Genomic DNA, 55,523 nt, shown 5'->3' with positions numbered 1-55,523 from the left:
CTTCGTGATTGGACGAAAAGGGGTCTGACGTGGGGTAACCGTCTGCCCAAAGGTCGGATCACCCTGAATGCTGAGGGCGGGTGCTGGAGGGTGGTCTGGGGGGACGTCCGGATGCTTCACGTGGTGAGTCACCGCGACTCGCCACCCCGACGGCCACCCACGTCCATGCGGCTCACCCTGCGATCCATCTTTGGGATGGACCGCACGCACCACCCCACCTCCATGCGGCTCACCCTGCGATCCATCTTTGGGATGGATCACTCACCGGCACGATGCGCCGGCCTGGCGGCGTGGCGAGAGGCATCATCCGCGCTCACTGCCGTCCAGGGTGATGGCTCACCACGTGAAGCATACGGACGTCCCCCCACGGCACCCCCCGTCCCCCTCCCTCCGCACCCCCCGCACCCCCCGCACCACGGCGCCAACCCCTCTCCAGCTACCAGCCCGCACCTGCCGCCCTACGCTGTGCGGATGCCGCTGCTCCCCTCGACCGCCACCCGCCTCGACCACGTGCTCGCCACGGCCCAGCGCGCCGGCCGCCTGCCCTCGGTCACGGCCGCGCTCGTGCGTGGTGGCGAGCTCGTCTGGAGCGGGGCCGTCGGCACGGTCGACGGTCGACCCCGCGGCCGCCGCGCCGACGCCGACACCCAGTACCGGATGGGCTCCATCACCAAGACGTTCATCGCCGTGGGCGTCCTGCGCCTTCGGGATGCCGGTCGCCTCGACCTTGCCGACCGTTTCGGCGCCCACGTGCCACACACGGCACTCGACGACGTCACCATCGAGCACCTGCTCACCCACGCGAGCGGGGTCCAGGCCGAGACCAAGGGCCCGTGGTGGGAACGCACAGAAGGCGGCGACTGGGACTCCCTGGCCGCCGCGACCGGTCAGCGGTTTCGGGCCGGGCGCCGCTTCCACTACTCCAACGTCGGGTACGCCGCGCTGGGCCGCCTGCTCGAGGTCCACCACGACCAGAGCTGGTTCGACGTCGTCAACGACGAGCTGCTCCAGCCACTCGGCATGACGCGCACGACGACCCGCCCCACCGGCTCCGCCGCGCAGGGGCTCGCGGTGCACCCCTTCGCCGACGTCCTCCTTCCCGAGCCCGAGCACGACGCCGGGGCGATGGCCCCCGCGGGTCAGCTCTGGACCACCGCCACCGACCTGGCCCGGTGGGCGGCCTTCCTCGGCGGCGACACCCACGGCGTGCTCGATGCGGCCACGCTGGCCGAGATGGTCGAGCCGCACCACGTCGTCGACGAGCCCGGCCAGCCCTGGTCGGGGGCTCATGGCCTGGGATGGCAGGTCTGGAACGCCAACGGCATCCGGTACGCCGGCCACGGAGGGTCCATGCCCGGGTTCCTCGCGGGGCTGCGCGTCCAGCTGACCAGCGACAGCCGCGCCACGGCATCCGGATGCCGCCCGCCCGCCGTGGGTGCCCCGGGCGACGGGGTCGTCGTGCTCACCAACACGACGGCGAGCCCCGTCACGAAGACGATCGGCCCGGATCTGCTGAGCACGCTCGCCGACCTCGAGCCGGCACCGGTCACGCCGTGGGCAGCCGCGGGCGACCCCTCGCTGCTCGAGCTCGTGGGAACGTGCCACTGGGGGCCGGCGGTCGAGGTCGCGACGATGGTCGGCGAGCACCTCGTGCTCGGCGAGCCCGGGGCCGGGCGAGGCTCGCGGTTCCGCCGGACCGGGCCCGACGCCTGGGAGGGCCTCGACGGGTACCACACGGGTGAGCCACTGACGGTGGTGCGCCGACCCGACGGCAGCGTCTCGCATCTCGACCTCGCGTCGTTCCGCTTCACGCGCACGCCCTACGACGCTGACGCCGACGTTCCCGGCGGGGTGGACGAGCCCGGCTGGGCCTGAGGGGGACCCGGCGCGCCGGCAGGCGCCGGGGCACGCACGCCCAGCCCCCACACCACGGCGCGCACGACGCCGGACAGCGCCCCGAGCACCACCAGGGCGACGAGCAGGCGGACGTCCGGTGCCTCTAGGACGACGCGCAGGGGCGTCTCGAGCAGCCGCGGCAGGAGCACCAGGACGAGCCCGAGGGCCACCACGTCGACGACGGCGGCCACGGCGAGGACGACACGGCCCGAGCGCGTCCCGCCCACACCGGCCCGACGATGCCGCAGCGCCCACCACGCCATGGCGCCGAGAGTGAGCTGGACCACCACGAGGAGCACCAGGGCCTGTTTCCCCCACCGCAGGAGAGGGTCGACCTCGGCCGTCCGCTCGACGAGGGGCGCCCCGAACAGCAGCCGCTGCACGTTGTAGGCGACCCGCACCAGCTGGTACTCGTCGGCCTGGTCGTTTCCGTTGGCGAGGAGGACGAAGCCGGTGTCCTCCTCGGGCAGGAGCCACTGCATCGCCCGGAACCCCAAGGCGGAGCCGTCGTGGGACAGGACCAGCTGCCCCTCCAGGCTCGGTCCCGCCGACTCGTCCGCGGGGAACAGGAAGAGCCCTCCGCCGTACCTCACGCCGCTGTCGCCGCTGTCGCCGCTGTCGCCCCTGTCGCCGCTGTCGCCGCTGTCGCCACGGTCTCCGGCAGCGACGGGTCGGCCCTCGTGCAGCCAGCGCCACGAGCTCTCCGTGAGAATCGGGTGTGCCACGAGGTGCGCGGCCAACAGGCGCCCGAGGTCTTGCGCCGTCGAGAACATCCGGTACGACCCGACCATGCCGGCGGGCAGGGGCGTCTCCACGGGCCGGTACCCCAGGCCCAGCCAGCGGTAGTGCCCGGTGGCCAGGCCGGCGCCCGCAGCCAGCCCGGCATCCGTGGTCGTCGCCGTCATCCCGAGTGGCCCGAGGACCTCGTCCTGCAGATGGTCCTCGAAGCCCCGGCCACTGACTCGCTCCACGAGCAGCGCGAGGACGTCGTAACCGGCATTCGTGTAGGTGAAGTCCGATGGCTGGAGCCGGTCCGCGAGACGAAGCGCGTTGAGCTCCACGCTGGCCCCGACGTCCCCGCCGAACGACTCGAGCCCGTCGCTGGTCGTCGGCCCCGCCCGGTGGTGGAGGAGGTCGGCCACGGTCACGCTGTCACCACCGGGCGCCAGCTCGGGGTCGTAGGTCGTCACGGGCTTGTCGAGGCCGACCAGGCCGTCGTCGACGAGGCGCAGGACGGCGATCGCGGTCACGGACTTGGCGAGGGAGGCGATGAGGAAGGGGGTCGTGGGAGCCACCGGGTTGCCCTGTTCGTCCGCTGTCCCGAGCCCCACCTCGAGCACGGCATGGTCCCCGACCACGAGGGCCGCGGCGAACCCCGGCACTCCGAGCGAGCGCCGCTCCCGCTCCAAGTAGGCCTCGACCTCCGCGAGGCGGGCCTCGTTCACGACGGGTTCCTGCGCGGTCACGCTGTCGGGCCCGCTCACTACGGGGGACGCACCGGCGCTCGCACCCGCCACCATCACGGATGCCGTGGCGAGGCCGCCTCCCAGCACCAGCACCACACCCGCGGTGAGGGCCGTCGCCGCTCGGCCCACCGAGCGCACCGAGCGCACCGACGACTCCCCCTGCGACGATCGAACACGCATGCGCACTCCTCGCTGCCTCAAGGCCCCTCCCAGATTCGGGCTTGGCCGCCGGCCGTGTCAACGCTTGCTACCGTCCACCCGTGGGACTCGCAGCCGACCTCGATTACCGCATCACCACACCGAACCCGGCTCAGCGCGGGGTGCGTCGGGCGGGATCCGCGCGCGTCGGATCGAAGCTGCTGGCGCGCTACCTGCCCGCCATGGACCGCACCGTCGCCCGCCTCAGCCGGGGCCGCACCACCGCGATCGAGATGCTGGCCGGGCTTCCGATCATCGCGCTGACAACGACGGGCCGGCGCACCGGGACGCGGCGGCACACCCAGCTCGTCGCCATCCCCCACGAGGCGACCCTGGCCCTGCTCGGCACGAACTTCGGCGGGCCGAGCACGCCGACGTGGGCGCTGAACCTCGAGGCGAACCCGGCCGCCACGGTGGCCTTCCGAGACCGCGAGGTCGAGGTCGTCGCCCGCGCGGCGACCGAGGCCGAGCGGGCGCAGGTGCTGGCGACGGCTGCGACGATCTACGTCGGCTACCCGAAGTACCTGGCGCGCATCTCCGGGCGGACCGTGCGGATCTTCGTCCTCGAGCCCTGTGGATGACGAGCCGCCGCTGTCGGTGACTGCACCTACGGTGGGGTGATCATGACGAACCCGACGGATGCCGTGACCTCACCCCCCGCTCCAGTGGCACCGCCCGCTGCACCCGCTGCCCCCTCCGCCGCGCTTACCGACGCCGCGCGAACAGCGCTGCGCCGGCTCGTCGGGCGTGACGACGCCGACTTCCGGGACGGGCAGCTCGAGGCCATCTCGGCGCTGGTGGCCGATCGGTCACGGGTGCTCGTCGTGCAGCGCACCGGGTGGGGCAAGTCGGCCGTGTACTTCGTGTCGACCGCCCTGCGCCGGGCGGAGGGTGCCGGGCCGACCGTCATCATCAGCCCGCTCCTGGCGCTCATGCGCGACCAGATCGCGGCCGCCGAGCGGGCCGGCATCCGGGCGGTGACGATGAACTCGGCCAACGCCCAGGACTGGGACGAGGTGCGTGCGGCGCTGGCGGCCGATGCCGTCGACGTGCTCCTCGTCAGCCCCGAGCGGCTGAACAACCCCAGGTTCCGCGACGAGCAGCTGCCCGACCTCGCGCGCCGGTGCGGGCTGCTGGTGGTCGACGAGGCCCACTGCGTCAGCGACTGGGGCCACGACTTCCGCCCCGACTACCGCCGCATCCGCGACCTGCTCGCCGGGCTTCCGGCCGACACCCCGGTGCTGGCGACCACCGCCACCGCCAACGCCCGCGTCGTCACCGACGTCGTCGAGCAGCTCGAGGTCGGCGGCCGCTCGGTGCTCACCGTGCGCGGCGGTCTGGCCCGTGACTCGCTGCGCCTCGGGGTGCTGCGCTCGATGTCCCCCGAGCAGCGCCTGGGCTGGCTCGTCGCGCACCTTCACGAGCTGCCGGGCAGCGGGATCGTCTACACGCTGACCGTCTCGGCCGCGCAGGACGTCGCGGCGGCGCTGTCGGAGGCCGGCATCGCGGTCGCGTCGTACACCGGCCGCACCGACCCCGCCGACCGCGAGCGCCTCGAGGGGGCGCTGCGCCGCAACGAGGTCAAGGCCCTCGTCGCGACCTCGGCACTCGGGATGGGCTTCGACAAGCCCGACCTCGGCTTCGTCGTGCACCTCGGGGCACCGAGCTCACCGGTGGCGTACTACCAACAGGTCGGCCGTGCCGGGCGTGCCACCGAGCGCGCCGACGTGCTGCTGCTGCCCGGCCTCGAGGACAAGGACATCTGGGCCTACTTCGCGTCGGTGTCGATGCCGCGTGAGGAGCAGGCACAGAAGGTGCTCGACACCTTGGCCGCCGCCGGTCGCGCCCTGTCGACGGCCGCCCTGGAGACCGCGGTCGACGTGCGGCGCACCCGCCTGGAGCTGCTGCTCAAGGTGCTCGACGTCGACGGTGCCGTGCAGCGCGTGTCGGGCGGGTGGGTGTCCACGGGGGTGTCGTGGACCTACGACGCCGAGCGCTACGAACGGGTCGCTGCGGCCCGCCGAGCCGAGCAGCAGCTGATGATCGACTACGAGCGCAGCGACGCCTGCCGCATGGCCTTCCTCCAGCAGACCCTCGACGACGACACCGCCGTCGCGTGCGGGCGCTGCGACGGCTGCGCTGGGCCCTGGTACCCCACGAGCGTGCCGGATGCCGTTGTCGGCGCCGCGCGCGAACGCCTCACCCGCGCGGGCGTCGACCTCGAGCCGCGAGTGCAGTGGCCGACGGGGATGGACCGCATCGGGGTGCCGGTCAAGGGCACGATCAGCGCCGACGACTCGCTCCAGCCCGGGCGCGCGCTGGCCCGCCTGTCCGACCTCGGGTGGGGTCAGCGCCTGCGTGAGGTGCTGCGTGACGACAGCCCGGCCAGTGCTGAGCTGCTTCGGGCGTGCGTGCCCGTTCTGGCCGAGTGGCCCTGGGCGCAGCGACCGGTCGCGGTCGTGGCCGTGCCGTCGCGCTCACACCCGACCCTCGTGACCTCGCTGGCCGCGGGGCTGGCGCAGATCGGTCGGTTGCCGCTGCTCGGGGCGTTGGACCTCGCCCACGGAGGCCCGATCGGGGAGCCCGGCGGCAACAGCGCCTTCCGGCTCGCGGGTGTCTGGGAGCGCTTCGTCGTCGGCCCCGAGTTGGCGGCGCCCTTGGCCGGTGTCAACGGCCCGGTCCTGCTCGTCGACGACCTCGTGTCATCGCGGTGGACCCTCACCGTCGCAGGGAGGGCGCTGCGTCAGGCCGGGGTTCCGGCGGTGCTGCCCTTCGCGCTCGCCGTCGACGGCTGAGCGGGTTCCTGGGCCGAGGCCGCTCCCTCACCGTCTGTCGCCGTTGCGGGCGGCTGCACTCGCACGGTCAGCACCGGCAGGAAGAACTGCACGACCGGGCCGATGAGCAGGGCGTACAGCACCGTCCCCACACCGAGGATGCCGCCGAGGGCGAAGCCGAGCACGACCACCGTCACCTCGAGTGACGTGCGCACCAGCCGGATCGAGCGCCCGGTGCGCCGCGCCAGGCCGGTCATCAACCCGTCGCGCGGGCCCGGCCCGAGCTGGCTGCCGATGTACATGGCCCCCGCCACCCCGTTGCCGACGATCGCGAGCAGCATCACCGCGATCCGCCAGCCGAGTCCCTCGATGGCTGGCACCACGGCGAGCGTGGCGTCGATCGCGAGCCCGATGACGACGGCGTTCAGCACCGTCCCGAGCCCCGGCCACTGGCGCAGCGGGATCCACAGGAGCAGCACGACGAACGACACGACGATGCTCATGAGCCCGTACGACATGGGGATGTGCTGGATCAGCCCGTACTGGAGCACCCCCCACGGCTCGAGACCCAGGTCGGCGTGCAGCAGCAACGCCATCGAGATGCCGAACAGCACGAGCCCGACGAGCAGCTGGGCCACCCGGTGCGGCAGGCGACCGGCACGCAGCTGCTCGATCGGGTTCATCGGGACGAGCTCGACACGACGGCTCGCGCCGCGACGGAGGGCCTGGATCGGGGTCATGCACCCCAGCATGCCCCAGAAGTGGCCTTCACTTCGATAGCCAATCGTGCAAGAGTGGCCACCATGTCGACGCACTCCGTCTCCGCAGCACGCACCGCCCGGCTCGTCGGCACCCTCGCCCCGGGACGCCCCGCCTACCGCGCCCTGGCCGACGCCTTGCGCCTGGCCATCGCCGACGGCCGCATCGCCGCAGGCACCCGACTGCCGAGCGAGCGCGAGCTCACGGCATCCCTCGACGTCAGCCGCACGACGGTGACCCGGGCGTATGCCGTGCTGCGCGACACCGGCTACCTCACCTCACGCCGCGGCTCGGGCTCCGTGGCCTCGCTCCCCTCCGGGAGCCGGGTGCGTGCTGCCGGCTCGCTCTTCCCCGCCGACCCCGGCGAGGGCGTCATCGACCTCACCTGCGCGGCCACCCGCGCCCCCGCGGGTGTCGTCGAGGCCTACGAACGAGCCGTCACCCAACTCCCCGAACACCTGGCCGGGGCCGGCTACCTGACCCTCGGCATCCCGGACCTGCGCGAGGTCATCGCCGACCGCTACACCCAGCGCGGGCTGCCGACCAGCCCCGACGACGTCCTCGTCACCTCGGGCGCCGTCGCCGGCATCGGCATCGTGCTGCGGGCGCTGCTCCACCACGGTGACCGCGTCGTCGTCGAGAGCCCCACCTACCCCAACACCATCGACGCCCTGCGCCGCTCGGGCGCCCGGCTCACCCCGCTGGCGATCGACCCCGACGGCTGGGACGCCACCGAGTCGGCCCGCACCATCCGTGCCGCCGGGGCGAGCCTGGCCGTGCTCATCCCCGACTTCCACAACCCCACCGGCGCCCTGATGAGCGACGACGCGCGCGCCATGCTCGCCCGCGCGCTCACGACATCCGCGACGATCCCCGTCATCGACGAGACGATCGTCGAGGTCGACCTCGACGACGCGGATCCGATGCCGCTACCCTTCGCCGCCCACGACCCGCGGGCGATCTGCGTCGGCAGCGCGTCGAAGTCGCACTGGGGAGGCCTGCGCACCGGGTGGATCCGCGCACCCAAGGGCACCCTGCCAGCGCTGGTCGAGGCCCGGGTGACCACCGACCTCGGTGCCCCAGTGCTCGAACAGCTCGTCCTCCTGGAGCTGATGCGCGCCCACCCCGGCCTGTCCCCGCAGCGCCGCGACGACCTGCGCACCTCACGGGGCGCCCTCGCCGACGCGCTGCGAACTCACCTCCCGAAGATCGGTTTTCGGATGCCGCGCGGCGGGCTGTCGCTGTGGTGCGAACTGCCGCCGCACGTCGACGCCACCACCGTCGCCGTGGCCGCCGAGGATGCCGACCTGCTCGTCGCCGCGGGCCCGCGCTTCGCGGTCGTCGGGGGGCTGGATCGCTGGATCCGCCTGCCGTTCGTGCTACCGCCCGAGGTCATGGTGGATGCCGTGGCGCGCCTCGCGGGGGCTCTTGAGTGTGCACGCGCTCCCCGAGCGTCGGGCAGGGTGGCTGCGCCGGCGACCACCCGTCCGGACGCACGCGGGAGACGACGGCCGCTCGTCGCCTGACCGCCCCTGACCACACCTGACCGCGCCTGACCGCGCCCACCACCACGCCGGATATCGTTGCGACGGTGACCTCCAGCGACTCGACTCAGCCCCCTGAGAACACGCAGCCCGCACCGCTCCTCGACCTCCTGGCCACCCTGGACCTCGAGGAGCTCGGCTCGGCGGTGATGAGCGTGCAGCCCCTGTCGACGGCCGACACCGCCGACGGCACGCTGCCGACCCCCCTGCCTGAGACCTTCGCCGAGGACATCACCCTGTTCCGCGGGCAGAGCCAGAAGCAGCCGCACGGTCGGGTGTTCGGCGGGCAGGTCCTCGCCCAGGGCGTCATCGCCTGTGGCCGCACCGTGCGCGTCATCGAGGGCGGCGAGAAGCGGCGCCTGCACTCACTGCACGCGTACTTCATGCGCCCCGGCGACGACACCCAGCCGATCACGTTCAGCGTCGAGCGCATGCGTGACGGCCGCTCCTTCTCGACCCGCCGGGTGCACGCCATCCAGCACGGCAAGCCGATCCTGTCGATGAGCGCCTCGTTCCAGGACCCCGACGCCGGCCTCGACCACCAGGACCCGTTCCCGCAGGCCCCCTCCCCCGACACGCTCCCGAGCCTGGCCGAGCTCTTCGAGGGCGTCGACCACCCGGCGGCCCGGCACATGGCCGAGGGCCGGGCCATCGACCAGCGGCACGTCGAGGGCAACCTCTTCGCGACCCCGGCCACCGACCGGGTCGCTGACCAGCGGGTCTGGATGCGCGCCACCGGCACCCTGCCGGACGACCCGCTCATCCACGACGCCGTGCTGGCCTACGCCTCCGACTACTCGCTGCTCGAGACGATCCTGCGCCGCCACGGCCGCACCTGGACCACGCCGGGCCTGCGGGCAGCCAGCCTTGACCACGCCATGTGGTTCCACCGCCCGGCCCGTGCGGATGAGTGGATCCTCTACGCCGAGCACTCCCCCTCGGCGCAGGGCGGGCGGGGCCTGGGCATCGGCCGCATGTTCACCGAAGGCGGCATCCTCGTGGCCACCGTCGCGCAGGAGGGCATGTTGCGCGTGCCCTCACCAGAGGACGACCGCGGCTGACCCGCCCGGCAGGCGCACGGCATCCGTGGTCAGCGTGGTGCCTTCAGGGTCCCAGGCGAGGGCCACCCGACCGCCTGATCGCGGCAGGGGCACGTCGGCGGGGTCGTCGGCGAGGTTGAGCACGACGGCGGATGCCGTCCGCCCAGCAGGCGCGTGGAGCGTCACCACCGTGCGCGCGGCCTCGTCCACGTCGACGCGAACGTCGGCGAGGCGGGTCGGACCCGCACCGATGACCCTCCGGCGCAGGGCGATGCACGCCCGGTACCAGTCGAGCAGGCGCCGGTGCCCGGCCTCGTCGACCTCGCCCCAGGCGAGCACCGAGGCCTCCCGCGTGGCGGGGCTCTGCGGGTCTGGCACGTCGGCGGTGGACCAGCCGTGGCTGGCGAACTCGGCCCGCCTGCCGGCGCGCACGGCATCCGCGAGGGCCTCGTCGGTGAAGCTCGTGAAGTACTGCCACGGCGTCGAGGCACCCCACTCCTCCCCCATGAAGATCATCGGGGTGGTGGGTGCGAGCAGGTAGAGCGCGGCGCCGGCGGCCTGGAGCCCGGGCGGCACGACGGCGCTGATCCGGTCGCCGGTCATCCGGTTGCCGACCTGGTCGTGGGTCTGGAGGTACCCCAGCAGTCGGCGGGCATCGACGTGCTCGGTGTCGACCGGCTGGCCCCACGGGCGCCCCCGGAAGCTGGAGTGGCTGCCGTCGTGCAGGAACCCGCAGGTCAGCACCTTCGCGAGCACGGCGAGTGGCCCAGCCTCGTCACGACCCGCCCCGCCGGCGAAGTCGGTGTAGTACCCGTGGCTCTCGCCGGTGAGGGTGACGTGCAGGGCGTGGTGGATGTCGTCGTCCCACTGGGCGCTCATGCCACGCCCGCCCTGGGCGGTCGGCGTGATCATGTCGACGTCGTTGAGGTCGCTCTCGGCGATGAGGTCGAGCGGGCGAGCGAGGTGCTCAGCCAGCGCCGCCACGGCATCCGAGAGATCGGCGAGCAGGTGCCGGGGCGAGGCGTCGCGCAGCTCGTGCACGGCATCCAGGCGCAGGGCGTCGACGTGGAAGTCGCGCAACCAGCGCAGCGCGTTGTCGACGATGAAGCCGCGCACGTGGTCGGCGTGGTCCTGGTCGAGGTTGACCGCCGGCCCCCAGGGGGTGCTGTGCGCGGTCGTGAAGTACGGGCCGAAGCGGGCGAGGTAGTTGCCGCTCGCGCCGAGGTGGTTGTGCACGACGTCGAGGCAGACCCCGAGCCCGCGGGCGTGGCAGGCGTCGACGAAGCGGGCGAACGCGGCCGGGCCGCCGTAGGGGTCGTGCACGGCGTAGAGCCCGACGCCGTCGTAGCCCCAGCCCCACCGGCCGTCGAAGGCGGCGATCGGCATGACGTTGACGACGTCGACGCCGAGGTCGACGAGGTGATCGAGCCGCTCGATGGCGGCATCGAAGGTGCCCCGCGCGGTGAAGGTGCCGATGTGCAGTTCGTAGACGACGCCACCGAGCACGCCCTGGCCGTCCCTCGGGCCGCGCCAGTCGCCGTCGGTCCACGTCAGGGTGGCCGGGTCGAACGTGCGGCTCGGTGCGTGTACGCCGTGGGGCTGCCACGCGCTGCGAGGGTCGGGCACGGGAGGTTCGGCACCGTCGAGCACGAACGCGTAGTCGAGGACGAGGTCGGATGCCGTCGGCGTCCCCTCGCTCTCGGATGCCGTGGACGGCCCGTCCCAGCGCCACCAGCCGTCACCGAGTGCAGTCATCGACTCCCGTCGAGGCTGTACCCCGAGTGACCTATTGGTCGATTCCGGTACGCCAGCCCCGTCGGCAGGCTGTACCCCGAGTGACCTGTTGGTCGATTCCGGTACGGACCACTCGATCTCGACGTGCTCGGCCTTCGGGGCCCAGACCTCGATCGGCAGCCTGCCCGCACCAGGTCGACTCGCCACGCTCACGAGTGCCGCACGAGCAGGGCCACCGGGCGGTGGGCCAGCAGCGTCGCCAGCGACACCGAGCCCCCGGTGATGACGTCGTCGCCGTCAGCCAGCACGTCGCGCCACGATCCGGGCGGAAGCTCGACGACGGCATCCCCGAATCCACCACCAGCGGCAAGCGTGCGGGCGGCAACGGTCGCGACCGTGACCACGCGTAGCCCGTCGGCATCACCGCGGGCGAAGGCCAGGGCGTGCGGGCTCGAGCACGGCAACCCGGTGTACGTCGTGCCCTCACCCACGAAGGCAGCGGGGTCCTCGCGGCGCACGCGCAGCGCGCGGGCGGTCACCCGCATCTTCTCGTCGTCGAGGTCGAGCGCAGGCTCGGCGGCGACGACGCGGGCCAGCCGTTCGCCGCGGTCCGTCCAGTCCACGGGCCGACGGTTGTCGGGGTCGACGAGCGAGAGCGTGACGGTCTCGCAGCCCTGGTAGACGTCGGGCACGCCGGGCATGGTCAGCTGGATGAGCTTCTGCGCCAGCACGTTGCCACGCACCGAGGGTTCGTGGGCCACGGTCCAGGCGTCCAGGTGGCTCTGGACCAAGGGGTCGTGGGTGAGGTCGCGCGCGTAGGAGGTGACGGCATCCTCGTAGTCGGTGTCGCCGTCGACCCACGCCGTGTGCACCTTGGCCTCACGCACGGCCTTGAGCAGGTAGCCCTCGAGCCGAGAGCCGGTGATCGGCCAGGCACCGACCAGGGTCTGCCACAGCAGGTACTCGGTGGGCGCGTCGACGAGCGCCGGACGGTGGGCGTCCCCCAGCTCACGAGCCCCAGCAACCCACGTCGCCCATCCCTCGCCGTCCTCGGCGAGCGACATCAGCCGGGCGCGCACGTCCTCCGAGCGCTTGGTGTCGTGGGTGGTCAGCGTCGTCATCGACGTCGGCCACGACGCGACGAGCCGGCCGCACCAGGTGTGGAACTCCTCGGCCGAGATCGACAGGTGGTCAGGGTGTCCGCCGACCTCGTTGGCGCCGGCGAGGCGGAACCAGCGGTAGTAGGCGGTGTCCTCGATGCCCTTGGCCATGACCGGGCCACACGTCTGCTGGAAGCGCACCCGGAAGTCGTCGGCGAGCGGGCCGGTGTCGAGTGCGGCGTCGCGCAGGTCGCGGTCGAGCACGAGGTCGACGATCACGCCGAGCGCGGGCTCGTCGGTCGGAGCCAGGTGGGCGCGTGCGCGACCAGCCGCAGCCTCGATGACCGCCGCCTGCTCGGGGTCCACGGCACGCCCGGGCACGACGTAGGCGCGGTAGCGGTCCATCGCGACGAGCAGGGCCTCGAGCGCGCGCCGGGCCGACGCCTGGTCGAGGTCGGGCAGGATGCGCCGCACGAGCCGCATGAGCCGGTCGACCTCGGCGGCCTGCACGTCGTCGACGACGAGGCGCTTGGCCTCGGCGACCACGTCGTCCAACGACCCGCGCTCGGGCGCGGCCTGCGCCCACAGCCGGTCGAGCACCGCAGCCCCCGCCGAGGGGGTGAGCACCTGCTGCACCCGCAGCAACGCGTCGTAGCCGGTCGTGCCGGCGCACCTCCACGAGTCGGGCAGCTGCTCGTCACCCTCGAGGATCTTCTCGACGACAACCCAGGAGTCCCCCGTGGCGTCAGCGAGCCGGTCGAGGTAGCCGCCGGGGTCGGCGAGCCCGTCGGGGTGGTCGATGCGGAAGCCGTCGACCGCGCCGTGCCCGTGCAGGGCGAGCAGCAGGGCGTGGGTGGCCATGAACACGACGGGGTCCTCGACGCGCACCGCGACGAGCGAGGTGACGTCGAAGAAGCGTCGGTAGTTCAGCGCCTCCCCCGCCTCGCGCCAGCTCGACAGGCGGTACGCCTGCGCGTCGACGAGCTCGGCCAGCGGCAGCCCCTCGGTGCCGGGCGCCACGGGGAACTCGGCGTCGTAGTAGCGCAGGACCGGGTCGGATGCCGTCGGCCCACCGTCCGCGGCGAGCACCAGTTCTCCGGCCTCGAGGGCCTGCTGGAGCGTCCCGCCGAGCACCGGCATCAGGAGCCGGTCGTCCTCGGCGACCCAGTCGACGTCGAACCACCCGGCATACGGCGAGCGGCGGCCCTCCCGCAACAACGACCAGAACGGGGCGTTGAGGTGGGCCGGCTGCGGCACCGCCATGTGGTTGGGCACGACGTCGACGATGATGCCGAGCCCCGCGGCGCGGCACGCGGTGACCAGACGCTCGAAGCCACCCCGGCCACCGGCCGCTTCACTGATCCGGGTGTGGTCGAGCACGTCGTAGCCGTGCATCGAGCCCGGCGCCGCTTGGAGCACGGGTGAGAGGTAGACGTGCGAGACACCGAGCGAGGACAGGTACTCGGTGTGCCCGGCAGCGTCGTCGTAGGTGAACCCCTCGTGGATCTGCAGGCGGTAGGTCGACGTGGGCACCACCCGCGCCGGGTTCGGCCGGTGCGCGGATGCCGTGCTCGCCTCGCTCACGCCGATCACACCCGCGTGGCGGTCGCGGCTCCGGAAGGCTGCGGCGGCGCCTCACGCGGGCTGCGCAGGACGATCACCGACCGAGGGGCCACGACCAGTTCGCTGCCGGCGTCGTGCCAGGTCTGGTCGACGACGTCGGCACCGGTGTCGATCTCGGCGACCCAGTGCTCACCCCACTCGGCATCGGGGAGCACGAACGAGTCGGCCTCGTGGTGGGCATTGAAGATGACGAGGAAGTCGTCGTCGAGCACCCGGCGGCCGCGCGAGTCCATGCTGGGGATGGCCTGGCCGTTGAGGAAGACCATGACGGTCTTGGCCTCGTCATTGGCCCAGGCCGACTCCCCCATCAGCTCACCAGAGGGCTGGAACCAGGCGATGTCGCCGAGTTCGGAGGTGCCGCCGTGGTCGGCGCTGCCGGCGAAGAACCGGCGCCGGCGGAACACCGCGTGCTCGCGGCGCAGGGTGGTGAGTGCCGCGGTGAAGGCGTAGAGCTCCTTCTGGGTCTCGTCGAGGTCCCAGTCGACCCAGGCGAGTTCGTTGTCCTGGCAGTACACGTTGTTGTTGCCCTGCTGGGTGCGGCCGATCTCGTCGCCGTGGGCGATCATCGGCACGCCCTGGCTGAGCAGGAGCGTGGTGAGGAAGTTGCGCTGCTGGCGCAGGCGCAGGGCGATGACGTCGGGGTTCTCGCTCGGCCCCTCCTCGCCGCAGTTCCAGGAGCGGTTGTGGCTCTCGCCGTCGTTGCCGTCCTCGCCGTTGGCCTCGTTGCGCTTCTCGTTGTACGACACGAGGTCGCGCAGGGTGAAGCCGTCGTGGGCGGTGACGAAGTTGATCGACGCGATCGGCTTGCGGCCGCTGTGCTCGTAGAGGTCGCTGGAGCCGGTCAGGCGCGAGGCGAACTCCCCGAGGGTGCGGGGCTCCCCGCGCCAGAAGTCGCGCACGGTGTCGCGGTACTTGCCGTTCCACTCCGTCCACAGCGGGGGGAAGTTGCCGACCTGGTAGCCACCGTCGCCGACGTCCCAGGGCTCGGCGATGAGCTTGACCTGGCTGATGACCGGGTCCTGCTGGATGAGGTCGAAGAACGCCGAGAGCTTGTCCACCTCGTGGAACTGGCGGGCCAAGGTGGCGGCGAGGTCGAAGCGGAAGCCGTCGACGTGCATCTCGGTGACCCAGTAGCGCAGCGAGTCCATGATCAGCTGGAGCACGTGCGGGTGGCGCATCAGCAGGCTGTTGCCGGTGCCGGTCGTGTCGTAGTAGTGCTCCTTGGCGTTGTCGACGAGGCGGTAGTAGGCCGCGTTGTCGATGCCGCGGAAGCACAGCGTCGGGCCGAACTCGTTGCCCTCGGCGGTGTGGTTGTAGACGACGTCGAGGATGACCTCAATGTCGGCGGCGTGCAGCGCCTTGACCATGGCCTTGAACTCGGTGACCTGCTCGCCACGGCGGCCGCGGGCGTAACCGTTGTGCGGGGCGAGGAAGCCGATGGTGTTGTAGCCCCAGTAGTTGGTCAGGCCCTTGGCCTGGAGCGAGGTGTCCTGCACGAACTGGTGCACCGGCATCAACTCGATCGCCGTGATGCCCAAGGTGGTGAGGTGGTCGATGATCGCCGGGTGGGCGATGCCGGCGTAGGTGCCGCGGATCTCCTCGGGCACCTCCGGGTGGGTCATCGTCAGGCCCTTGACGTGCGCCTCGTAGATGACGGTGTCGTGGTACTCGTGGCGCGGCGGCCGGTCGTGGCCCCAGTCGAAGTAGGGGTTGATGACGACCGAGAGCATCGTCTTGCCGAGGTTGTCCTCGGTGTTGCGCTGGGTCGGGTCGGTGAAGTCGTAGGAGAACAGCGCCTGGTCGTTGGTGACCTGACCCTCGATGGCCTTGGCGTACGGGTCCAGGAGCAGCTTGCTCGGGTCGCAGCGGTGACCGTTGGCGGGGTCGAACGGGCCGTGGACCCGGAATCCGTAGAGCTGACCGGGAGAGATCCCGGGCAGGTAGGCGTGGTGGACGAAGCCGTCGACCTCGGGCAGGTCGATGCGGGTCTCGACTCCCTCGTCGTCGATGAGGCAGAGCTCAACCCGCTCTGCGACCTCGCTGAACAGGGCGAAGTTCACGCCGCTGCCGTCATAGGTGGCGCCAAGGGGGTATGCCGTACCGGGCCAGATCTGCACTGGTTGCCTTCCGTGGGTGGTCACAAAACCAGCGACGGTGCTGGGCTCACGGGGGCACACGAGCCACCCGCGGGTTCTTTCAAACTTACCCGTCGGAACCGACAGCGCGAAAACGTTCGGCCGAGTCCGGCATCCGACGTACTCCTCGGTAGGGTTCGGGACATGGAGAACCAACGCGTCGCCGTCGTCACCGGAGCAGCTCGCGGCATCGGGGCGGCCACCGCCACCCGACTGGCCCGTGACGGTTTCGCCGTGGCCGTGCTCGACCTCGACGAGGCTGCCTGCGAGGCCGTTGCCGACGCCATTCGCGCCGAGGGCGGCACGGCCCTGGGCCTGGGCGTCGACGTCACCGACGCCGAGCAGGTCGAGTCGGGTGTGGCCCGCGTGGCCGACGAGCTCGGCCCGCCGGTGGTGCTCGTCAACAACGCCGGGATCATCCGCGACAACCTCATCTTCAAGATGACCGAGGGCGACTGGGATGCCGTGATGGCGGTGCACCTCAAGGGCGCCTTCCTCATGACCCGCGCGTGCCAGGCCCACATGACGGCCCAGAAGTACGGCCGGATCGTCAACCTGTCGTCGTCGTCGGCGCAGGGCAACCGCGGGCAGGCCAACTACTCCGCGGCCAAGGCGGGGCTCCAGGGCTTCACCAAGACCCTTGCCATCGAGCTGGGTCGGTTCGGGGTGACCGCGAACGCGGTGGCGCCGGGGTTCATCCAGACCGACATGACCGCGGCGACGGCGGAGCGCATCGGGGTGCCGTTCGAGGAGTTCCTCGCGCACGCGGCGTCGCAGGTGCCGGTGCAGCGGGTCGGCCAGCCGGAGGACATCGCCGCCACCATCGCGTTCCTGGTGTCGCAGGAGGCCGGCTTCGTCTCCGGCCAGGTCATCTACGTCGCCGGCGGGCCGCTCGACTGATCCGGGCGGAGGCTGCCGTGCGTGCGCGCACCCCCCTCGTCGGCGGAGTCGTCGGCCTGTTCGTGACCGTCGCCGTGCTGCACCTCGGTGCCCAGCTGACCGGTGCCGACGACGTGGCCGACGCGACCCAGGTGCTCCTCATGCCGCTGCTGGCGGCGGCGCTGTGGCTGAACACCGAGGCCCCGCGCGGCCGCCTGGTCACGCTGACCCTCGTGGCCCTCGGGCTGTCGTGGCTGGGCGACAGCGCACCGAAGCTGACGCAGGGTGACACCGCCTTCCTCGTCATGATCGGCTTCTTCCTGCTCGCGCAGATCGCCTACGTCGTGGCGTTCTGGCCCTTCCGTGACCGCAGCGTGCTGAACGTGCGGCGCCCGCTGCTCCTGGGGTACGTCGCCGTGGTCGTCGCGCTCGTGGTGGCGTGCGTCGGTGGGGCCGCGGGGATGCTCGTTCCGGTGCTCGTCTACGGGGCGTTGCTGGGCACGATGGCCGTGCTGGCGACGGGCGTGAACCTGCCGACCGCGATCGGCGGCGCGCTCTTCCTCGTCTCCGACGGCCTGATCGCCCTCAACGCCTTCGCCGACGGCTTCGACCTGCCCGGTCAGGGCTTCTGGGTGATGGCCACCTACCTGACCGCGCAGTCGCTCATCGTCGTCGGTGTCCTCACGACGGGGGATGCCGCCCGCTCACGGTGAGCGGACGGCATCCGGTGTGCGTGCGGCCCAGCCTTACAGGCCGAGGTCGCGGCCGATCAGTTCCTTCATGATCTCGTTGGAGCCGGCCCAGATCTTCGTCACGCGGGCGTCACGCCACGCACGGGCGACCCGGTACTCGTTCATGAAGCCGTACCCGCCGTAGATCTGCACGCAGTGGTCGAGCACGTCGTTCTGCACCTGCGCGCTCCACCACTTGGCCTTGGCCGCGTCGACCGCGGTCAGCTCACCCTTGGCGTGTGCCTCGATGCAGTCGTCGACGTAGGCCTCGGCGACCTCGATCGCCGTGACCATCTCGGCGAGCTTGAACTTGTTGTGCTGGAAGGAGCCGATCGCCTGGCCGAACGCCTTGCGCTCCTTGGCGTACTCGATGGTCTCCATGAGGATCTGCTTGGCGTGGGCGACGTTGGCGGCAGCGGCGCCGACGCGCTCTTGGGGCAGTCGCTGCATCATCGCGATGAAGCCCATGCCCTCGTCGCCGATGCGGTTGCTGTCGGGCACGCGCACGTCCTGGAAGAACAACTCGGCGGTGTCGGACTCCTCCTGGCCGACCTTGTCGAGCTTGCGACCGCGGGTGAAGCCCTCCATGCCGTCCTCGACCATGAACAAGGTGATCCCCTTGGCGCCCTTGGTCGGGTCGGTGCGAGTGGCGACGATGACGAGGTCGGCCTGGTACCCGTTGGTGATGAAGGTCTTGCTGCCGTTGAGGATCCAGTCGTCACCGTCGCGCACGGCGTTGGTCTTGAGAGCGGCGAGGTCGGAGCCACCCCCGGGTTCGGTCATGGCGATCGCGCAGATCTTCTCGCCTGCGGCCATCGCGGGCAGCCAGCGCTCCTTCTGCTCCTGGGTGCCCAGGTCGACGATGTAGGGAGGGCAGACATCGCTGTGGATGCCGAAGCACGAGCCGACGGCGGCGTTGAAGCCGTTGATCACCTCGGCGGAGACCGCGTTGAAGCGGTAGTCCTCGGCACCCATGCCGCCGAACTCCTCGGGGATGTCCAGGCCGAAGAGACCCTGGCTGCCGGCTTCCTTCCAGATGTCGCGGTCGATCGACTTGACCTCGAGCATCTGCTCGGCGCGCGGCTTGAGCGTGCGCTCGACGAACTCGCTCACGGAGGCTCGGAAGTCCTCGTGCTCGGGACCGTAGATGTTGCGGGGCATGCTGGCTCCTCCGGGCGGATCACAGATCCGGATCGACGTTGACTAAGCGCTTGCTTAGTTTTGCGTGCGTACGGCATGCTGTCAACCGTGCCGAGCACCACACCCCTGAGCGAGAGCACCCTCCTCGCTGCCCTCGCCCCCGCGGGCGGACGCCAGAGCGCGGTCGGCGACGTCAGCGACACCGCGGTGCGGATCATGCTCGCCGCTGCTGACGCCTTCGCCCAACGCGGCTTCCACGCGACCACGACGCGGGACATCGCCTCTCGCGCGGGCCTGTCCCCCGCCGGGGTCTACGTGCACTTCACCTCCAAGGAGGTGCTGCTGTTCGAGCTCAGCCGGCGCGGTCACGAGCGGGCCCGCGACCTGCTCGTCGAGGCGGCCGCTGCGGCGGACAGCCCCACTGAGGCGCTGCGCGCCATCATCGGCGGCTTCTCGCGCTGGCACGCGGAGCACTACGAACTCGGTCGGATCGTCCAGTTCGAGTTCCGCCACCTGCGACCAGAGCACCGGGACGCCGTGCTCGGGCTGCGCAAGGAGATCGACCAGGTCGTCGCCGGTGTGCTGCGCGACGGGGTGGACACCGGGGAGTTCGCGGTGACCGACGTTCCCGCGACCGCGCTCGCGCTGCTGTCGATGGCCATCGACGTCGCCCGCTGGTACACCCCCGACGTGCGCCGCACCCCCGCCGCGATCGAGGCCACGTACGGCGAGCTCGCGTTTCGGCTCGTGCGTCCCGGTGAGGCGCTCGCTGCCTCGGTCCTGTCGTGAACGATGGGCTGCAGCCGGTCACCCGGCGCCGAGTGCGGCTGTGAGGACTGGAGCGCCCGTAGATAGGCTGAGTCAGTGAAAAGCCACGCACGGTCGGCCCACGGACACGGGGGGTCCCCCTCCATCGAGGTGCCCGATTACTGGTGGTACGTCGCTCGCGCTGACCTCCTCGAGACCGCGCTGCGCTCTCATGTGCAGGGGGCTGGGCTCACCCTCGACCTCGGCAGCGCTGATGGTCCCAGCGCTGGCTGGCTTCGGGATGCCGTTGCGCGCACCGTCTCGCTCGACATCGATCCACGCGGCTTGGGCAGCGACGGGGTCTGTGGGTCAGCGCTCGCACTGCCCTTTGCCGACGAGACCTTTGAAGCGGTCTCGGCGTTTGACGTCATCGAGCACTGTGACCCCGAGAGTCAGGCGCTGGCCGAGGTTCGTCGGGTGTTGAAACCGGGCGGTCGGTTCGTCATGTCCGTGCCCGCGTACACGTGGGCCTGGAGTGACTTCGACGTCGCCAACGGCCACCACCGCCGCTATACGCGGGCGCGGGCTCGCATTGCTGTCGAAGCGGCCGGCTTCAGCGTTCAACGTGTCACCCACGGCTTCGCCTCTGTCTTCCCGATGTTCGCGGCCGAACGGGTGGCGCGAAAGCTGCGCCGGAAAGGTGAGCAGGGTGCCGTCGACGTCGTCGAGGTGCCGTCTGTACCCAAGCCGCTCAACGACGCGCTGTTGGCGATGTCACGGTTAGACCGGCACATCCTCTCCCGCGCTGACCTCCCCTTCGGATCGTCGGTCTTCCTCGCCGCCACCCGCATCGGCTGATGCCTGGAGGCACTGACCCCACACCCTGCGAGTCATCTCAGGGGTCGAGCGGTCCACCACTCACCACGCGAGCCCTCACATCGGCGGCCGTGCGCGACAAGCCAGCGGGCAGCGGGGTCGACGCGAGAGCATCGACATCAGGCCAGACGCGGGAGGCCAGTCGGAGGTCGAGCACCTGACCAGTTCCGGCTCCTCCCACCGGAATGGTCCGCAGCGGGCGGTGGAAGACGCGCCGTGCCTCTGAGATGAGGTGACCGACGGTCACCGGCCTCCCCGAGGACAACACCTTCGTCACAACGGTGCCGCGTGACTCCTCACGGATCAGGTCGAGGCAGCGGACGATCATGGTCGCCGCGTCCTCGACGTAGAGGTAGTCGCGAATCGTGTCCATGGACACGTAGACGGGCAGCGGTCGCCCCGTCGCATCGGCGAGGCAGAGTTGCGACAGCAGACCCTGCGGTTTGCTCAGGGTCTGGCCTGGTCCGTAGACGTTGGCGAGTCGGCCGATGGCTGCGCGAACGCCGGTCTGGGACGCCACCTGGTGAACGACCTTCTCCATGGCCAGCTTTGCCCGGCCGTAGGGGACGAGCGGGGCCGGGTCGGTCCACTCGTCGAACGGAGCCCCTGTCGCACCGGCATAGACGCCACCCGCTGATGACGCGAGGAAGGCGACGCCGTCCTCCTCCGGACCCACCGACGCAGCCAACGCGCCCATGACCCGGTCGAAGACCCCGACCTCAGCGGCGAGGGTATCCTCCGGCGTCGCGACGACTCCGGCGCCAGCACACCAAGCGACCGACCACGGGCGGCCCCGTCGCGCTTGGCTGAAAACGTCGAGCGTGAGGAGCAGAGCCGAGATGCTCTCGCCCTCGTCACCCCAAGGCACCGACGCCACGAGCACCTCGTGGTGCGCCTGTTCCAGTGCCCTGACGAGGTGTCGACCGACGAGACCCCCCGCCCCAACGACCAAGGTGAGCGGCGGGGTCGGTCGTGTGCTCATCTGGCGTCGCGGCCAAGGGGCCCGTCACGCCGGTCGCGGACCGGCAGGTAGAGCGGCTTGCCCATGGCCATGTTGACCGCCATCCCGACGTATTCGGCGATCACCCCGAGCGAGAACAGGATCACACCCGTGGCGACCATGAGCAGGATCATCGTCGAGGTCCACCCGGGCGCGTCCCAGGAGCCCGTCGCCTTGCCGATGAGCAGCACCAGCGCGATGACCGGGGCGAGCAGCACCGCAGTCGCGCCGAGGACGCTGACCCAGCGCAGGGGTCGGGTTCCGCTGGAGAGCACCAGCCGCCAGAAGTGCGAAACCAGCGCTCGCATCGAGTACCCGGAGGGTCGATCCCCTTCGCGACGCATCTCGACGGGCGAGGTGACGGCACGTCGGGCAACCCACGAGATCGCCACGTCCAGATAGATTCCCGGGCCGGCGTAGGCGGCGACGGAGCGAGCCACCTCCCCGACGATCAACCGATAGCTGTTGAAGTCCGAGGCCTGAGCACCCTTGGTGAGGCGCTCGACCACCCCCTTGGCTCCCCGGGAGGCAAGGTTGCGAAGCGGCCCGTGGGGTGGTTCGTTGGTCGGCTTGGCGTAGACGACGTCAGCATGCTGGTCCATGGCCGTGTCCAGCAGCGCCCCGAGTGCGTCCGGGTCGTGTTGTCCGTCCTCGTCCATGGTCGCGACCCACTCACCACCAGAGGCGGCGATTCCTGCCAGGGTCGCGGCGTGCTGGCCGAAGTTGCGGCTCAACCACACTGGGCGAACCCAGTCGTGGGCCGCACGGAGTGCACGGATCGTGTCGTCGGACGCATCAGGACCACAGTCATGCACCAAGAGCACCTCGGCCACTTGGTACTCGCGGCCGCCGGGCGACACCCGAACCTCGACCGATGCCGCCAGTTCATCGACGACAGCGGCCAGCGTCCGTTCCCCTTGGTAGACGGGGATGACGACGGAGACCTGGTGTGGTCCGGTCACTCGCGGGTCAGCTTGCGGTAGGTAACCCGGTGCGGGCGGGCGGCGTTGGCGCCGAGGCGCTCGATCTTGTTCTCCTCGTAGGCCTCGAAGTTGCCCTCGAACCAGTACCACTTGGCGGGGTTCTCCTCGTCACCTTCGTAGGCGAGGATGTGCGTCGCCACGCGGTCGAGGAACCAGCGGTCGTGGCTGATGACCACGGCGCAACCGGGGAAGTCGAGCAGCGCGTTCTCCAGGGACCCCAACGTCTCGACGTCGAGGTCGTTGGTGGGCTCGTCGAGGAGCAGGAGGTTGCCGCCCTCCTTGAGGGTCAGCGCGAGGTTGAGCCGGTTGCGCTCGCCACCGGAGAGGATGCCGGCCTTCTTCTGCTGGTCCGGGCCCTTGAAGCCGAACTGGCTGACGTAGGCCCGCGAGGGGATCTCGACCTGGCCGACGTTGATGTAGTCGTGGCCTCCGGAGACGGTCTCCCACAGTGACTTCTCCGGGTCGAGACCACCGCGGCTCTGGTCGACGTAGGAGATCTTGACGGTCTCCCCGACGTCGACCACTCCCCCATCCGGCTCCTCGAGCCCGACGATCGTCTTGAACAGCGTGGTCTTGCCGACACCGTTCGCGCCGATCACTCCGACGATGCCGTTTCGCGGCAGGGTGAAGGACAGCCCGTCGATGAGCACGCGGTCGCCGAACCCCTTGCGCAGGTTCTTCACCTCGATGACCTTGCTGCCCAGCCGTGGCCCCGGAGGAATCGCGATCTCCTCGAAGTCGAGCTTGCGGGTGCGGTCCGCCTCAGCGGCCATCTCCTCGTAGCGGGCGAGGCGGGCCTTGGACTTGGTCTGGCGGGCCTTGGCGTTGCTGCGCACCCACTCCAACTCCTGGGCCAGTCGCTTGGAGAGCTTGGCGTCCTTCTTGCCCTGCACCTCGAGTCGCGCCTGCTTCTTCTCCAGGTACGTGGAGTAGTTGCCCTCGTACGGGTACGCGCGGCCACGGTCGAGCTCGAGGATCCACTGGGCCACGTTGTCCATGAAGTACCGGTCGTGGGTCACGGCGACGACGGCACCGTGGTAGGCAGCGAGGTGCTGCTCAAGCCAGAGCACGGACTCGGCGTCGAGGTGGTTCGTCGGCTCGTCGAGGAGCAGCAGGTCGGGCTTCTGCAGCAGCAGCTTGCACAGGGCCACGCGGCGACGCTCACCGCCGGAGAGCACCGTGACGTCAGCGTCCGGCGGCGGGCAGCGCAGGGCGTCCATCGCCTGCTCCAGCTGGGAGTCGAGGTCCCACGCGTCAGCAGCGTCGATGGCTTCCTGGAGCTGGCCCATCTCGGCCATGAGGGCGTCGAAGTCGGCGTCGGGGTCGGCCATCAGCACCGAGATCTCGTTGTACCGGTCGAGCTTGGCCTTGATCTCTCCGGCACCCTCCTCAACGTTGCCGAGGACGGTCTTCTCCTCGTTCAGTTCGGGCTCCTGCATGAGGATGCCGACCGAGTACCCGGGCGTGAGCCGGGCCTCGCCGTTCGATGGCTGGTCCAGCCCGGCCATGATCTTCAGCACCGAGGACTTTCCCGCACCGTTCGGACCGACGACGCCGATCTTGGCGCCGGGCAGGAAGGACAGGGTGACCTCGTCGAGGATGACCTTGTCGCCGTGCGCCTTGCGGGCGCGGGACATGACGTAGATGAACTCGGGCATGGGGCACAGGCTATCGACCACCAGTGCCCCCGCCCGAATCCGAGGCCTGCGCGAGCCCTCAGGCTGCGTACTCGTCCGCAGGCGCGACCAACGGCCCTGCCGAGAAGTAGGGCTCGCCGCTGCTGTCACCCTCCGACTCCTCGGGGGTGACCTCGGGTCGCGCCGCAGACCCCTCGACCTCGCCGGGGCGGCCGACCTTGGCGAACGCCGCGGTCCCGTAGGTCAGGTCGTGGCCGGCCGCATCCGCGACGATCTCGACGTCCCACCACGTCGTGCCGTCCTCCCTGACGTACGAGGTGATGTGCTGCCGGCCGTGGATCGTCACCGGCTGCCCCTTGCGCAGCGAGACCCCGACGTTCGCGGCGAGCGCCCGGAACGTGGTGACGCTGTAGAAGCTCGTCGGGGTGTCCTCCCACACCCCCGGCTGGCCCTGCACCGGCTTGCGCGCCGACGTCGCGACGCGAAACGTCGCCATCGGCGACCCGGTCTTGGTCGTGCGGACCGTCGGGTCGGCCACGAGCCGTCCCCGGATGGTCACATAGGTCTCGTTCATCGCGAACCCTCCTTCGGTGCCCCGCATCTCGGGACTCCCCAGAGACTGTGCCCGCAGGTGGGCGTGCCGCCAGTGGTGCGTCCGAGCCTGTGGACAACCTCGGCCGAGTACCCGACCTGTGGATGAGAGGGCTCAGTTTCCCGCGGCTCGGGAGAGAGCCAGCCGCGTGGCAGCATGGCGTTCGAGGACTCGCTCGACGGGGCGGACGATCTCCTCGCGGGCCACCGCGTCGATCGACTCTCGCAGCCGACGATCGATCACGTGGGCTCGTCGCTGTGACCCGACCCGGGCCAGCGGGCGCGCGATCAACGCCAGGAGCAAGCCCGCCACCAGGCCACCAAGGAAGAGGATGAGCGGCACCGGGAGGATGCCGACGCTGGGGGGTGCGCCGATCACGGCATCCATCTGGAGCCACCCGAGGACGACGTACAGGGCGAGCCAGAGGAAGCCGACCACGGCCGCAGCGGCCAGCAGCAGCTGGCCGAATCCGAACGCTCGCCACCACACCGGCGATCGCGAATGCAGGGGCGTGCCGACGACCGCTTGGTCGAGGGCGTCCCCCAGGGCTGGGCCCGAGGGTGCAGCGGCGGTCTCGACGGCTTCGGCCCACGGTGCCGGCAGCCCCTCGGACGCGCGGTCCACGAGACGACGGGTGGCGATCTCGACGGCCGATCGCGCTGCCGGGCTTGCCGGGGGAAGAGAGGAGCGCCCGAGGACGGACCGGACGTCGGCCTCGGAGACGCTGATGTCGCGACCATCGAGGCGCAAGCGCCGCAGGGGTCGCGGGCGCAGGGACTGCGCCCACCGGGTGAAGGGCCAGCCGGTGTGGGACACCGCCTCCATCCGGTAGTCGCGGGCCACGGCCTCGACCACCGTGGGAACGCCGGCGCTTCGCGCGAGGGCGTCGACGAGGTCGGATCGCGCCGCGTCGTCGAGCACGGGCTCACCCTCGGCCACGTGGCTGGTGAGGGCACCGGCAGCGGCTCGGACGTCCGCGGCCAGGCGTGAGCGCGCCATCGTGCGCCCGGCCACGGCGTTGGCCAGGCGTTGGCGCAGGACGTCGATGCCGTGACCGGTGGCGACGGAGGTCGCGAGCACGGTCGCTCCAGGGACCCCGTCGCGCTCCATCAGCCGGACCAGGTCGGTGCGACACTGATCGACCTCGGCGTCGCTGAGCCGATCACTCTGGTTGAGGACGACGATGGTCACGGCCTCGTGGGTGGCGAGCGCCGAGACGTAGTCGTCGTGCAACCGTGCGTCCGCGTACTTCTGCGGGTCGGTGACCCACACGAAGAGATCCACCAGGTCGAGCACCCGCTCGGCCTCGACCCGGTTCGTGACCTCACGGGAGTCGAAGTCGGGCAGGTCGAGCAGCACCAGGCCGTCGAGCGACCCGAGCACCTCGGGCTCACCGTCGCGCTGGTCCCCGACCACGTGTCGTGCGCCCACACCCAGCCAGTCGAGGAGCTCACCGGCCGGCTGCGCGCCCCAGATCGCTGCGGTCGGCGTCGCCGTCGTCGGTCGGCGTACGCCGGTGACGGCGACGTCGGTCCCGACGAGCGCGTTGAACAGTGAGGACTTTCCACTGCCCGTGGCACCGGCGAGCGCGACGATGGTGTGGTCCCCGGCCAGCGCGGTGCGCTCGGCCACCTTGGCCACCACGGCATCCGCCCGCCCGCGTTCGTCGGCTGGCAGCTGACCGCCACCGGCATCTGCCGCCGCCGCGAGGGCAGCGGCCGCAGCCGACAACTCATCCGCGGAGATCACGACGCCGCGGCCCCGTCCCATGCGCAGCGGGCTCACCGGACGACCTTTCGCAGGTCAGCGGCGACAGCGCTGAGGCGTCCGGCCTGGTCGGCGAGAGCGGGCGTGTCGGGGAGCGCGACGGCGTACCGCTGCTGCTCCCTCTCATAGAGTGCGTCAACGAGTTCGATAAGGCGGCGACGTGCCTTGGTGGCCATCGTGCGCACGGCCTGGTCACCGAAGATCGCCTCGAGCACCCGCTGGGCCAGTACCGCGGTGCCACCGGCGATCCCGACCTCGGCGCCCATCAACCCGCCGGTGCTGCTGAAGGCGACCAACATCAGGAACAGGCCGATGGCGTTGACGCCGTACGCGGCGATGCGCGCGTTCGTTCGACGGCCCTGACCCTCGCTGCGCACGAGGTCGAGCACCTCGCTCTGCCACTGGCGCACGAGTCGCTCGACGTCGGCAGGAAGCCCCGGGCTCGGCTTGGCGAGGCCAGGATGCCGTGCGAGCACCGGTTCCCCGCCCGGCAGGCGGCGCCACGCCCGAGCGGACTGCGACGCCGCGGTCTCCGCGTTGGCGAGGATGAGGGTGGCGACCCCGCTCTGCAGGGCCTCGCCCAGACCGTCGGCCGGCGGCGTGCTGCCCTTGACGGCGGCGGTCAGCTTGTCGCGCCAACGCGAGATGGTCGTCTCCACCTGGCGGAAGAACTCACCGGTGCCGACGAACTCCTGCCAGCGGGCCAGGACCTCGCCGCGCAGCAGGGTGCCGTCGGTCATGCCGTCGTCGACGCGACGATGGGCCTCGTCGTAGCTCTCGTCGACGGCCCGGCGCAGGGCAGTCGCGGCGTCGTGCTGGTCACGGCTGGCGACGACCAGGTCGCTCGTTCGCCCGGACAGCGAGTCGACGGCCCCGCGAAGCGTCTGGCCGACGACGATGGAGCGCGCACGGGAATCGCTGGCAAGGGCGTGCAGCCACGCGCTGAGCCGCTCCACGGCCTCTGGCGGCAACTGACCGTCGGCGTCCAAGGGGGCTTCGGGGACGGTGAAGATGGGTGCGGTGGGCAGCCCCTGCTCGCGCAGCATGCTCGCCAGGTGGGGGCGGATCTCGTCGATGGCCTCGGCGGGGATGCGGTCGAGGACGATGGCCACGGAGGTGCCGCGGTCGGCGGCCGTGCGCAGAAGATCCCACGGCACGGCATCCGCGTACCGCGCCGCCGTGGTGACGAACAGCCAGAGATCGGCCGCCGACAGCAGTTGGGCGGCGATGGCGCGATTGGCCGAGACGACCGAGTCGATGTCGGGGGCGTCGAGCAGGGCCATCCCGGCAGGCAGTGTCGAGGACTCGACGAGGCGCACGGTGCCCGGCTGGTCGAGCCCCGCCTGGTCGGGGTTGCCGTCGCCGGTGACCCGCGCGAGGCCCGGCAGGATGCGGGCGTCGGCGAACCAGCCGCGATCTTCCGGGTGATGGACCAGGACCGGCGACGTCGTCGTCGGCCGCAACACCCCGGGGCGGCTCACTCGGGCCCCGACGATGGAGTTGACCAACGTCGACTTGCCAGCGCCCGTCGATCCACCCACCACAGCGAGCAGAGGGGCGTCGATCGCGCGAAGCCGAGGGAGCACGTAGTCATCGAGCTGGTGGATCAGGGCCGTTCGCGACGCCTCGGCGGCTGCTCGGCTCGGCACCTCGAGCGGCAAGGAGGCCTGGCCGACCTCGTCGCGCAGGGCCTCGACGACGGAGGCGAGCGCCTCCACGTCACTGTCCACGGTCACGACGCCAACCCTAACGACTTTGCGCAGGTCGACAGGCGATTACCTCGGGCGCGCCGGATGATGCTCAGCATGCGACTGTTCGTGGCCCTGCACCCGAGCCTCGAGGCGGCCGAGCACCTCGAGGACTTCCTGGAGGCCCGGGTGGGCGCCGACCCCGACCTGAGGTGGAGTCCGCCGGCGCAATGGCACGTGACGCTCGCCTTCATGGGCGCCGCGCCAGAGCGGGTGGTGGACGATCTCGTCGACAACCTCACCGCGGTGGCGGCGCGGTCTGCCCCGCCGAGCCTGCGGATCACCGGTGGGGGTTGCTTCCCTGACGTGACGGCGGCCCGGGTGCTGTGGGCCGGGCTGGCCGGTGGCGAGGGCCTGGCACCGTTGGCGCGCTCGGTGCGCACCGCAGCGGCCGTAGTGGGCGCGGCCCCCGAGGGCGGGCCGTTTCGTCCCCACGTGACCCTGGGCCGGTTCGGGCGACCGACCGAGGCGACCCGGTGGGTCCGGGTCCTGGACTCCTACGACGGGGCCGCGTGGACGGCATCCGAGGTCGTGGTCGTCGGCTCGCACCTCCCCAGGGAGCGTGGGCACCGTCCACGCCACGAGGTCCTGGCACGCTGTGGCCTCGGCGTGCACGACCCCCGGGCGCCCCCCCGCGATGGTGCCGTGCCAGTCCTACACTGACCTTCGGCGGTCGGGATGATCGCTCGGCCCCCGTAGCTCAGCGGATAGAGCAAGAGCCTTCTAATCTCGAGGTCGCAGGTTCGAGTCCTGCCGGGGGCGCCTCCTTAAACATACTCTGACCTGCAAGAATACGATTGCCTAATTCGAAGCGTGCACTACGCGTGCACTAGTGGCGGGCCCTCGCGGCCCTTGCTTTGGACGCCATGTGTTAACTATAGTTAACACATGATCGACGTCGTCAGGTCCTCGACGTTCGATCGGTGGCTAAGCAAACTGAAGGATCGCCGGGCTGCCGCACGGGTCCTGATCCGGATCAATCGGCTCGCCGCGGGCAACCCCGGCGACGTCAAACCAGTCGGAGGCGGCATCTCCGAGCTCCGGATCGACTACGGACCGGGCTACCGGGTCTACTACCTGCGCCAGGGAGACCGGCTGATCCTGTTGCTCTGCGGCGGTGACAAGTCGACCCAGAGTGCTGACATCGCGGCTGCGCACGACATCGCCCAACAGTGGCGAGCGAACCAAGGAGGAGACCGATGAGCGACAAGAGTGAGACCTTCTCCCCCTTCGATGCTGCCGACTACCTGTCCACCTTCGACGACGTCGCGGCCTACCTCGAAGCCGTGATCGACGAAGGCGACGACGACCCCGTTCTGATCGCCCAGGCACTTGGGGCCATCGCGCGCTCCGGCAACGTGAGCGAGCTCGCCCGCCGAGCCGGGATGAGCCGTGAGGGTCTCTACAAGGCCCTCTCGGCCGACGGCAACCCCAGCTTCGCCACCGTCCTCAAGGTGTCCCGGGCCCTGGGTCTCCGGCTGCACTTCGAGTCCATCGCCTGAGGAAGCGACGCCGGCCGCGCTAACTCACCATTCGCGGCAGATGAGTGAACGTCCCGCTGCCGACCTCGGCGACGGTAGAAGATACGCACATGCTGAAGGTCTTGCTCGGCGTCGGATTGGCGCTCATCGTTGTTGGCGTTGCCCTGATCCCCCTGCCTGGGCCCGGAATGCTCGTCCTCACACTCGGCGTGGTCGTCGCCGCCGTAGCGTCCGTCCTGCTGCGGAAGCGCCCCGAACACACCTAACGCGGAAAAGTAGTGCGTTCCGAGCACCCGCTCAGGTGCCGGCCAAAGGAGCGAGCAGCTGGCGGTAGAGGCCGGGGCCGTGGCCCGCGAGGTCCAGGGCGTGAGCGGCCACGGCCCGCTGTTCGGTGGTTCGGGTCGCGGTGGCATGGGGGAGCATGGACACCTGCACGACGGGTCGTGACAGCTGCGCAGCCCAGTACAGGGCGGCGATCGGCAGGGGCACCCGGCCGAAGATCATCCGCAGGTTGCGCGGTGTGATGCGAGCCCCCTGCGCTTCGAGGGAGTCGAAGGCCTGTCGCATGGCCCGAACCAGCAGGACAGCGCCGCGCACTCGCTGTGATCGCGTCTCCAAGGGCTGCTCCAGGACCAGGGCGGCCATGGCGGCCACGAACACCGTGTGGGTGTCCAACCAGGCGTGCATGTCCGGCTCGGTCCGCAGGTGGGGGTCGATCGCGCCGAGCAGCTGCGACGCGAACTTGGAGCCGGCTGCCCCGCCCTCGACCACGGTGGGCTGCTGCCCCACCCGGTGGGCGGTCACCTGCCCGTCCTTCACGCCGCCGCCCACACCGGAGAAGCACCAGACCAGCCGGTCGCGGCCCAGGCGATCCTCCACGTCACTGCGCAGCTCGAGGGGGTTGGTGAACATCCAGACCCACCCAGCCGGGCTGGCTGCGATGTCGTCCAGGGCCGCAGCCAACTGGTCACCGCGAACGGCGACCAGCAGGACGTCGCAGTCTGTCACTTCCGGTGACTTCGTCACGGCCACGTCGGGCGCAAGGATCCGGCCGTCGAGGCCCACGAGCAGTCCATGGCGGCGCAGGTCGACGAGTCTCGATCCTCGTGCGATCAGGGTGACCTCGTGACCGGCGTCGGCCAGCAGCGCCGCGTAGACCGATCCAACGACACCTGCCCCGAGCACCCTCACACGCGCCATAGTGCGAGCCTATGCGCCAGGAGGACCCAGAAGTGCCGGTGCGCCACCGGCGGCATGTGTGGATGTTCCGCCTGCGGTCCAGATCTTCATCACTGCGGCCACTTGCTCATCAATTCCCTAGGGAGTCGTGCTCGTCGTCGGCGGCCTCGAGGTAGTCCGCCGTGGACCACGGAACGTCAACCAGCTGACCATCGACGTAGGTTTGCAGATGACGCAGGCGGTTGTCCCGAATCCATGCCCGATCCGCGATTGGCCACACCACCGGGAGAAGGAGCCACATCGGAGCGTCCGGAGCTACCTCGAACCCGTGCTCCCTCGCCAGACGAGCGAGCGGAAGGTCGTTCGCGTCGTCACTGTCAACTGGACGGTCGCCGATTTCCTTCGTTCGCTCCCCCCAAAGGAACTGCGCTTCGGGCGAGATGCCCTCCCACGAGTACTCGTTCACGAGGGACAGCCTCTCAGTGACGGTTCCGCGGGTACAGCACCCGCGATGCGGCATGACAGGACGAGTTCGGCCAAGGTGGCGGCGCGACTCCGGGGTCTACTTCCAGCCCTTCTCGAACCCATACGGGACGACCCGTGAATCGCCTTACCGGCTGGACGGCCGCCGAGTGGAGGGTAGCGACTGGCGGCACTTCACGGCGCGGCCGTTTCCCACGCCGATCTTGATACGCACCAACCGCGGCAGATGAGGGCGGTCATGAGGTCGTGCCGACCCAACGTTTGCTTAGCGCCGCTTTGATCTCTGCGAGCATGGGCGCATGGCTGCCCGCACTGCACTTCGCCGTCGCCTCTCGACGGCATCCGTAGTCGTCATGGGCCTCGCTGCTGCTGCCCTCAGTTACCTTCTCGTGTTGGATGCACGGTCGAGTTGGGTCGACCGGCTGCTTGGCGCCGTGCTGATCTTCATGGTTGCTTACGGGGTGCGACTCGGAGTGCGGAATGGTTCCGAGGAACTCGTGCCTTCCTGGCGACCACGAAGCTTCTTCGACGCCGTTCTTCCGTTCGTCTTCCCCTTCTTCCTCATCACCCAGGCAGAAGATCGTGAGTCGCCGTTGGTGTGGCTCGGCTGGGCACTGCTGGCAGCGTCGGTTGCCGTGCAGATCCTCATCTGGCGCGTTGAAAAGGCCGACGCGGTCGCAACCGCCACGAGCAAGTCCTAGCGAGCCATCCGCCCCACTTGCGGCAGATCCGGACGTTCCGAATCGTGCGTCAGTTCGCTGGTGCGCGGCGTAGCGGCGAGCCAAACCCCTTCATCCCGCGAACCAACGCTGCGAAGGTGACGCCCGTCGTCATCGGTATGGCAATGATCCGAACGTCTGACCCCTCGGGTAGGAGCAGCATCAGAAGGACCGCCGGAACGAGGGCCACCATCAGGGTGGCAAGGAGCCGCGTGCCGGTGAGACGGGCGCTCACGAAGAGGACGATAACCCCGTAGACGCCGGCGATAGTCGCGAAGAACAAGACTCCATCCACAGGCACATTGTGGACCTCGGCGTCGTCCTCGGCCCCGCGGATCGCGCATCGGGGACTCACAACGCAGTCGGCATGACCGGATGGGCAGATCTCGGTGCTGTGCGGCCGCGGGCCTGCCGGGTCCCTCGGCGTCCTCAATCCCAAATTTCGGCCCGGCAAGGGCGTGCAGGTCTAGGCTGCGGCGGGTGGACGCGGCGAGGGCAACGAGCTGGGTCAGGCTTCTGACGGACCTCAGTGTGCCTGCGGGTTTTCTCGCTGTCCTGTGGTTCGGCGGGGGATGGTCGTCGACTCAGGCGGCCGCAGCGTTCGGCCTCTACGGGCTGGGCCTCGGGGCGTTTCAGCAGTTTCGTCGGCCAACGACACCCGGCTCCCGGCGCGTCTTTGCGCTCCTGTTCGTTCTGGTTTGCATTGGCGGCTTGTTCATAGGTGAGAATCCCAGCGCCGAACTGGTCATCATCGCTATCGCCTTCGTGGGGGGCTGGACCGTTGGGCTTGGGCTTGCCGCGAGCTTCAATCCTCACGACAGCGCGCCCGTGGAGCGCTCGTTCAGCGGCCAGGTCATCCGTCGAGGCTGACACGGGCGTTCGGATCGCGGCAAATGAGGATGGGTCGCGTCAGTGATGATCTGGGGAAGTGCCGGCAGCGGCCGTCTTCTCGGAGATTGCGCTGTCTACCCGCCGATGAACCCAAGATGCCCCCAGCCATCCCAGCACGATGGTCAGCCCGCCGGCAATCAGGATGCCCATCATGTCGTCAAGGGCGGTGCTCAACAGCAGGGAGTTGGCCACAGCCCAGACTGCCCCGCCGATCACCATGTAGGCGGCCAGCCAGACGAGCAGGAGCAGGGTGGCCTTCCCCTTGACGATCACATCCCCATTCTCCCGCCTGCTCTCGCCTGAAGCGGACGGAACATCGAAACGCGGCATGTCCGTGCAGTTCGGCACCGCTCAACCACGCGCGGGCTTGCATCGATCCAAAGGGAGAGTCAACGCATCACGCGCGGTCGTCCAGTCCCCACGCAATCACGGCCAAAGAGGCCACGCACACGATCCCTCCGACGACGGCCTTGACGTAGTCGCCCTGCCCTACGTAGTCGAAAGCGGCCCCGCCGCCGACAACGACTCCAAACGCAGCGCATACCCACACACGCCAACTCAGAGGCGCCCGATGAGCGTTGTCAGACATCCAGCCTCCGTGTTGCTCGCGCGCCGCAGCAGTGGCCGGGGTCCTCACGATTATGGGGGTCACAACGGTCCGACGTCCCGGGATCGGGCGTCCGGCGGCTTCCTAGTCGCGGCAGATCCGGTTGCCTACTCGATGTAGCCAGTGTTCAGATCGACTTGGCTCAGGAAGTTGCGGATAGCGTCCTCCAGCTCACCGTCCGTCATGCCGTCACTGCCGTGTCCGGCGCTCCCGAAGCCATACCCCTCATTCGGACCTGACGTCCACCGAAAGTCGTAGACGCCCGGCTCGCCGGCCCGCGCGATGACATCGAAGTGCTCACCGTCGACCACCATCCGCTTCACGAAGTGAGGCTACCTATCCGCGGCATGTGCGGATGTGGCTGCGGCAGGATGACGTCGTGAGCGACACCTCGGCGCAAGACCGGTATCTGGGCCGAGTCAATGGGCTTCGCGTCGCGCTGGCGGATGTGTTGCCGCCGGATGCCTTCGCGCTGGCCGACTCGTTGATCGAGCACGGAGAACCAGCCGAGGGCGTCGGCTATCTCGCGTGGGCTCTTCACAACGCTGGCCTGCCGGCGCCTGACTGGGCCGTTCGGGATGTTCAAGAACTGACCGAGGGACTGGTGGACCCGGAGCACCTACCGCCGGACTTCCGGCCCGCGGGCTGAGGCCGGTCGTCGACAATAGAGGTTCCCCTCTTCGCGGCATGAGCGTGCGCTAGTCGGAGGTCCGGGAGTGTGCGTAGGTGCGTGCGAGAAGCCAGACGGAGCCGACCAGGCTCGCCGCGGCAGCCAGGCCAAAGAAGAGGCTTGGAATCACCACCCCTCCGTAGGCATCGGCGCACGTTGGGTGGGGCAACGGCGAGGGTCGCCCAATCAGGGCAGGTCCGCAGTCGATGAAGTTGCCGTCTGGCTCCACACCAGTGAGCGGGACGGCGGCGAAGAACCAACTCAGGAGGAGGGCAGTAACCGCAAGGCTGGCCAGAATGGCCGCAGTGACCACTGGGTGCTTCTTGATGAACGTTGGGCGCTGCGGCGAGGTAGCCGCAGGCCCTGCCTCTACCGCGCTCGTCATGGGGAGGACGGTACGGCCTCTCGCCGCCGAAAATCAGCAGTTCCAGATCTGAACGCCCGATCCGCGGCAGATGAGGGCGTTTGCGTCCCGGGTCAGCAGCCCGCCTGTCGCCATGCTGTCGCCTTGGAGGTGCCTGCCGTCCGTGCCGCGATGTACCTCAGGGCGGTGTCTGTGGTCACGTCCTCGGCATGGTCATCCATGATTCTCACGCCGTCGAGGGAGTCCGCCACTTCGCAAAGGACGACTCCACCAGACCATGAGATGTCCACCAGAAAGCTTGCGGGCGTCGAGACCTCCGGGTCGATCTGACGCACGTCGGTGTGCAAGCCCTCCACACCAGCGAGTCGTTCGTAGACCAGCTGAGCGAACGCTTGTCCCGATGGACCTGACCAATGTGGAGTCACGACATGAGGCTAGATCTATCGGTTCTCGACCACACGCTGGTTGCGGCATGAGCGGATGTCCGGGTTTAGTCGGTAACGACGGAAGCGCGGCTCGCTCCACCCACTGTTCGACGCCGCATGAGCAGCTCGAGCAGCGCGGCGTTGATCAGGACCGAGGTGACGTAGGCAAGTCCGAACACGAGGGCCGACCCCGAGAGGAAGAACGGGTCACCCGCGGCGATGTTGCCAACCAGGTAGAGCGGGACGCCGGCAACGACGAGCGACGGCAGGGCTCCAATGAGCGCGAGGACGCCAAGAACCGTCAACACCAGTTCCATGGGTTGTCCGAAGTCCGATGTTGGAAGAATGAGGCTCGGGGTCAGGGCCAGCATGACGGCTGCATAGACCCGCGTTGGCCTGCTGATGCTCACGCCATCAGTTTCGCAGACGACGTCGGTTGCCAGCGTCGTGTTGTGGCCAACTGCCTGACGTTTTCACCCCTAGGCGGCATATCAGGGCGGTGCTCAACGCCCGCGGCGGGGCGTTCTGAGCAGTTCGATGGTGCAGGTGGGGCCGGCCGCATGGGCAAGGCGCCGGTCGCCAGTGAGCAACGTCGCATCCAGCGCCTCGGCCAGGGCGACGTAGGCGGCGTCGTAGGTGGTCACGTTGTCCCGCAGCTCCCAACAGCGTGGTAGCAGCGCCAGATGCGAGGCGCGGTGCATGGGCAGCGCCCCGAGGTCTGTCATGGCCAGATCCGCCCGGCGGTTGTCGAGCATCCCGGCACGGTTCTGTCGACGCAGTACAGAGGCGACCTCAAGGTCGACCAGTTCTGGGGGGGCGGCCAACGTCTCACCCCGCAGCCGGGTGCGAGCGGCATCCCCGTCCGGGCCGTCATCGGCCAACGCGACCGCAAGGACGCTGGCGTCAACGACGAGCACGATCCCCCTGCACAGCCTTGACCGCGTCTGCGAGCGGGACAGATCCGCCGGAGCGCCCGCCGGCCCGGTCGAGGACCTCCTCCAAAGTCGGCTGGCTGGCCTCAGCGATCAGCCGGGAACGCAGGTACTCCTGCAACGACTGGTGCGCGGCTGCGGCCCGTTGGCGCAACACCGCATGGGTGCTCTCGGGCACATCCTTGATCTGAACACTCGGCATGGCGCCATTATGGCGCTACAAGCGCCGATTCACAACCGCCCGACCATCGGCATGTGAGTGAACATCCGAACCGCACTCGGCGGGCAACCCACTATCGGGACGTACGACGCACCCAGGCGTTGCCGAGTCGCTCCAGGGCAGGGCCGAGCGTGGCGAAGTCGCGGTCGTAGATCCGACCAGTCTCGAGCCCGGACGAAAGGCGGTCGATGGCTTGGATGAGATCAGGCAGCGTCATCGCCGAGGCGGGGCGCGAGGCCGCTGGGGTTGGCGGCGCAGGCGGGGTGGTCCTGGGCGAGTAGCCGGGGATGAACTGGTCGAGCATCCTCGTGATGTCGTCCCAGACCTCGCTGTCGAGCTCGCCGCGCTGCCGGCGGATCCGCAGACGAGCCAGGAGCTCCCGGGACAGCCGTGAGGACCGGGCGACCCGCGAGATCGCCGACTCATCCCGTTCCTCGCGCGTCGGCGTGCGCTCACGCCTCGGCTTCGTCGCCCTCGGAACGTCGATCATCCGGATCTGGACGGCCGCCTCGCGGGCCCCTCGACGGGTCACTGCGGCGATGTTCCGGCACCGGCTCGAGCACCACACGGGGCGCCTCCCGCGACCCGTGTACGACACCGGCGCCCCACACTGCGGGCATCTCCTTGGCTCCTCCCCGACCACGTTCCCAAGCTACCCCGAAATGGTTCGATTTCGCATCACTGAAACAGCCCTCAATCCAGAATGCATCGGGTGTGCAGTTGACGGCATTTGCGCCTTTCGGGGGTAGAGACGTCGGGTGTGCGTTGAGGGCAATGGCATCGTTCCCAGGCCGGGACCGGGTTTGCGGTCCGGCCGCGTGGTTAGGCAAGTGGGTGAAGAGATGTTGGAGAGCGTGCTTGGGGCCGACGAGGGAGGCCGCGTGACCTGGGTGCCGACGGCGGCCGCGGCAGACCTGCCACTCGGCTCCTACTGGAGCGCCATCTCCGACAGCCGGGCGGCGATCTGGGCGTCGCGCCCAGCGGCCGCGTGCTGGTAGCGCAGGGCGGCGCCTGGAGTGGAGTGCCCGAGGCGGGCCATCAACTCGGCGAGGGTGGCACCGGTCTGGGCAGCCAGGACCGCGCCGGTGTGCCGCAGGTCGTGCAGGCGAAGATCCGGCCGGCCCGCGGCCGCCCGTGCGGTCATGAAGATCTTGGTGACCTCGGTGTGGATCAAGTGGCGATTGGTGCCCGGCCTCGGGAAGAGCAGCGAGTCGGATCCGGGGGCGACGTGCGCGTCCAGGTGCGCCTGGATGGCCGGGTGGAGATGCGGTGGGATGGCCACATGGCGCACCCCTGCGACGCTCTTCGGCCGACCGACGAGGTCGGCTCCGTCGACGCGCACCACGGCACGTGAGATGGACAGCACGCCTCGCTCGAGGTCGACGTCGTGCCGGCGAAGCTCGGCCAGCTCGCCGTAGCGCAGCGCACACCAGGCTCCGAGCACGACGAGCAACCGCAGCCGCTCCGGCATCCCTTCGACGATCGCCGCCAGCTCGGGCAGGCTGGCTGGCTCGATCCGTCGCTGCCGAGACACGCGGCTGGCACCCGGAATTTGGCACGGGCTCGACGACACCAGGCATTCCACGACGGCTTGGCCCATGACGGCACGAAGCAGCGAGTAGGCATGAGCGCGCTGGGTGGGGTGCTGGGGGCCGAGTGCGTCGTACCAGCGGGCCACGTCATCCCGGGTGATGCTCCGCAAGACCCTGTCCCCAAAGGTGGGGTAGATCAGCCTGTCGAGCTGCGAGGCGTACAGCGCGCGGGTGCGGGGCTTCAAGGGCTCTCCGCGGACCCTACGACGGTCGACCGCTCCCTGGGCGTAGTCCCGCAGGGTCATCGCCCCCTGGCGGGCCTGCGCGCGCACTCTGGGTGCCACCCACTGGTCGGCATCGATGAGCCGCCGCTCGGCCGCCATCCAGTGCTCGGCGTCGATCTTCGCGCTGAAGGTCTGGGGCGCCGTGTGCCGGGCGAGATCCGGCCCGACGTAGGACACTGATACCGCCCCGAGGGCAGGCGTCGGAGCGTGCCGAAACCTCTGCGAGCCCTCTTCCTCGTGGCCGTCACCTCGACCAGCCTCCACGGTTCGTGCGCTTATCGTGCATTAGCAGTGTCAGATTCTGACCCCTACTGGCCTGTCATGTCCACTTCAACATCCGACGAATACGCAGGTCAGAGCCCTATTTTGCCAGATCAGCGACCTGCACGGAAACAGCTATGCGGCAGGTTCGAGTCCTGCCGGGGGCGCTCAGGTGGACAGATCCGGGACGCGAGTGGCTGCAATCGCCGCAAGCTGTGGAAGACTTCGATCAGGCCCTCGTTCTCTCCCCCCAGTGCGCGAGGGCCCAGCACCCCGGGTTGAGGCCTCACGGCCTCCCCGGGGTGCGCCTTTGGGGCGTCACGCGTCAGCGACGACGCCCTTGGAGAGTTCACGTGTCCGGCGCAGCGCCATCTCGGCCAGGGCTGCCGCGATGTCCGGGACCACCGCGTCGTCGAACGCCGCTCGCGGCGAGTGGTTGTCCTCCGCGTCGGCCACGTCCGAGAAGGCGCACGCGCTGACGTTGAGGTAGGCACCGGGCACCTCGTCGAGGACGAACGACATGTCCTCCGACCCGGCTTCGGGGTTGGCCATGTCGACCCAGCGGTCGGCACCGAACAGGTCGACGACCACGCCCTGTGAGAACGCGAACTCATCGACGTCGTTGACGGTCACGGGGTAGCCGTTGCCGATGGTGACCTCGGCGGTCATCCCGTGGGCCTGGGCGACGTGCTCGGCGATCCGGGTGACGACGTCATGGGCGCGGGCCCGGTTCTCGGCCGAGAAGGTCCGCAACGTCGCGTCGACGAAGGCGTCGTCCGGGATGATGTTGTCCTTCGTCCCAGCCGCGATCCTCCCCACCGTCAGCACCACGGGGTCCCACACGCTGAACTGGCGGGTGACCGCGCTCTGGTAGGCCAGCACGATCTCGCACGCCACGGGCACGGGGTCCTTGGCGCGGTCCGGGGCCGACCCGTGGCCACCCTCCCCGCGCACGACCACATGCACCTCGTCCGCGGCCGCCATGAGCGTGCCCGGCCGCCCGAACCACGTCCCGAAGGGGTGGTCAGCCGAGTAGACGTGCACGGCGTAGGCAGCATCGACGCGGCGTCCGGCTGCCTCGAGCAGACCTTCACGGATCATTGGCTCAGCCCCGCCCGGCCCCTCCTCGGCAGGCTGGAACATCAGCACGACGTCACCGACGAGGTGCTCGCGCAGTTCGTGCAGGATGCGGGCCGCGCCGACGAGCCCGGCCATGTGCAGGTCGTGGCCGCAGGCGTGCATCATCCCGGGGCGGGTCGAGACGTAGTCGACGTCGACCTGCTCGGCCACGGGCAGGGCGTCCATGTCTGCGCGCAGGAGCACGACGGGCCTCTCCCCCGTCACCGGTGCACGGCCGCGCAGCACCGCGACGACAGAACTGAGCGACTCCCCCAGGGTCACCTCGAGGTCGAGCCCCGCCAACGCCTTGAGCACGGCGGCCTGGGTGTCGGGCAGGTCCAGGCCGAGTTCGGGGATGCCGTGGAGGTGGCGCCGCAGCGCCACCAGCTCCGGGGCCAGGCGGGCAGCAATGCGCAGGGTGTCAGTCACGTCGACCTCTCGGGGTGGGGATCAGGACGCCGGCAGGCCGATGAACTCTGCCCGCCGATCACGCAGGGCGAGGAGCAGTTCGTGCTCCTGCTCGATGGCGTGGGCATCGGCTGCCCGGTGGCTCATCCGCCGACGCAACAGCGCGAGCTCGCTCGCGGCATCCTGGAACGCGCGCATCGCCTTCAGCCCGTCGCGACCGGTGTTGGCTCGCGCCCAGGCACGTGCCTCGCGGCGGTGCGGCATCGACGAGAGCATGGCGACCTCCGCAGGCGAGAGCCACCCGACGTCGGCGTAGGGGCGCAGGAACTGCCCGATGAGGTGTCCTTCCGTTCGGCGCACCCACGCGACGAAGGCGAGGAAGGCAAAGAAGATCGGCACCTGGACGAACAGGTAGACGATCACCATGCCCTGCCCGCCCGAGACGGCTGCGAGGTTCCACAGGCCGTGGCTGAGCACCGCGAGCAGGAAGCCGGCGACGGGCGCGAGCAGCCGGGGCATCCACGAGCGGCTCGTCGCCGCGATGCCGATGCCGATGCCGGTGAGCACCGTGAACATCGGGTGGGCGAAGGGCGAGAACAGGCAGCGGGCGATGAACGTGCCGGTGAGCAGTTCGGTGCCGCCGTCGGTCCAGGCCTGCGCGAGGTACTGGATGTTCTCGGTGAAGGCGAACCCCGCCGCGCAGATGCCGGCGTACACCATGCCGTCGGTGATGCCGTCGAACTCATGGTGCAGGAACCACCAGACGAACAGGACGAGCACTCCCTTGGCGGCCTCCTCGACGAACGGAGCCACGAGCACCGCCGTCGTGGTCAGCGCGGCGTCCGGGTCGGCGGTGGACATGGCCTCGATGAGGGACATGGCGGTGGTGTTGAGCAGGGCCGACACCACCGCGGCGACGAGGGCACCCCACAGGAATGCGCCGACGAGGAGACGGTTGGGCTCGGACTCGAAGCGGTCGAGCCACAGGAAGGTCGGGATCACGATGCCGAGCGGCACGACCGCAGCCGCGAGGGCCAGGAGGCTGGCCTGGACGCCGAAGGCGGCATCGAAGTACGCGGCGACGACCAGGGCCACGATCAGGAACCCCAGTCCGGCGATGCCGGTGAGCACCCAACCGCGTAGGGCACCGCGCGCCGTCGGGTTGCGGCGCACCCGCAGGTCGGGCGGCCTCGTCGACAGGTCACCGCTCATGGCACGCGACCCTAGCCGAGGATGGGCTGGGACGATCGGGCAGCGGCGTGCAAGAGGCGCGCCTAGCATGGCGCACATGGCAACCCCAGGCACAGACCGAGCCCTGAGCGACCGCATCGTCTGGATCGACTGCGAGATGACCGGTCTGTCCCTCACCAGTGACGCCCTCATCGAGGTCGCTGCCCTCGTCACCGACTACGAGCTGACGGTGCTCGGTGACGGCATCGACGTCGTCATCCGGCCCCCCGACGAGGCACTGGACCAAATGGACGACTTCGTGCGGGACATGCACACGACGTCCGGGCTGCTCGACGTCCTCGCCGCCGGCACGACCCTGGAGCGGGCTCAGGAGATGGTGCTCGACTACGTGCGCGAGTGGGCTCCCGAAGCGCGCAAGTCACCACTGGGTGGCAACACCGTCGCCACCGACCGGGCCTTCCTCGCCCGCGACATGCCCGAGCTCGAGAGCCACCTGCACTACCGGATCATCGACGTCTCCTCGATCAAGGAGCTGTCGCGCCGCTGGTACCCCCGGGCCTACTTCGCGGCGCCGAGCAAGTCCGGAGGGCACCGGGCTCTGGCCGACATCCGCGAGTCCATCGCCGAGCTGCGGTACTACCGCGAGGCGGTGTTCGTGGCGAAGCCGGGGCCCTCGACCGACCAGGCGCGCGCCCTGGCGGCGCGCCACGTCGTCGACCACGAGGCCGCCTCGACGGCAGCTGCCCCGACGGATGGGACCGTGGTCGAGAGCACCCTCTCGTAACAGGTACGATGGTGCGCGCTACGGGCGCACAGGCTCTTCGGATGCCGTCGCGCCCGTCGTGGTGGGTATAGCTCAGCTGGTAGAGCATCGCGTTGTGGTCGCGAGGGTCGCGGGTTCAAGTCCCGTTACTCACCCCGATGTGGCGAGGTTCAAACTTTCGACCAGAGGAACCGCTCTGGTCGGGGTTTGAGCCTCGCCGTTCTGCTTCGCCTCAGCGGCCCAGGTCAGGGCATTGCCCTGCACCTGGGGATCGCACAGAGCGTCGAACGGGCGCTGGTAGGCGACCTGTGGCTCACCATCCTCATCGATCGAGATGGCGGCGAAGAACGCCTGGTTGCATAGGCGACGGTGGGCCGCCCCCTTCATTCGGTCCGGTCGCTGTGCGAGTCGTCGGTTTCCGATTGATGGGTGCATTGCCGAGCGTAGTCGACGGGTGCGAGGTAGCCGAGCGATGAATGCCGGCGGTCGTGGTTGTATTCGGTCTTCCAGTCACCGATCACGACCTGGGCGTGGAGCAGCGAGTAGAAGCTGTTGATGTTCAGGCACTCGTCGCGGAGCCTGCTGTTGAACGACTCGACGTACCCGTTGTGCCAGGGCGAGCCGGGCGGGATGTAGAACAGGCCGGTGCGGGTGCCGGCCCAGTGGGCCATCGCGTCGCTGATGAACTCGGGGCCGTTGTCGGATCGGAGCACCGCGGGGGCGCCGCGGACTGCGACGAGGTCCTCGAGGTGGGCGGTGAGCCGGTCCGCGGTGATCGACCGTTCGACGAGCCCGCCGATGCACTCGCGGGTGTGCTCGTCGACGATGGAGCAGATCTTGATCGGACGGCCCTGCTCGTCCGCGTCGAACTGGAAGTCCACCGCCCACACGAGGTTCGGTGCGACCGCTGCCGGGGCGTCGACGGTCGAAGACCCAACGCGTTTGCGGCGACGCCGCTGCGGGACGCGCAGCCCTTCCTCGCGCCAGAGCCGTTGGATCTTCTTGTGGTTCACGACCCACCCCTCGCCGCGGGCATCGTGGTAGGCCCTGCGGTATCCCCACCGCGGGTGCTTCTTCGCATACGCCCGCAGCCAGTCCCGCAACGCCAGGTCCGGGTCGGCTGTCGTCTCGCCCTGGAGCGGGCGACGGTATGCGGACCTGCTCAGCCCGGCCAGACGGCACGCCATTCGTTCGCTCACCCGCAGCTTGCGCTTGAGGTGGTCGACGGCGGCGCGGCGCCTGCCCGGGCCTAGAAGTTTCCCTCAGCCAGCTCCTTGAGCGCGGCCTTCTCGAGCTCTGCCTCGGCGAGCAGCCGCTTGAGCGTGGCGTTCTGCTTCTCGAGCTCCTTCAGCCGCTTCGCGTCGTCGGCCTTCAATCCGCCGTACTGGTTCCGCCACCGGTAGTACGTCTGCTCGGACACTCCGAGCTCTCGACACACCCCGGCGATGTCGCTCCCGCCCGCGAGCATCCTGTCGGCCTGCCCGAGCTTACGGACGACCATGCGATGCGGCGCGCTGGCTGGGATGTGGGCCAGGTCGCCCGGCTGGTCAGATCATGACGAACAGCAGGAAGCGTCACACTCCGGAGCAGGTCAGATCCGGGAGGGCATCGGGCACGTGAGTGGGGTATGTGGTGACCGGACCGGACCTACCGAACGGGGTCAGCCCACCACCTACACCCCAGATTGTGTGTATCTTCCGCACCCCGTAGACGCTGTAGTTCTCGGCGTGGATGCGCCGGAGCTCCGGGAGAAGAACCGGCTCTTCAGTCTCCCTGCCCGGACCCCCGGGCAACAGGACGACTCACACAACCACTCATGCGAGGAGCTGGCCTTCACGGGGTACGGCGTGGCCGGAAGCTGGCCGAGCGGCGCTTTACTGCAGAGCAGCCGAACCGCCTGTGGGTCGCTGACATCACCTACGTGCGGATCCTCACCGGATTCTGCTACGTCGCCTTCATCACCGACGTATGCACCCGCAAGATCGTCGGATGGGCCGTCTCTGCGACCCTCCACACCGACGGCCTGCCCCTGCTGGCGCTGGAGCACGCACTGCTGACCAGTGGCACCGTGCGCAGCCAGAGCGGACTGATCCATCACAGCGACCGAGGAGCCCACTACGTTTCCCTGGCGTACTCTGACGCGCTGATCACTGCCGGGGTCACCGCATCGGTCGGCTCCGTCGGAGACTCCTACGACAACGCCCTGGCCGAGACCGTCAACGGCTTGTTCAAGGCCGAGCTGATCCACTCCCAGCGAATCTGGGAGTCCACCCAGGCGGTCGAGATCGCCACCATGGGCTGGGTCCACTGGTGGAACACCGAGCGTCTGCACGAAGCGCTCGGCTACCGCACCCCGGTGGAAGTCGAAGCGTCCTACACTCACCCCACGACGACCGCGCCCGCGCCCGTCCAACCACGGAACGAAACCCAGGGCGCTTCAGTCGGATCCTCGGCGGCGAGGGCGGCGTTGAACCGGGCCTTTTGCTTCACGGTGAGGTGCTCGTAGCCGGTGAGCAGCAGTTGCCGGCTGGCCCAGACTTTGTCGGTGGCGGTGCCGCGGCGGCCGTGCAGTTGCCGGGTGATCCGTTGACGGACCTGGGTGACCATGAGGTTGGCGAGGGCGACGAGATGCCACTTGTCGACTGCGATCCGCGCGTCCGGCAGGGCGGTGCGGATCCCGGATCGACAGGTACAACAGCGCCCGCCCGCACACCCGCCTCGGCAACGCCCCACCCGCCGAGTACGAGGCAGCGCACTGCGCTGAGCCCACCAAGTCATCGCGACCGGCAATGACACCTGCATAGACGTGGCATCAACGCGTAGATGTTTCAGTTTCTTCTGTGCTGGGCCTGTGTCAGGTGCTGGGCCGGGTGTAGGCAGCGGCGCGCACCACATCGTCGTCCTCCAGTCCAGCTCCTAGAGCTCCGCCCACGGTGGCCAGGCTGGCGGTGAGCCAGCTGATCTTCGCGTAGTCCAAAGCGTTCACTGGGTGACCGGCGACACCGGCCAGTACCTGCTCGTCGATGAGCAGCAGCGCGCCGCCCCAGGACAGGATGAATAAGCCGAGGTAGAACACCACAACCCCGATGGCCACGGTCGCGGTGGTGGCCAAATTGAACAGGATCACCTGCTCACGTTGGGCTCGCCGCCGTGGGCGCTCCCACAAGTCGGCTCCCAGGATCAGGGTGGCACTCACCGCCCCGATCGCCATCACCGCCAGCAGGACCAAGCGCACCGGCCCGTAGGCCATGGCCAGTACCCATAGGTCCGAGGCCACCAATGTCAGCATGCCGGTGGCCGCTGCCACGACCAGCGCCCGGGAGAGCCGGGCCACGAAGGCCCAAGGCTGGTTGGCGCGGATCATGCCCAGCAGCAACCGCACGTTGCCGCTCAGCACTCGGGCCGTGAACTGCACGACGTTGTCGTCCGGGCGTTCGTCGAGATCGGTGGACAGCTGGTGGGCTCTTCGAGCAAGATCCCGCTGGGCGTTGCGGTCTTCGGCGTCGTAGCCCAGGAGCTGCCCGACCACGTGCACGGTGGTCTCTTGCACCTTCTGCCGCACGTGCACGGGTCCCAGGGTTGGGACGGAGACCAGTCCTACCCCGTGCACGGGGCTGAGCTGGGCGAGCACCGGACGTCGGCCGGTCTTCAGGGGGATCTCGGTGAGCACCACGGCCAAATCCCAGTTCTCCTCCAGCACGCGGTTTCGGGCCGCCTCCAGCAGGTCCAAGGTCTCGGTGGGTGGATCGACCAGCCGGTCTTCGGCCATCTTCAGTTGCCAGCGCACTCCCGGATACCGCTGCACCAAAATCTTGCGCACCGAGGTGGTGACCTCGGGGCCGAGCACCGCACTCAGGGATGGTGAGACCACCAGGCCGATGAGCAGCTCGGCATCGGAAAGGGGTTCGGCAGGATCGGCGGTGGATCGGCAACGCTCAGCAGTCACCGCTCCATGGTGAGGCAACCACGGTCGGATTGCCACTGGCTGGGACTGCTGCACGGATAGGTGACAACGACTCTGTGGTGCCGTGGGGTGCCACGGGAGAGGATGTGCACCATGCCCAAGCCGTACCCCAAGGAGTTCCGACAGAACGTGATCGAGGTGGCTCGCGCTCGTGAGGCAGGGACGACGTTGAAGGAGATCGCGACCGATTTCGGGATCTCGGAATCCTGCCTGACTAACTGGCTCGCCATCGCTGACCGGCAGGACGGGAACAAACCCGCCACGGCCGTGAGCGACTCTGGTGAGTTGCGCGAGGCCAAGCGTCGGATCCGGTTGCTCGAGCAAGAGAACGAGGTGCTACGCCGCGCAGCGGCGTACCTCTCGCAGGCGAACCTGCCGGGAAAATGATGTACCCGCTCGTCCGTGAGCTGGCCGCCCAGGAGACCCCGATCAGGGTTCCTGTGACGGTGACGTGCCGGGTGCTGAACCTTGCCAGAGCGCCGTACTACCGGTGGCTGGCCAACCCGGTGACCGACGCCGACTGGGTCGCGGCGCACCGCGCGAACGCGTTGTTCGACGCGCACCGTGACGACCCGGAGTTCGGGTACCGGCTGCTCGCGGACGAGGCCCGCGACGCCGGGCAGGACATGTGCGACCGCACCGCGTGGGCGATCTGCTCGGGCAACGCGTGGTGGAGCGTGTTCGGGAAGAAGCGCTCGAAGAAGGGCCGGCCCGGCCCGCCGGCGCACGATGACCGCGTCCAGCGTGACTTCACCGCGACCGGCCCGAACCAGCTGTGGCTGACCGACATCACGGAGCACCGCACCCGTGAGGGCAAGGTGTACATGTGCGCCGTCAAGGACGTGTGGTCCAACCGGCTCGTCGGGTACTCCATCAGCTCGCGGATGAAGGCCCGCCTGGCCGTGCAGGCGTTGGAACACGCCGTGGACACCCGGGCCCGAGCGGGCGTCGACGTGGCCGGGTGCATCGTCCACAGCGACAGAGGGTCCCAATTCCGGTCCCGCAAATACCTGCGCGCCCTGTCCCGGCACGACCTGCTCGGATCCATGGGCCAGGTCGGCTCGAGCGCGGACAACGCCGCCATGGAGAGCTGGTTCGCCCTGCTGCAGAAGAACGTCCTGGACCGCCACACCTGGGACACCCGCGACCAGCTGAAGCTGGCCATCGTCACCTGGACCGAACGGACCTACCACCGCCGACGACGCCAAGCCCGCCTCGGCAAGTTGACCCCCATCGAGTACGAGACCATCATGACCACACCGGCCACCCAGGCCGCGTGACCCAACCTGTCACCTATCCGTGAAGCAGTCCCGCATCCTCAAGCGATGCCGGTTGGTCTCCTTCGAGAACGTCACTGAGGTCGAAAAGCCCCGGGTCCGAGTACTTGACGTTGCTCGTCTTCGAGAGGAGTTCACGGCGCGAGTCAGGCAAGTAGCTCAGTCGAACACGACGGAAGTTGCGCGGCATCTGCTTGCCGACCCGTTGCGCGAAGATGAGAGTGTTGCCGACGAAGGTCAGCATCCTTCGGGTGGTCGGGACCTTTGCCTCTCGATAGGAAGGCAGGTCGGACAGAAGTGTGCGGAGCTCCTTCTGCACACCACGGGCCATGCCGGCGCCATACACGTCTTGGTCACCATCTGGATCGTCATAGGCTGCCTGAGCGCGGGCCGAGTCAGAACCTCCCCGTCGGTGAGTGTGCGGCGCTGCCCTCGTACGAGCAGCACCGCGATCTGCTCGTCGCTGAGCCGCGGGAAGGCGCCGATGGTGTCAGGCGTCTCGGCCTGAGCGACCTGGCTGCGGTTGGCGGCGGGCGTGTCACTCACAGGTACGCTTCGTCTACGTAGCACCAGCTCCAGTTCTCCCCCAGCTCCAGCGACCGCACGATGGGGTGCCCCGCCGTGAGCGCATGGGTGCGGGCGTGCCGCATCGGGGAGGAGTCGCAGCACCCGACCTTCCCGCAGGTGCGGCACACCGCAGGTGCAGCCAGGGCGTGCCGGCCGCCACGCAGTCCTCACACGACCCGGGTGTCCGGGGACGGACCGGGCGGATGAGCGCGACGTGCGGGTCGACATATCTCATCGAGCAGCACCGGCCGAGTCAACCTTCTTCTGCAGCGCCTCATCCACCCAGCGCAGCAGCACGTCCGGCGGGGCGGCTCCGGATTGGCGGGAGAGCACGTTCCCTTGGTTGAGGATGAGCAGGGTCGGCACCGCCTGGACGGAGAACTTGCGGGCCGTCTCCGGCGCGGCGTCCACGTCCACTTTCACCAGCTTGAGCTTGCCGGCACGTTCCGTGGCGACCTTCTCGAGGGCAGGGCTGACCATCCGGCACGGTCCGCACCAGGTCGCCCACAAGTCCACGAGCACCACTTGCGGGGCCTTCTCGACCACCTCGGCGAAGTCCGCATCGCCCGCATCGACGATCCACGGCACGGCGCTCTTGCAGACGCCGCAGCGCGGGTACCCCGACGCGACGGCAGGGACACGGTTCTTCTTCCCGCAGTTGGGGCAGGTCACAATCGCGCTCACGCCGTGTCCTCCTCTTCGACGGGCGCTGCGATGTTGAAGACGAGGTCGCCGTCCTGCACGTCCAGCGTGACCGTCGACCCGTCCATCACCTCCCCGCTCAGCAGCGCACGACCCAGTCGGGTCTCGATCTCATGGCTGATGTAGCGTCGCAGCGGACGCGCACCGTACACGGGGTCGTAGCCGCGGTCAGCGATGAGCTGGCGTGCCGCGGGCGTCAGCTCGATGCGGATCTGACGCTCGGCCAGCCGGGAGCGCAGGTCGGTGAACTGCAGCTCCACAATGTCCTGGATCTGTTCACGACCCAGCGGCGAGAACACCACGATGTCGTCCACCCGGTTGAGGAACTCGGGACGGAAGTGGGCGCGCAACTCACCGAGCACACGGTTTCGCACGTCGTCGGGGATCGCGCCGCCATCGGAGCCCAACAGGTGATGGGCACCGATGTTGGAGGTCATGATGACGATGGTGTTGCGGAAGTCGACGGTGCGTCCCTGGCTGTCGGTGATGCGGCCGTCGTCGAGGACCTGCAGCAGCGTGTTGAACACGTCCGGGTGCGCTTTCTCGATCTCGTCGAAAAGGACCACGCTGTACGGGTGGCGGCGCACCGCCTCGGTCAGCTGCCCGCCCTCGTCGTACCCGACATACCCGGGAGGTGCACCGACGAGCCGGCTGACGGTGTGACGTTCCTGGTACTCGCTCATGTCCAGCCGGACCATCGCCGACTCGCTGTCGAACAGTGCTTGCGCGAGCGCTTTGGCCAGTTCGGTCTTTCCCACACCGGTGGGGCCGAGGAAGATGAAGGAGCCGATGGGTCGGCGCGGGTCGCGGATGCCGGAGCGGGCACGGATAATCGCGTCGCTGACGAGCGTGATGGCCTCATCCTGACCGACCACCCGCTCCTTGAGGGTGGCGTCCAGGGTGAGGATCTTGTTGCGTTCACCTTCCTGCAGCCGGGCCACGGGGATCCCCGTCCACGCGGCGACGATCTCGGCGATCTCGTCCTCGGTGACCACCTCCCGCAGCAGCCTCTGCCGGCCCTGCTTGGAGGCGAGACGCTCCTCCTCGGCGTGCAGGCGTCGTTCCGCGTCAGCGATAGCCCCGTACCGCAGTTCAGCGGCACGGTTGAGGTCGTAGGAGCGCTCAGCTTCCTCCGCCTCCCGCCGCAGCCGCTCCAGCTCACCGCGCAGCTCCTGGACCTTGCGGATCGCTTGACGCTCCGCCTCCCACTGGGCGCGCTTGGAGTCCGCCTCCGCCTTCAGGTCGGTCAGTTCCCGGCGCAGCTCCTCCAGCCGTTTCTTGCTGGCAGTGTCCGTTTCCTTCGACAGCGCCGCTTCCTCGATCTCCAGGCGGGTCACCCGCCGGGTCAGCTCGTCGAGCTCAGCGGGCATTGAGTCGATCTCGGTTCGCAATCGCGCGCAGGCTTCGTCGATGAGGTCGATGGCCTTGTCGGGCAGGAACCGGTCGGAGATGTACCGGTGGGACAGCACGGCGGCCGCGACCAGTGCGCTGTCCTGGATGCGGACACCGTGGAAGATCTCCAGTCGTTCGCGCAGGCCGCGGAGGATGGAGATCGCGTCCTCCACGTCAGGCTCCTCGACCATCACCGTCTGGAACCGGCGTTCCAGGGCAGCGTCCTTCTCGATGTGCTTGCGGTACTCATCGAGGGTGGTGGCACCGATGAGGTGCAGTTCCCCGCGGGCGAGCATCGGCTTGAGCATGTTGCCGGCGTCCATCGCCCCTTCGGTGGCTCCCGCCCCCACCAGGGTGTGCAACTCGTCGATGAACAGCAGGATGCGTCCCTCCCCCGCCTTCACCTCCGCCAGGACTGCCTTCATTCGCTCCTCGAACTCGCCCCGGTACTTCGCGCCGGCGACCAGGGCAGACAGGTCCAGCGAGAACACGGTCTTGTCACGAAGGCCCTCGGGCACGTCCTCACGCAAGATCCGCTGGGCAAGGCCTTCCACGATGGCGGTCTTTCCGACACCGGGCTCGCCGATGAGGACGGGGTTGTTCTTGGTCTTGCGGGAGAGGATCTGGATGACCCGGCGGATCTCCGCATCACGCCCGATGACCGGGTCAAGCTTGCCCAACCGGGCGTCAGCGACCAGGTCACGGCCGTACTTCTCCAACGCCTCGTACGTCTGCTCGGGGGTGGCGGAGTTGACATGCTGGTTGCCGCGGATCTTGGTGAGCGCGCTGAGGAAGCTCTCCCGGGTGACACCGTGCCCGCGCAGCACGCGGGACGCGGCACGGTTGGAGGAGTCGTCGGCGAGGGCCAGAACGAGATGCTCCACGGAGATGTAGGAGTCTTTCAGCCGCTTTGCCTCCCGCTCCGCCCGTTCCAGGGTGGAGGTGAGGCTGCGGCTCACGTACACCTGACCGGTCTGCGGGGAGGACCCGGAGACGCTGGGCTTGCGGGCGATCTCCGCTTCGACGTCGGCGCGTACCGCTTCCACGTCAGCACCCGCTGTCTGCAGCAGTCGGGGAACCAGCCCCTCCTCCTGCTGCAGCAGTGCGAGCAGGAGATGCTCCTCGTCCGTTTCCATCTGACCGGCCAGGACCGCGATGCTCTGGGCCGAGGTGAGCGCTTCCTGCGACTTCTGAGTGAGTGAGTTCATGTCCATGGGGTGTCTCCTTCAAGTCGGATGGTCCGGTGCTGCTCGAGCTGCTCGATGCGGGCGAGCAGGTCGAGCACGAGTGCGATGCCGGCGTAGTTCACGGCAAGATCGGAGTGCAGACGCACGATGGTGCGCACGCGGGCGGGGACGGTACGGGCGAACCACAGCCGGCCGCTGGTGTCGACGTGGGCGGTGACCAGCCCCAGCTCGACGAACTTCCGCAGCGTATCCGGGTGGATGCCTGCGGCCACCGCGGTCGCCGCCAGGTCGGCCCGGGCGACACGGACGGGCAGGTGATGTGAGGTCATGATCCTCTCCTGGCATCAAACGACGATTCGTCGCGGAGCTGTTCGAACAGCTCCTTCTCCTTGTTGCTGAGAGTGCGGGGAACGACGACCTTCACCCGCGCATACAGGTCTCCCGGCTGTCCTCTGCGGGGCATCCCCTGCCCGCGCAGGCGGAGCCGCCTGCCAGTGGACGAGCCGGGCGGAACGTGCACGGTGACCGGGCCGCCGGGGGTGGGCACGCTGACATCCGCGCCCAGCGCCGCCTCCCACGGTGAGATGGGAAGGTCCGTTTCGATGTCCGCGCCGCTGAGCCGGTACCGCTTACTGTCCTTCACGCGCAGCGTGACCAGCAGGTCCCCGTCCTGTCCGTCGGCGCCCGCTCCGCCTGCGCCCGCGATCCGCAGCCGCTGCCCGTCGACAGCGCCCGCTGGGATGTCGATGGTGTACTCCTGCGCGCCGCCGTACGGGGACGCGACCTGCACGGTGCGCCGCCCGCCCCGGTAGGCCTCCTCGACGGTGATCTCCAGCTCCGCGGTGTGGTCGGCGCCGCGACCGAAACCACCGAAGCCTTCCCCGAAGAGGTCCTCCCAGTTCACGCTCTGCGCGCCGCCCCCGCTCCACGTGTATCGGGTGCCGCCGCTGCGGCGCGGCTGCTCGGAGGAGCGAGCCGCGTCCGCGGCGGCGTACTGCCGGAAGTTCTCACCGAACCGGTCGTACTGTGAGCGGGTTTCCGGGTCCGACAGCACATCGTGGGCTTCACTGATCCGTTTGAAGGTCTCCTCCGCCCCCGGGGTCTTGTTGACGTCCGGATGGAACTTGCGGGCCTTCTCCCGGTAGGCGCGGCGGATCTCCTTCTGATCCGCCGACCGGGAGACCCCCAGCGCGCTGTAGAGATCCTCCGCCATCTCCTACTCCTCATCCGGCCTGCGGGTGACCACGACCGCAGCCGGTCGCAGCATCCGCTCAGGCGTTCCGAACCCGGAGCGAGTGACGGCGAGAATGCTGCGCGGCGGGACGCTGGCATCCTCGACGACCGAGACCGCCTCGTGCAGCTGCGGGTCGAACTCCGCACCGTCGATGACAATCTCGGGGTACCCGAGTGCGCGCAACGCATCAGCGGCCTGCGCCCGGACGGCCTGCATGCCACCCAGAACGCCCTCGTCAAGGTCCACCCCGAAGCTGAGCGCCCGGTCCAGCCCGTCGACGACGGGCAAGAAGGCTTTGGCGGTGTGCCGCCGCTCCTGCTCGCGGGCGGTCTGGATCTCGCGCGCCATCCGTTTGCGGAGGTTGTCGTAGTCCGCCGCCGCCCGGCGCCACCGGTCCTCGGCCGTCTCCAACTGGGCGGCGACCGCTGCTTGCGCGGCGCGGATCTCCTCCGGGGACACGTCGGTGAGGTCGTCGTTCAGCAGGTCCACGGCCCGCGTGTCCTCGTTCTGCTCCTCGACCATCGCGATCCTCCCTCCGTGCTACTTCTCGAATTCGGCGTCGACGACGTCGTCTTCGTCGTCCTGAGCGGGCTGCTCAGCGTGGCTGGCGTTCGCGCGGGCCGCAGCAAGGGACTGCGCAACCTGCAGCAGCTCGCCGGTGCGCTCTTTCGCTTCCTGCTCGCCGACGTTGTTCTGCACTGCCTCGCGGGCCTGCGTGATGAGCAGCTCCGCGCGGGCACGCTCGTGCTCCGGTGCAGCATCGCCGAGCTCACGCAGTACCCGCTCGACCTGGTAGGCGGCGGAGTCCAGCTCGTTGCGGGCGTCCACGGCCTGGCGCAGCGCCTGGTCGTCAGCACGGTGCTGCTCGGCTTCCTTAACCATCCGGTCGATCTCGCCCTGGTCCAGATTCGAGGTGTCGCTGATGGTGATGCCCTGCTCGGTGCCGGTGTCCTTGTCCTTCGCCGTCACGTGCAGGATGCCGTTCGCGTCGATGTCGAAGGTGACCTCGACCTGCGCTTCACCGCGAGGAGCGGGGCGGATGCCGGTGAGCTGGAACCGGCCCAGCACCCGGTTGTCTGCGGCGTTCTCCCGCTCGCCCTGCAGGACGACGATCTCCACCGACGGCTGGTTGTCTTCGGCCGTGGAGAACACCTCGCTGCGTCGGGCGGGGATGGTGGTGTTGCGTTCGATGATCTTCGTCATCACGCCACCGCGGGTCTCCACACCCAGCGACAGCGGGGTGACATCCAGCAGCAGCACGTCGTCGACGTCGCCCTTGAGGACGCCCGCCTGGATGGCGGCGCCCACAGCGACCACCTCATCGGGGTTCACCGTCATGTTCGGCTCCTTGCCGCCGGTGAGCCGCTTGACGAGCGCTTGGACAGCGGGGATGCGGGTGGAACCGCCCACGAGGATGACCTCGTCGATATCGTTCTCGCTGACCTTCGCGTCGGCCATCGCCTGACGCACCGGACCCAGGCACCGCTCAACGAGGTCAGCGGTGAGGTCTTCGAACTTGGACCGCTTCACGGTCATGGTGAGGTGCTTGGGTCCGCTGGCGTCGGCGGTGATGAAGGGCAGGCTCGCCTGGGTCTGGGACACCGAGCTGAGCTCGACCTTCGCCTTCTCGGCCGCCTCGAACAGTCGCTGCAGCGCCTGCGGGTCGTTGCGCAGGTCGATGCCGTTCTCGTTCTTGAACTCGTCGGCAAAGTAGTCCACCAGCCGGCGGTCGAAGTCGTCGCCGCCCAGGTGGGTGTCACCGGCGGTGGATCGCACTTCGACGACCCCGTCGCCCACGTCGAGGAGGCTGACATCGAACGTGCCGCCACCGAGGTCGAACACCAGGATGGTCTCGTGGTTCTTCTTGTCCATTCCGTACGCCAGTGCGGCGGCGGTGGGCTCGTTGATGATGCGCAGCACCTCGAGCCCGGCGATGCGTCCGGCGTCCTTGGTCGCGGTGCGTTGGGCGTCGTTGAAGTAGGCGGGAACGGTGATGACGGCCTCGGTCACCTTCTCACCGAGGAACTTGCTGGCGTCGTCGACGAGCTTGCGCAGCACCTGGGCGCTGATCTCCTCCGGCGCGTACTGCTTGCCGCGGATGTTGAACCGTGCTTCGCCGTTGGGGCCTTCCACGACGTCGAAGCCGACGGCGTTGGCTTCCTCCTTGATCTCGTCGAAGGACCGGCCGATGAACCGCTTGGCGGACGAGATGGTGCCCTTCGGGTTGAGGATGCTCTGCCGGCGGGCAAGCTGCCCCACCAGCCGTTCACCGTCCTCGGTGAAGGCGACCACCGACGGGGTAGTGCGGGCTCCCTCCACGTTCGGGATGACCTTCTCCTCGCCGGCCTCCCAGACGGCGATAACGGAGTTCGTGGTTCCCAGATCGATTCCTACTGCCTTGGCCATGATGATTGTTCCTTTCTTGTCGCGTGAGACACGTTTCAGGGGTCGTCAAAGAGCGCGCCAGGATCGGAGCAGGCGCAGGGCTGAGTGCCCCGGCGATGACCTTGACGCGGTCAGAGTCAGGAAGCAGGCTGCTTCAGGGGGATCTTTCCGGACGGCGGGCTGCTCGATGGGCATCACCACCCGCAGGACACCCAGGTCGCAGCTGGCGGTGACGCTGTCGCTGTCGATGCCGGGCGCCAGTCCCAGCAGCCGCATGAATTGCCCGTGGGGGCCGTTCGGCGGTGAACCACTTCGCGCCGGCGGTCGCGGACTGGGCCGCTGACCGCGCGGACGGTGAGCGGCTGGCCGCCCACCCAGCTCGATGGACTCCGAGTCGATGCCTGGCAGGTTCCTTCCTCAGGAACGTACTCGTCGCCCTCTCGGGACAGATCGACCGACATCGAGCGCGGATCCATCTGCTGAGCGATGCGCAGGTCCGCACATGAGGTCACCGTCTCACCACCCCCCTTTACGCTGAGTCGCTATAACTCCACTGCCGATGTTTGTTCGACAGACTGGACCCCACGTAGGCATTTCGCAAGTGATTCGCCTGACGAACGGAGCCTGATCCGCTTTCCAGACCTGCGCGTCCACAGGGCTCAGCCCCACCACCGCGCCGTCGCGCTCAGCGAGCCAAAGCGTCTCGACTGCTCCTAGCCTGGACAAGATGCGTCCTGTCACCGGGTCATTGGGTTCGATGAGCATGGACAGCACCATCCTCGCGGTGCGCTCGTCATTCGCGACATCACTCACGCTGGTCATCATCGGTTCCTCTCGGCGCTCGTTACCGACGAGGTGCGCCGAGCGCTACCGACGGATCAGCAACTCGGAACCGCAGCTACGAGTCATCGCTCGCC

Annotated in this window: 56 protein-coding genes, 2 tRNA genes and 1 pseudogene (1 of these 59 only partly in view); 21 read left to right on the top strand and 38 right to left on the bottom strand. The window is 69.3% G+C overall.

The features are described from left to right. Nucleotides 1-471: 471 nt before the first annotated feature. Nucleotides 472-1,875 (top strand): serine hydrolase domain-containing protein, encoded by a 1,404-nt coding sequence (locus tag C8E84_RS17370; protein ID WP_159904175.1) that lies wholly within the window; start codon nucleotides 472-474, stop codon nucleotides 1,873-1,875. Here the strand turns inward: C8E84_RS17370 and C8E84_RS17365 are convergent. After that, a complete protein-coding gene (locus tag C8E84_RS17365; protein WP_159904173.1) occupies nucleotides 1,821-3,542 on the bottom strand; it encodes a serine hydrolase domain-containing protein in 1,722 nt (573 codons plus the stop codon). The genes C8E84_RS17370 and C8E84_RS17365 overlap by 55 nt on opposite strands. Nucleotides 3,543-3,622: 80 nt before the next feature. On the opposite strand from C8E84_RS17365, the gene C8E84_RS17360 reads away from it, so the two are divergent. Further along, nucleotides 3,623-4,141: a nitroreductase family deazaflavin-dependent oxidoreductase gene (locus C8E84_RS17360; protein WP_159904171.1), complete on the top strand. Its 519-nt coding sequence runs from the start codon at nucleotides 3,623-3,625 to the stop codon at nucleotides 4,139-4,141. Between the two features lie 42 nt (nucleotides 4,142-4,183). Beyond that, nucleotides 4,184-6,355 carry a RecQ family ATP-dependent DNA helicase gene (locus tag C8E84_RS17355; protein WP_159904169.1) on the top strand — a complete coding sequence of 724 codons (2,172 nt, stop codon included), beginning with the start codon at nucleotides 4,184-4,186 and terminating at the stop codon, nucleotides 6,353-6,355. Here the strand turns inward: C8E84_RS17355 and yczE are convergent. Beyond that, nucleotides 6,304-7,074, bottom strand: coding sequence for a membrane protein YczE (gene yczE / locus C8E84_RS17350; protein WP_159904167.1), 771 nt, complete (start codon nucleotides 7,072-7,074; stop codon nucleotides 6,304-6,306). The genes C8E84_RS17355 and yczE overlap by 52 nt on opposite strands. Nucleotides 7,075-7,137: 63 nt before the next feature. Here yczE and yczR point away from each other — a divergent pair, with 63 nt between their 5' ends. Further along, entirely contained in the window at nucleotides 7,138-8,619 is a 1,482-nt protein-coding gene (yczR, locus tag C8E84_RS17345; protein ID WP_159904165.1) for a MocR-like transcription factor YczR, read from the top strand. 65 nt (nucleotides 8,620-8,684) lie between these two features. Continuing rightward, nucleotides 8,685-9,698, top strand: coding sequence for an acyl-CoA thioesterase (locus tag C8E84_RS17340; protein ID WP_246197015.1), 1,014 nt, complete (start codon nucleotides 8,685-8,687; stop codon nucleotides 9,696-9,698). Here C8E84_RS17340 and treZ read toward each other — a convergent pair. The 3 genes from treZ to glgX are packed head-to-tail and all read right to left on the bottom strand — an operon-like array spanning nucleotide 9,675 to nucleotide 16,251. Continuing rightward, nucleotides 9,675-11,591 (bottom strand): malto-oligosyltrehalose trehalohydrolase, encoded by a 1,917-nt coding sequence (treZ, locus tag C8E84_RS17335; protein WP_425495971.1) that lies wholly within the window; start codon nucleotides 11,589-11,591, stop codon nucleotides 9,675-9,677. The two genes, C8E84_RS17340 and treZ, sit on opposite strands and share 24 nt — an antisense overlap. Nucleotides 11,592-11,620: 29 nt before the next feature. After that, a complete protein-coding gene (gene treY / locus C8E84_RS17330; RefSeq protein WP_159904163.1) occupies nucleotides 11,621-14,095 on the bottom strand; it encodes a malto-oligosyltrehalose synthase in 2,475 nt (824 codons plus the stop codon). A gap of 5 nt (nucleotides 14,096-14,100) precedes the next feature. Beyond that, on the bottom strand, nucleotides 14,101-16,251 hold the full coding sequence (gene glgX, locus C8E84_RS17325; protein ID WP_159904161.1) for a glycogen debranching protein GlgX: 2,151 nt from the start codon (nucleotides 16,249-16,251) through the stop codon (nucleotides 14,101-14,103). A gap of 162 nt (nucleotides 16,252-16,413) precedes the next feature. On the opposite strand from glgX, the gene fabG reads away from it, so the two are divergent. Next, complete coding sequence (fabG, locus tag C8E84_RS17320) at nucleotides 16,414-17,169, top strand: 3-oxoacyl-ACP reductase FabG (protein ID WP_159904159.1); 756 nt, start codon at nucleotides 16,414-16,416, stop codon at nucleotides 17,167-17,169. Nucleotides 17,170-17,186: 17 nt separating this feature from the next. Continuing rightward, entirely contained in the window at nucleotides 17,187-17,861 is a 675-nt protein-coding gene (locus C8E84_RS17315) for a lysoplasmalogenase (protein ID WP_159904157.1), read from the top strand. Nucleotides 17,862-17,894: 33 nt separating this feature from the next. On the opposite strand, the gene C8E84_RS17310 is transcribed toward C8E84_RS17315, so the two are convergent. After that, on the bottom strand, nucleotides 17,895-19,040 hold the full coding sequence (locus tag C8E84_RS17310) for an acyl-CoA dehydrogenase family protein (protein ID WP_159904155.1): 1,146 nt from the start codon (nucleotides 19,038-19,040) through the stop codon (nucleotides 17,895-17,897). Nucleotides 19,041-19,127: 87 nt separating this feature from the next. On the opposite strand from C8E84_RS17310, the gene C8E84_RS17305 reads away from it, so the two are divergent. Both C8E84_RS17305 and C8E84_RS17300 read left to right on the top strand, forming a co-directional pair. Further along, on the top strand, nucleotides 19,128-19,808 hold the full coding sequence (locus C8E84_RS17305; RefSeq protein ID WP_246197013.1) for a TetR/AcrR family transcriptional regulator: 681 nt from the start codon (nucleotides 19,128-19,130) through the stop codon (nucleotides 19,806-19,808). A gap of 75 nt (nucleotides 19,809-19,883) precedes the next feature. After that, the gene (locus C8E84_RS17300; RefSeq protein WP_159904151.1) at nucleotides 19,884-20,624 is read left to right on the top strand and encodes a class I SAM-dependent methyltransferase; all 741 of its coding nucleotides are present in this window, start codon (nucleotides 19,884-19,886) and stop codon (nucleotides 20,622-20,624) included. 37 nt (nucleotides 20,625-20,661) lie between these two features. On the opposite strand, the gene C8E84_RS17295 is transcribed toward C8E84_RS17300, so the two are convergent. The 6 genes from C8E84_RS17295 to C8E84_RS17270 all read right to left on the bottom strand — a co-directional run bounded on the left by C8E84_RS17295 (nucleotide 20,662) and on the right by C8E84_RS17270 (nucleotide 28,357). Continuing rightward, nucleotides 20,662-21,624, bottom strand: a complete 963-nt coding sequence (locus tag C8E84_RS17295; protein ID WP_159904149.1) for an NAD-dependent epimerase/dehydratase family protein — start codon at nucleotides 21,622-21,624, stop codon at nucleotides 20,662-20,664. Then, nucleotides 21,621-22,604 (bottom strand): glycosyltransferase, encoded by a 984-nt coding sequence (locus C8E84_RS17290; RefSeq protein WP_159904147.1) that lies wholly within the window; start codon nucleotides 22,602-22,604, stop codon nucleotides 21,621-21,623. The genes C8E84_RS17295 and C8E84_RS17290 overlap by 4 nt, the downstream gene beginning before the upstream one ends. Continuing rightward, complete coding sequence (gene ettA / locus C8E84_RS17285) at nucleotides 22,601-24,283, bottom strand: energy-dependent translational throttle protein EttA (RefSeq protein ID WP_159904145.1); 1,683 nt, start codon at nucleotides 24,281-24,283, stop codon at nucleotides 22,601-22,603. Before ettA ends, C8E84_RS17290 begins: the two co-directional genes overlap by 4 nt. Nucleotides 24,284-24,341: 58 nt before the next feature. Further along, nucleotides 24,342-24,836: a single-stranded DNA-binding protein gene (locus C8E84_RS17280; RefSeq protein WP_159904143.1), complete on the bottom strand. Its 495-nt coding sequence runs from the start codon at nucleotides 24,834-24,836 to the stop codon at nucleotides 24,342-24,344. Nucleotides 24,837-24,968: 132 nt separating this feature from the next. Then, a complete protein-coding gene (locus tag C8E84_RS17275) occupies nucleotides 24,969-26,639 on the bottom strand; it encodes a YfjP family GTPase (RefSeq protein WP_246197012.1) in 1,671 nt (556 codons plus the stop codon). Next, nucleotides 26,636-28,357, bottom strand: coding sequence for a GTPase family protein (locus tag C8E84_RS17270; protein ID WP_159904141.1), 1,722 nt, complete (start codon nucleotides 28,355-28,357; stop codon nucleotides 26,636-26,638). The genes C8E84_RS17275 and C8E84_RS17270 overlap by 4 nt, the downstream gene beginning before the upstream one ends. A gap of 69 nt (nucleotides 28,358-28,426) precedes the next feature. On the opposite strand from C8E84_RS17270, the gene thpR reads away from it, so the two are divergent. The 5 genes from thpR (at nucleotide 28,427) to C8E84_RS18630 (ending at nucleotide 30,116) form a co-directional block, all read left to right on the top strand. Further along, a complete protein-coding gene (thpR, locus tag C8E84_RS17265) occupies nucleotides 28,427-29,032 on the top strand; it encodes an RNA 2',3'-cyclic phosphodiesterase (RefSeq protein ID WP_159904139.1) in 606 nt (201 codons plus the stop codon). A 26-nt stretch (nucleotides 29,033-29,058) separates the two neighbouring features. Continuing rightward, a tRNA-Arg gene (locus tag C8E84_RS17260) sits at nucleotides 29,059-29,131 on the top strand. A gap of 126 nt (nucleotides 29,132-29,257) precedes the next feature. Further along, nucleotides 29,258-29,572 (top strand): type II toxin-antitoxin system RelE/ParE family toxin, encoded by a 315-nt coding sequence (locus C8E84_RS17255; RefSeq protein ID WP_159904137.1) that lies wholly within the window; start codon nucleotides 29,258-29,260, stop codon nucleotides 29,570-29,572. Further along, entirely contained in the window at nucleotides 29,569-29,871 is a 303-nt protein-coding gene (locus tag C8E84_RS17250; RefSeq protein WP_159904135.1) for an addiction module antidote protein, read from the top strand. The genes C8E84_RS17255 and C8E84_RS17250 overlap by 4 nt, the downstream gene beginning before the upstream one ends. Nucleotides 29,872-29,960: 89 nt before the next feature. Further along, complete coding sequence (locus tag C8E84_RS18630; protein WP_425495970.1) at nucleotides 29,961-30,116, top strand: PGPGW domain-containing protein; 156 nt, start codon at nucleotides 29,961-29,963, stop codon at nucleotides 30,114-30,116. A gap of 31 nt (nucleotides 30,117-30,147) precedes the next feature. Here C8E84_RS18630 and C8E84_RS17240 read toward each other — a convergent pair whose 3' ends face one another. Both C8E84_RS17240 and C8E84_RS17235 read right to left on the bottom strand, forming a co-directional pair. Continuing rightward, nucleotides 30,148-31,050 (bottom strand): ketopantoate reductase family protein, encoded by a 903-nt coding sequence (locus C8E84_RS17240; protein WP_083433421.1) that lies wholly within the window; start codon nucleotides 31,048-31,050, stop codon nucleotides 30,148-30,150. A 109-nt stretch (nucleotides 31,051-31,159) separates the two neighbouring features. Beyond that, nucleotides 31,160-31,495, bottom strand: coding sequence for a DUF5956 family protein (locus C8E84_RS17235; protein ID WP_048693119.1), 336 nt, complete (start codon nucleotides 31,493-31,495; stop codon nucleotides 31,160-31,162). A 316-nt stretch (nucleotides 31,496-31,811) separates the two neighbouring features. Here C8E84_RS17235 and C8E84_RS17230 point away from each other — a divergent pair, with 316 nt between their 5' ends. Continuing rightward, a complete protein-coding gene (locus C8E84_RS17230) occupies nucleotides 31,812-32,213 on the top strand; it encodes a hypothetical protein (RefSeq protein ID WP_159904131.1) in 402 nt (133 codons plus the stop codon). Between the two features lie 49 nt (nucleotides 32,214-32,262). Here the strand turns inward: C8E84_RS17230 and C8E84_RS17225 are convergent, their stop codons facing one another. After that, nucleotides 32,263-32,526 carry a hypothetical protein gene (locus C8E84_RS17225; protein ID WP_159904129.1) on the bottom strand — a complete coding sequence of 88 codons (264 nt, stop codon included), beginning with the start codon at nucleotides 32,524-32,526 and terminating at the stop codon, nucleotides 32,263-32,265. A gap of 185 nt (nucleotides 32,527-32,711) precedes the next feature. On the opposite strand from C8E84_RS17225, the gene C8E84_RS17220 reads away from it, so the two are divergent. Further along, on the top strand, nucleotides 32,712-33,101 hold the full coding sequence (locus C8E84_RS17220) for a hypothetical protein (RefSeq protein WP_159904127.1): 390 nt from the start codon (nucleotides 32,712-32,714) through the stop codon (nucleotides 33,099-33,101). A gap of 39 nt (nucleotides 33,102-33,140) precedes the next feature. Here the strand turns inward: C8E84_RS17220 and C8E84_RS17215 are convergent, their stop codons facing one another. Continuing rightward, complete coding sequence (locus C8E84_RS17215) at nucleotides 33,141-33,395, bottom strand: hypothetical protein (RefSeq protein WP_159904125.1); 255 nt, start codon at nucleotides 33,393-33,395, stop codon at nucleotides 33,141-33,143. Between the two features lie 441 nt (nucleotides 33,396-33,836). After that, complete coding sequence (locus C8E84_RS17210) at nucleotides 33,837-34,052, bottom strand: hypothetical protein (RefSeq protein ID WP_211675650.1); 216 nt, start codon at nucleotides 34,050-34,052, stop codon at nucleotides 33,837-33,839. A gap of 56 nt (nucleotides 34,053-34,108) precedes the next feature. Between C8E84_RS17210 and C8E84_RS17205 the strand changes: the two genes are divergently transcribed. Beyond that, on the top strand, nucleotides 34,109-34,378 hold the full coding sequence (locus C8E84_RS17205; RefSeq protein WP_159904123.1) for a hypothetical protein: 270 nt from the start codon (nucleotides 34,109-34,111) through the stop codon (nucleotides 34,376-34,378). A gap of 875 nt (nucleotides 34,379-35,253) precedes the next feature. On the opposite strand, the gene C8E84_RS17200 is transcribed toward C8E84_RS17205, so the two are convergent. From C8E84_RS17200 to C8E84_RS17170, 7 genes are all read right to left on the bottom strand, one after another. After that, the gene (locus C8E84_RS17200; RefSeq protein WP_159904121.1) at nucleotides 35,254-35,598 is read right to left on the bottom strand and encodes a hypothetical protein; all 345 of its coding nucleotides are present in this window, start codon (nucleotides 35,596-35,598) and stop codon (nucleotides 35,254-35,256) included. A gap of 93 nt (nucleotides 35,599-35,691) precedes the next feature. Next, complete coding sequence (locus C8E84_RS17195; protein ID WP_159904119.1) at nucleotides 35,692-36,105, bottom strand: type II toxin-antitoxin system VapC family toxin; 414 nt, start codon at nucleotides 36,103-36,105, stop codon at nucleotides 35,692-35,694. Further along, nucleotides 36,092-36,322, bottom strand: coding sequence for a FitA-like ribbon-helix-helix domain-containing protein (locus C8E84_RS17190; RefSeq protein WP_159902648.1), 231 nt, complete (start codon nucleotides 36,320-36,322; stop codon nucleotides 36,092-36,094). Before C8E84_RS17190 ends, C8E84_RS17195 begins: the two co-directional genes overlap by 14 nt. Before the next feature lie 91 nt (nucleotides 36,323-36,413). Then, nucleotides 36,414-36,872 carry a hypothetical protein gene (locus C8E84_RS17185; protein ID WP_159904117.1) on the bottom strand — a complete coding sequence of 153 codons (459 nt, stop codon included), beginning with the start codon at nucleotides 36,870-36,872 and terminating at the stop codon, nucleotides 36,414-36,416. 396 nt (nucleotides 36,873-37,268) lie between these two features. Next, nucleotides 37,269-38,333, bottom strand: a complete 1,065-nt coding sequence (locus C8E84_RS17180; RefSeq protein WP_246197011.1) for a tyrosine-type recombinase/integrase — start codon at nucleotides 38,331-38,333, stop codon at nucleotides 37,269-37,271. A 402-nt stretch (nucleotides 38,334-38,735) separates the two neighbouring features. After that, the gene (locus C8E84_RS17175; RefSeq protein ID WP_159904115.1) at nucleotides 38,736-39,965 is read right to left on the bottom strand and encodes a M20 metallopeptidase family protein; all 1,230 of its coding nucleotides are present in this window, start codon (nucleotides 39,963-39,965) and stop codon (nucleotides 38,736-38,738) included. 21 nt (nucleotides 39,966-39,986) lie between these two features. Next, entirely contained in the window at nucleotides 39,987-41,156 is a 1,170-nt protein-coding gene (locus C8E84_RS17170; protein WP_159904113.1) for a PrsW family intramembrane metalloprotease, read from the bottom strand. A 76-nt stretch (nucleotides 41,157-41,232) separates the two neighbouring features. Here C8E84_RS17170 and orn point away from each other — a divergent pair, with 76 nt between their 5' ends. Then, a complete protein-coding gene (orn, locus tag C8E84_RS17165; protein ID WP_159904111.1) occupies nucleotides 41,233-41,919 on the top strand; it encodes an oligoribonuclease in 687 nt (228 codons plus the stop codon). Between the two features lie 61 nt (nucleotides 41,920-41,980). Continuing rightward, a tRNA-His gene (locus C8E84_RS17160) sits at nucleotides 41,981-42,053 on the top strand. On the opposite strand, the gene C8E84_RS17155 is transcribed toward C8E84_RS17160, so the two are convergent. Further along, nucleotides 42,049-42,285 carry a hypothetical protein gene (locus C8E84_RS17155; protein ID WP_159904109.1) on the bottom strand — a complete coding sequence of 79 codons (237 nt, stop codon included), beginning with the start codon at nucleotides 42,283-42,285 and terminating at the stop codon, nucleotides 42,049-42,051. The genes C8E84_RS17160 and C8E84_RS17155 overlap by 5 nt on opposite strands. Continuing rightward, nucleotides 42,282-43,399 (bottom strand): IS3-like element ISAar43 family transposase gene (locus C8E84_RS17150; RefSeq protein WP_159904107.1). Its coding sequence is split into 2 segments (ribosomal slippage): nucleotides 42,282-43,162 and nucleotides 43,162-43,399, totalling 1,119 coding nucleotides; the frame shifts between segments, so codons are not numbered across the junction. The genes C8E84_RS17155 and C8E84_RS17150 overlap by 4 nt, the downstream gene beginning before the upstream one ends. 303 nt (nucleotides 43,400-43,702) lie before the next feature. Here C8E84_RS17150 and C8E84_RS17145 point away from each other — a divergent pair. Beyond that, nucleotides 43,703-44,299: pseudogene (locus C8E84_RS17145) on the top strand (IS3 family transposase); the annotation flags it as partial. Here the strand turns inward: C8E84_RS17145 and C8E84_RS18275 are convergent. Continuing rightward, a complete protein-coding gene (locus tag C8E84_RS18275) occupies nucleotides 44,278-44,676 on the bottom strand; it encodes a transposase (protein WP_246197094.1) in 399 nt (132 codons plus the stop codon). The pseudogene C8E84_RS17145 and the gene C8E84_RS18275 sit on opposite strands and share 22 nt — an antisense overlap. Nucleotides 44,677-44,752: 76 nt before the next feature. After that, nucleotides 44,753-45,844 (bottom strand): hypothetical protein, encoded by a 1,092-nt coding sequence (locus C8E84_RS17135; RefSeq protein WP_159905088.1) that lies wholly within the window; start codon nucleotides 45,842-45,844, stop codon nucleotides 44,753-44,755. 111 nt (nucleotides 45,845-45,955) lie between these two features. Between C8E84_RS17135 and C8E84_RS17130 the strand changes: the two genes are divergently transcribed. Then, a protein-coding gene (locus C8E84_RS17130; RefSeq protein ID WP_159899933.1) for an IS3 family transposase occupies nucleotides 45,956-47,142 on the top strand; the annotation gives its coding sequence in 2 pieces (ribosomal slippage) (nucleotides 45,956-46,240 and nucleotides 46,243-47,142; 1,185 coding nt in all). A gap of 13 nt (nucleotides 47,143-47,155) precedes the next feature. On the opposite strand, the gene C8E84_RS17125 is transcribed toward C8E84_RS17130, so the two are convergent. The 10 genes from C8E84_RS17125 to C8E84_RS17085 form a co-directional block, all read right to left on the bottom strand. Then, nucleotides 47,156-47,383, bottom strand: a complete 228-nt coding sequence (locus C8E84_RS17125; RefSeq protein WP_159904101.1) for a hypothetical protein — start codon at nucleotides 47,381-47,383, stop codon at nucleotides 47,156-47,158. A 298-nt stretch (nucleotides 47,384-47,681) separates the two neighbouring features. Next, a complete protein-coding gene (locus C8E84_RS18270; RefSeq protein ID WP_236850393.1) occupies nucleotides 47,682-47,789 on the bottom strand; it encodes a UBP-type zinc finger domain-containing protein in 108 nt (35 codons plus the stop codon). A 148-nt stretch (nucleotides 47,790-47,937) separates the two neighbouring features. Further along, on the bottom strand, nucleotides 47,938-48,390 hold the full coding sequence (gene trxA / locus C8E84_RS17115) for a thioredoxin (RefSeq protein WP_159904099.1): 453 nt from the start codon (nucleotides 48,388-48,390) through the stop codon (nucleotides 47,938-47,940). Next, complete coding sequence (gene clpB / locus C8E84_RS17110; protein WP_159904097.1) at nucleotides 48,387-51,014, bottom strand: ATP-dependent chaperone ClpB; 2,628 nt, start codon at nucleotides 51,012-51,014, stop codon at nucleotides 48,387-48,389. The genes trxA and clpB overlap by 4 nt, the downstream gene beginning before the upstream one ends. Beyond that, nucleotides 51,005-51,316, bottom strand: a complete 312-nt coding sequence (locus C8E84_RS17105) for a chaperone modulator CbpM (protein ID WP_159904095.1) — start codon at nucleotides 51,314-51,316, stop codon at nucleotides 51,005-51,007. The genes clpB and C8E84_RS17105 overlap by 10 nt, the downstream gene beginning before the upstream one ends. Next, nucleotides 51,313-52,200 carry a DnaJ C-terminal domain-containing protein gene (locus C8E84_RS17100; protein ID WP_159904093.1) on the bottom strand — a complete coding sequence of 296 codons (888 nt, stop codon included), beginning with the start codon at nucleotides 52,198-52,200 and terminating at the stop codon, nucleotides 51,313-51,315. The genes C8E84_RS17105 and C8E84_RS17100 overlap by 4 nt, the downstream gene beginning before the upstream one ends. A gap of 3 nt (nucleotides 52,201-52,203) precedes the next feature. Continuing rightward, nucleotides 52,204-52,743, bottom strand: coding sequence for a nucleotide exchange factor GrpE (locus tag C8E84_RS17095; protein WP_159904091.1), 540 nt, complete (start codon nucleotides 52,741-52,743; stop codon nucleotides 52,204-52,206). 18 nt (nucleotides 52,744-52,761) lie between these two features. Then, nucleotides 52,762-54,627: a molecular chaperone DnaK gene (dnaK, locus tag C8E84_RS17090; protein WP_159904090.1), complete on the bottom strand. Its 1,866-nt coding sequence runs from the start codon at nucleotides 54,625-54,627 to the stop codon at nucleotides 52,762-52,764. A gap of 45 nt (nucleotides 54,628-54,672) precedes the next feature. Then, nucleotides 54,673-54,882 (bottom strand): Hsp20/alpha crystallin family protein, encoded by a 210-nt coding sequence (locus C8E84_RS18625; protein ID WP_425495960.1) that lies wholly within the window; start codon nucleotides 54,880-54,882, stop codon nucleotides 54,673-54,675. A 622-nt stretch (nucleotides 54,883-55,504) separates the two neighbouring features. After that, nucleotides 55,505-55,523 carry the 3' portion of a hypothetical protein gene (locus tag C8E84_RS17085; protein WP_246197009.1) on the bottom strand. Its footprint extends 266 nt past the window's final position, so the window shows 19 of its 285 coding nt (coding positions 267-285); its start codon lies off the right edge, out of view — the gene reads right to left on this strand; its stop codon occupies nucleotides 55,505-55,507.

Source organism: Ornithinibacter aureus, assembly GCF_009858245.1.
Lineage (GTDB): Bacteria > Actinomycetota > Actinomycetes > Actinomycetales > Dermatophilaceae > Fodinibacter > Fodinibacter aureus.
This window is presented reverse-complemented; position numbering and strand designations above follow the sequence as displayed.

Coding starts and splice junctions, on each gene's coding strand:
- C8E84_RS17370 (WP_159904175.1), top strand. CDS start 472: ATGCCGCTGCTCCCCTCGACCGCCACCCGCCTCGACCACGTGCTCGCC.
- C8E84_RS17365 (WP_159904173.1), bottom strand. CDS start 3,542: ATGCGTGTTCGATCGTCGCAGGGGGAGTCGTCGGTGCGCTCGGTGCGC.
- C8E84_RS17355 (WP_159904169.1), top strand. CDS start 4,184: ATGACGAACCCGACGGATGCCGTGACCTCACCCCCCGCTCCAGTGGCA.
- yczE (WP_159904167.1), bottom strand. CDS start 7,074: ATGACCCCGATCCAGGCCCTCCGTCGCGGCGCGAGCCGTCGTGTCGAG.
- yczR (WP_159904165.1), top strand. CDS start 7,138: ATGTCGACGCACTCCGTCTCCGCAGCACGCACCGCCCGGCTCGTCGGC.
- fabG (WP_159904159.1), top strand. CDS start 16,414: ATGGAGAACCAACGCGTCGCCGTCGTCACCGGAGCAGCTCGCGGCATC.
- C8E84_RS17310 (WP_159904155.1), bottom strand. CDS start 19,040: ATGCCCCGCAACATCTACGGTCCCGAGCACGAGGACTTCCGAGCCTCC.
- C8E84_RS17295 (WP_159904149.1), bottom strand. CDS start 21,624: ATGAGCACACGACCGACCCCGCCGCTCACCTTGGTCGTTGGGGCGGGG.
- ettA (WP_159904145.1), bottom strand. CDS start 24,283: ATGCCCGAGTTCATCTACGTCATGTCCCGCGCCCGCAAGGCGCACGGC.
- C8E84_RS17280 (WP_159904143.1), bottom strand. CDS start 24,836: ATGAACGAGACCTATGTGACCATCCGGGGACGGCTCGTGGCCGACCCG.
- thpR (WP_159904139.1), top strand. CDS start 28,427: ATGCGACTGTTCGTGGCCCTGCACCCGAGCCTCGAGGCGGCCGAGCAC.
- C8E84_RS17255 (WP_159904137.1), top strand. CDS start 29,258: ATGATCGACGTCGTCAGGTCCTCGACGTTCGATCGGTGGCTAAGCAAA.
- C8E84_RS17250 (WP_159904135.1), top strand. CDS start 29,569: ATGAGCGACAAGAGTGAGACCTTCTCCCCCTTCGATGCTGCCGACTAC.
- C8E84_RS18630 (WP_425495970.1), top strand. CDS start 29,961: ATGCTGAAGGTCTTGCTCGGCGTCGGATTGGCGCTCATCGTTGTTGGC.
- C8E84_RS17240 (WP_083433421.1), bottom strand. CDS start 31,050: ATGGCGCGTGTGAGGGTGCTCGGGGCAGGTGTCGTTGGATCGGTCTAC.
- C8E84_RS17230 (WP_159904131.1), top strand. CDS start 31,812: ATGGCTGCCCGCACTGCACTTCGCCGTCGCCTCTCGACGGCATCCGTA.
- C8E84_RS17190 (WP_159902648.1), bottom strand. CDS start 36,322: ATGCCGAGTGTTCAGATCAAGGATGTGCCCGAGAGCACCCATGCGGTG.
- C8E84_RS17170 (WP_159904113.1), bottom strand. CDS start 41,156: ATGAGCGGTGACCTGTCGACGAGGCCGCCCGACCTGCGGGTGCGCCGC.
- orn (WP_159904111.1), top strand. CDS start 41,233: ATGGCAACCCCAGGCACAGACCGAGCCCTGAGCGACCGCATCGTCTGG.
- C8E84_RS17155 (WP_159904109.1), bottom strand. CDS start 42,285: ATGAAGGGGGCGGCCCACCGTCGCCTATGCAACCAGGCGTTCTTCGCC.
- C8E84_RS18275 (WP_246197094.1), bottom strand. CDS start 44,676: ATGACTTGGTGGGCTCAGCGCAGTGCGCTGCCTCGTACTCGGCGGGTG.
- C8E84_RS17125 (WP_159904101.1), bottom strand. CDS start 47,383: ATGCTGACCTTCGTCGGCAACACTCTCATCTTCGCGCAACGGGTCGGC.
- C8E84_RS18270 (WP_236850393.1), bottom strand. CDS start 47,789: ATGCGGCACGCCCGCACCCATGCGCTCACGGCGGGGCACCCCATCGTG.
- clpB (WP_159904097.1), bottom strand. CDS start 51,014: ATGGACATGAACTCACTCACTCAGAAGTCGCAGGAAGCGCTCACCTCG.
- C8E84_RS17105 (WP_159904095.1), bottom strand. CDS start 51,316: ATGACCTCACATCACCTGCCCGTCCGTGTCGCCCGGGCCGACCTGGCG.
- C8E84_RS17100 (WP_159904093.1), bottom strand. CDS start 52,200: ATGGCGGAGGATCTCTACAGCGCGCTGGGGGTCTCCCGGTCGGCGGAT.
- C8E84_RS17095 (WP_159904091.1), bottom strand. CDS start 52,743: ATGGTCGAGGAGCAGAACGAGGACACGCGGGCCGTGGACCTGCTGAAC.
- dnaK (WP_159904090.1), bottom strand. CDS start 54,627: ATGGCCAAGGCAGTAGGAATCGATCTGGGAACCACGAACTCCGTTATC.
- C8E84_RS18625 (WP_425495960.1), bottom strand. CDS start 54,882: ATGCGGCTGCTGGGACTGGCGCCCGGCATCGACAGCGACAGCGTCACC.